The following is a 56,272-nucleotide window of genomic DNA, read 5'->3' as shown; positions in this document are numbered from 1 at the left end:
GTCCAGCTCCTTCATGTAGCTGTCCTTGCGGTTGACCCACACACGCACCCCGCCGTGTGCCACGTCCACCGACCGGAAGAGCATCGGACCGTCGCTCTTGGGCGTGTCCCCGGCGGCGAGAATCGGCTTCTTCCAGGCGTCGATGTACGTGCTGATGGCGGCGGGCTTGCCCTCGTACCAGGTCGCCGGGGCCCACAGCGTCGGCGTCAGCTCCCGCTTCTCCAGGGCCTTCTGGTCGAACGTCCCGGCGGCGATCTCCTTGCGCGAGCTCGTCACGTCACCGGTCTTGCGGTCCTTCAGGAGCGCGGCGACACCGAGGACGTTCTCCGGCTTCACGTCGTACCCGTACTTCGGATCGGCCAGCACCATGCGGACGAGGTCCTCGCTCGCGGCGCTCACCACGTACACCTCGATGCCGTGCGAGCGCAGCGCGCGGTACAGCTCGCGCATCCCCTCGGAGAACTCCGGCGGCTTCGCGCCGCCCGGCAGCGGCTTGTCGTACGCGAGCAGCTCGTCGACCCAGCCCTTGAGCTGCTTCAGCGTGAACCCGGAGAAGATCTGCGCGGCCCACGGGTAGCAGACCTGGTCGTCGACCTCGCACAGCCGGTTGTAGTACTCGGTGAGGGTCTCCTTGTGGTCCGCCGTGTCCTTGAAGGGGATCACCTTCAGCGACGGGTCCATCGTGTCCCGCGTCAGGACGCCCTTCTCTTCCAGGAAGGGCAGCAGCGACTCCTCCAGGTCGTTGCGGTACGTGGTGTTGTCCGCGTCGAAGGTGGCGTACGCGCCCTTGTCCTCGTGCGCCGTGATCACCCGGGCCAGTCGGGTGGCCTGCTCCCGCGGCCAGTGCTTCAGCTCGGCGGCCACGGCGCGGACGTCACCGTCACCGCCGGTGGCCGCGGTCGCCTCGGCCCGGGGCCACAGGGCGACACCGGCGGTGAGCGCGGCGACGAGGGCGGCGCCCGCCGCACCGAACAGAACGGGCCGCTTGCGCGGGGTGAGGTCTCTCTTGGCGATGGTCACGGACGGCGAGGCTAGGGAGAACCGGGACCCCGCGCCATGATCGAACTCACCGTGCGTGACCGGCATGCGACCGCGCGGCGCGGGTAGGCCCCTTCGCCGAACCCTTCGCATACTGGAGTCATGAGCAACGGCTCCCAGGAGTTCGTGCGCGCGACGCCACGGCCCGGCGGCCCGATCGTCTCGGCGGTCGGCTATCGCACGCGGGGCCTGCCTCCCGCGCTCCACCGCGGCCTGCCCTCCCCGTACCTCACGGTGATCTTCACCCTCGACGAGCCGGTCGTCGGCGGCCACACCCCCGAGCAGGCCACGGGCCCCGACGCGGTCCGCACCGACATCGTCGTCGGCGGACTGCACCAGCGCCCCGCCTACATCGCGCAGTCCGGCTCCGAGGCCGGCATCCAGCTCGCGGTGCACCCGCTGGCCGCCCGCGCGCTGCTCGGGGCGCCCGCGGCCGACTTCGCGGGGCCCGTCGCGATCGAGGGCACGGACGTCCTCGGCCGGACGGCCGCCCATGTACGGGAGGCGCTGGCGGAGCTGGACGACTGGCGCGCCCGCTTCGACCTGCTCTCCGGCTACCTGACGCGGGAGCGGGCCGAGGACCCGCTGGCCGGCGTGCGCCCCGAGGTCGCCGAGGCCTGGACGTGGCTCGCCCGGCACCGCGGCGCAGGCACCCTGCGCGGACTCGCGGCCCACGTCGCCCTCAGCGAACGCCGCCTCACCACACTGTTCCGCGCCGAGACGGGCCTCAGCCCGAAACAGGCGGCCCGCCTGATGCGCTTCCAGCACGCGAAGACCGCCGTCGTCCGCGCCGTGGCCACGGGCGCCGCGCCGGACCTGTCCCGCGTCGCCGCCGAGCACGGCTACTGCGACCACTCCCACCTGGTCCGCGACTTCCGCCAGTACACGGGCCTGAGCCCGACCGGATGGCTCGCCGAGGAGTGCCGGAATATCCAAGCCGGGGGACACCTGGGCGGCGAAGACTCGGAGCCATGAACACCACACAGAGCAACCAGCAGACCCCGCGCGAGCCCGCCGTCTGGCCCACTCTCCAGGCGAACGACGCGCCCGCGCTCATCGACTTCCTCGTCGACACCGTCGGCTTCCTGCGCACGGCGGTCTACGAGGACGGCGACCGCGTCGCCCACGCCCAGCTCGACTGGCCCGAAGGCGGCGCGATCATGCTCGGCTCGGCCAAGCCGGACGCCGCCGACGGCGACTGGTGCCTGAAGCCGGGCACCTTCGGCTGCTACGTCGTGACCGCGCGTGTCGACGAGCTGTACGGCCGCCTCGTCGACGCGGGCGTCAAGATCTTCCGCGAGATCGAGGACCAGCCCTACGGCAGCCGCGAGTTCGCGATCACCGACCCGGAGGGCAACAAGTGGTCCTTCGGCACCTACGCGGGCGAGCCGCGGCCTACGTCCTGACCTTCAGGAGCAGCACCGTCCGCGCCTCCACCGTGACCGTGGCGCCGGCCTCGTGCAGGACGCCCGGCGCCGCGGTCTGCGCCTCCTCACCCGTATCCACCACGACCTCGTAGGACCGCGCCCAGGGATCGCCCGGCAGCACGAAGCTCTCGGGCCGGTCGCCCGCGTGCAGTACGGCGAGGAAGCTGTCGTCCCGCACCGGTTCGCCGCGCGCGTCCCGGCCGGGGATGTCCCGCCCGGACAGGTACATGCCGAGCGTGGCGGCGGGCGCGTACCAGTCGCCCTCCGTCATCTCGGTGCCGCGCGAGGTGAACCAGGCCAGGTCCCGCAGTCCGTCCGCCGAGTGCGCACGGCCCGAGAAGAACGCGCGGCGGCGCAGCACGGGATGCGTGTGGCGCAGCGCGACGAGCCGCGCGGCGAGGGCGAACAGCTCCCGGTGGCCGGGTTCGTCGAGCAGCCCCCAGTCGACCCAGCCGATCTCGTTGTCCTGGCAGTACGCGTTGTTGTTGCCGCGCTGGGTGCGGCCGAACTCGTCGCCCGCCACCAGCATCGGCACCCCGGTCGACAGCAGCAGCGTCGTCAGCAGGTTCCGCAACTGCCGTCTGCGCAGGGCCCGTACGCCGTCGTCGGTGGTCTCGCCCTCCGCGCCGCAGTTCCAGGACCGGTTGTCGTGCGTGCCGTCCCGGTTGCCCTCGCCGTTGGCCTCGTTGTGCTTGCGCTCGTACGACACGAGGTCGCGCAGCGTGAAGCCGTCGTGCGCGGTGATGAAGTTGACCGAGGCGTAGGGGCGGCGCCCGCCCCACGCGTACAGGTCGCTCGAACCGGAGAGGCGGTACCCGAGGTCCCGTACGTCGGGCAGCGCGCCGCGCCAGAAGTCGCGCACGGCGTCGCGGTAGCGGTCGTTCCACTCCGTCCACAGCGGTGGGAACGCGCCGACCTGATAGCCGCCCGAGCCCACGTCCCACGGCTCCGCGATCAGCTTCACCCGCCGCAGCACCGGGTCCTGCGCGATGACCGCGAGGAACGGGGAGAGCATGTCGACGTCGTGCATGGAGCGGGCGAGCGCCGCCGCGAGGTCGAAGCGGAAACCGTCCACCCCCATCTCCGTCACCCAGTACCTGAGCGAGTCCGTGATGAGCCGCAGGACGTGCGGCTGGACGACGTGCAGCGTGTTGCCGCAGCCCGTGTAGTCGGCGTAGCGGCGCGCGTCCTCCTGGAGGCGGTAGTAGCCGCGGTTGTCGATGCCCTTGAGCGACAGCATCGGGCCCAGCTCGCCCGCCTCCGCCGTGTGGTTGTAGACGACGTCCAGGATGACCTCGATGCCCGCGTCGTGCAGCGCCCGCACCATCCGCTTGAACTCGCCGACCTGCTGCCCGGCCGTCCCGGACGCCGCGTATCCCGCGTGCGGGGCGAAGTAGCCGATGGAGTTGTAGCCCCAGTAGTTGCGCAGGCCCCGGCGCAGCAGATGGTCCTCGTGCGCGAACTGGTGCACCGGCAGCAGCTCCACCGCCGTCACCCCCAGCTTCACCAGGTGCTCGATCGCCGCGGGGTGCGCGAGGCCCGCGTACGTGCCCCGCAGCTCCTCCGGGATTCCGGGGTGGCGGCGGGTGAAGCCGCGCACGTGCAGCTCGTAGATCACCGAGTCCGCCCAGGGCGTCTTCGGCCGCCGGTCGTCGACCCACTCGTCGCCGGACGCCTCGTCGTGCACCACCACGCCCTTCGGCACGTACGGCGCCGAGTCCCGGCCGTCGCGCACCGTGTCGGCCACATGCTGCTCGGGCCAGTCCCGTACGTGCCCGTAGACCTCGGGCGGCAGCCCGAACTCGCCGTCCACCGCACGCGCGTACGGGTCGAGCAGCAGCTTCGCCGGGTTCCAGCGGGCGCCCGTCCACGGGTCCCAGCGGCCGTGCACCCGGAACCCGTAGCGCTGACCCGGCAGCACCCCCGGTGCGAAGCCGTGCCAGATCTCGTGCGTCAACTCGGCCAGCGGTGCGCGCCGTTCACGGCCCTCCTCGTCGAACAGGCACAGCTCGACGGACTCGGCGCCGCCCGCCCACAGCGCGAAGTTGGTGCCCGCGACCCCGTCCGGGCCGACCCGGAAGCGGGCGCCGAGCGGGTGGGGCGTGCCCGGCCACACCGGCTCGAGGGCGGACACGCGCTCCCGCGCGCGGCCGCGGCCGGTGGCCGGGGCGGGCCGCACTCTGCCCTTGCCCGCACGCTGCGCGCTCTGAACTGCCTCCTGCTCGGGTGCGCTCGACACCTGACGGCCTCCCGCGGCTCCACGGATCCCGGGCAGCGGGGCGTGCGGCGTCCCGGCCGCGCTCCCCCTGCTTCCTCCCCCTGTTCTGCCCAGTGCTTCACTCGCACTCACGTTTCCCCACCGGGGTGCCCGTCGTTGGCTCTGGCGTGAGAACAGCTGTGAGGCGTGCGCGGCACGCAGGGGCGACACTGGGCGCCGTACTGACCTGGGCAGGACTGATGGGCGCGCTCGCCGGATGCGACGGCGACACGGCGTTCGACAAGCCGCCGTCCGCCAAGGAACTGATCCGGGTCTCGCCCGACAACGGGGCGAAGGGCGTACGGGCGGCCCGGAGGCTTCAAGTCACCGTGCCCGAGGGCAGGTTGGAGTCGGTCAAGGTCGTCAGGGTGCAGGACGCGGAGGAGCGCGCCGTTCCGGGCCGCCTCGAGCACGACTCCATGCGCTGGCGCCCCACGGGCCCCGGCGCCGACCGCCTCGCGCTCGCCGCGCAGTACAAGGTCGACGCGGTGGCGATGGACGGTCACGGCCGCCGCGTCGCCCGGCACACCACGTTCACCACCTACGTCCCCGACAAGCGCTTCATCGGCTACGTCACGCCCGAGCACCGCGCCAGGGTCGGCACCGGAATGATCGTGAAGGTCGCGTTCAACCGGGAGGTCGAGAACCGGGCCGCCGTGCAGCGCGCCATCAAGGTCACCGCCCGGCCCGGCGTCGAGATCGCCGGGCACTGGTTCGGCAAGAACCGCCTCGACTTCCGGCCGAGGCGCTACTGGAAGCCCGGCACCAGGGTCACCGTCGACCTGGGCCTGCGCGACGTACAGGCGGCGCCGGGCGTCTACGGGCTCCAGGACAAGGCGTTCACGTTCACGGTGGGCCGCAGCCAGGTCAGCGTCGTGGACGCGGCGGCGCACACCATGCGGGTGCACCGGGCCGGCGCACCGGTCGAGACCGTGCCGATCACGGCGGGGGCGCCGGGCTCGACGACGTACAACGGGAAGATGGTCGTCAGCGAGATGCTCGACGTCACCCGCATGGACGGCCGCACCGTCGGCTTCGGCGGCGAGTACGACATCCCCGACGTGCCGCACGCCATCCGGCTCACCGACTCCGGCACGTTCCTGCACGGCAACTACTGGTCGGGCGGCGTCTTCGGCAGCAGCAACGTCAGCCACGGCTGCGTGGGCCTGCGCGACGTCAAGGGCGGCGGCTCGCAGACACCGGCCGGACGCTTCTTCGACCGCACGCTCATCGGTGACGTGGTGGAGGTCAGGCACAGCGCGGACAAGAAGGTGGCGCCGGACAACGGCCTCGGTGGCTGGAACCTGCCCTGGGCGCGCTGGAAGGCCGGGGGAGCAGTTACGTCTTAGGTGAAAGTCGGGCATCCTGCCCGCTGTTGGGACGGAACGGTGACATCCCTGGGGATCCGTTTCCCCAGGTCGTGTGGTTATCTTTCGCAGTGCGTGCGCGTAGGCGCGTCAGTACGGGCCTTGGGGGCAAGGCCGTGCGAGGGGAGATACATCGTGAACGGGCGACGACCGATATCCGCGGTTCTGCTGGGGGCGGCACTCTTTTTGGCCACCGCGTGCGGTGGCGGCGGCGACGGCAAGGGATCCGACAAGTCCGACGGGGCGAACAAGAAGTCGCAGGCCGTGGTGAAGGTGGCGCCCAAGGACGGCGCCGACGGGGTGAAGACCAACGGGACCCTGGAAATCACGGCCGACAAGGGCAAGTTGACCGAGGTGAAGGTCGCCGATTCCAAGGGCAACGAGGTGCCGGGCTCGATCACCGGCGGCGGCGCGAGCTGGAAGCCCGCGCAGCACCTCGCCGCGTCGACCGAGTACAAGGTGCACGCGGTCGCCAAGGACAAGGACGGCCGCGAGTCCGCCAAGGACTCCACGTTCACCACGCTCACCCCGAAGAACACCTTCGTCGGTACGTTCACGCCGGAGGACGGCTCGAAGGTCGGCGTCGGCATGCCGTTCTCGATCCGCTTCACGCGCGGCATCACGCACCCCGAGGATGTCGAGAAGGCGATCTCCGTCAAGGCCGAGCCGAACGTCCCGGTCGAGAGCCACTGGTTCGGCAACGACCGCATCGACTTCCGCCCGGAGAAGTACTGGGCGACGGGCACCAAGGTCACCGTCAAGATGAACCTCGACGGCGTCGAGGGCCGGCCCGGCGTCTACGGCAAGCAGACCAAGACCCTGAAGTTCACCGTCGGCCGTAGCCAGATCTCCACGGTCGACGCCAAGACGCACATGATGACGGTCAAGCGCGACGGCGAGACCGTCAAGAAGATCCCGATCACCACGGGCAAGCCGGGCTACGAGACCTGGAACGGCACGATGGTCATCAGCGAGCGCCTGCGCGTGACCCGGATGAACGGCGAGACGGTCGGCTACGGCGGCGAGTACGACATCAAGGACGTCCCGCACGCCCAGCGCCTGACCGACTCCGGCACCTTCATCCACGGCAACTACTGGGGCGGCGGCACCTTCGGCAACGTCAACTCCAGCCACGGCTGCATCGGTCTGCAAGACGTCCGCGGCGGCTACGACAAGAAGGTCTCCGCGGCCTGGTTCTTCGACAACTCGATGACCGGCGACGTGGTGGTGGTCAAGAACACCCACGACAAGACGGTGGACCCGGGCAACGGCCTGAGCGGGTGGAACATGTCGTGGGCGGAGTGGAAGAAGTGACGAACCGCACCGCGCTGCGACCGGTGAACGGCCACTAACCTGCGGGCATGACCGTTCACCTTGAAGTAGCAGACGGCGTCGGGACCATCCGCCTGGACCGCCCCCCGATGAACGCCCTGGACATCGCCGTCCAGGACCGCATCAAGGAGCTCGCGGCGGAGGCCACGGCCCGGGACGACATCCGGGCCGTGGTGGTCCGCGGCAGCGAGAAGGTGTTCGCGGCCGGCGCGGACATCAAGGAGATGCGGGAGATGGACCACGCGGCCATGGTCGCGCGCTCCCGCGGGCTGCAGGACTCGTTCACCGCGGTCGCCCGGATCCCCAAGCCGGTCGTCGCCGCCGTCACCGGCTACGCGCTGGGCGGTGGCTGCGAGCTGGCGCTGTGCGCCGACTTCCGGATCGCCGCGGACAACGCGAAGCTCGGGCAGCCGGAGATCCTGCTCGGCCTGATCCCCGGCGCGGGCGGCACCCAGCGCCTGTCCCGGCTCGTCGGCCCGTCCAAGGCCAAGGACCTGATCTTCACGGGCCGCCAGGTGCGGGCCGACGAGGCGCTCGCCCTCGGTCTCGTCGACCGGGTGGTCCCGGCGGCCGAGGTCTTCGACGCCGCGAACGCCTGGGCCGGACAGCTCGCCAAGGGGCCCGCGATCGCGCTGCGGGCGGCGAAGGAGTCGATCGACACGGGCCTGGAGACGGACCTCGACACCGGCCTGGCGATCGAGCGCAATTGGTTCGCAGGACTGTTCGCCACGGAGGACCGGGAGACCGGGATGCGCAGCTTCGTGGAGGAGGGGCCGGGGAAGGCGAAGTTCGCCTGACCGCCTGCCCGGCAGCCCTCGGACGGACCGTCAAGTCCGCTCCGGACAAGCGAAGTTGATCAGGTCCCTCGTTCGAGTCGTATTATCCGAGCCTTAAGGGAACCTTAAGAGAAGTCGACCACGAATGATCAACGGCGGTCCGCTCGCGAGGAGTTGTCGCAGGTCGGAGTGGGTGCAAACGCCTCATTACTGCCAAAGGCATATGCCCAAACGGCCCCCCGGAACGAAGCGTTCCGGGGGGCTTATTCCGTCGGAACGACCCCACGAGGCGCTCTGTGCCCTCATCATGGAGCCATGGCGGGGCTTGAGGGTGTGGAACAACCGCGGCGGCACGCAGGTGCGACCGCGGCGCGCTGGTCTCCCGCGGTCGAGGACGAACACGCCCTGAAGGCACTGGAGTTGTTCGGAAACCCGGCCGAGGCGGAGGTATCGCTGCCGTCGCGCCCCGAATCGGCCGCGACCGCCCGGCGACTCGCGCAGGTCGTCGTCCTGCGCCACTGGGGCCTCTCCCCGAAGATGACCGAGGACGCCGTCCTGCTCGTCTCCGAACTCGTCGGCAACGCGGTGCGGCACACCGGCGCCCGCCACTTCGGCCTGCGCATGCTCCGCCGCCGCGGCTGGATCCGCATCGAGGTGCGCGACCCCTCCCGCGGACTGCCCTGCCTGATGCCGGTGCAGGAGCTCGACATCTCCGGCCGCGGCCTCTTCCTCGTCGACAAGCTCTCCGACCGCTGGGGCGTCGACCTGCTGCCGCGCGGCAAGACGACCTGGTTCGAGATGCGCGTCGCCGACCGCTGACCGCCTCCCCGGGCACGGTCCTCGTACGCTGGGCTTGAGTCTCCACCCACTGGAAGGCCCAGACTCCTCGACATGATCGACGACGGCCCGCGGCTGCTCACGATCGGACAGCTGGCCCGCCGCACCGGCCTCACGGTGCGCACCATCCGGTTCTGGTCCGACGAGGGCGTCCTGCACCCCGTGACCCGCAGCGAAGGCGGCTACCGGCTCTACGACGCCGAGTCCGTGGCCCGCCTGGAACTGATCCGCACCCTGCGCGAGCTGGGCCTCGGCCTGGACGACGTACGGAAGATCCTCTCCGGGGAACGGGACATCGCGTCCGTCGCCGCCGCACACGTGGCGGCGCTCGACGCGCAGATGCAGGTGCTGCGGCTCAACCGGGCCGTGCTGTCGACCGTCGCCGAACGGAATTCGACCGCCGAGGAGATGGCCCTGATGAACAAGCTGGCACGGCTGAGCGCCACCGAGCGCAAGCGGATCGTGGACGACTTCGCCGAGGAGATGCTGCGCGGCCTCGACACCGTCGACCCCGCGATCCGGGACCGGATGCGGCAGATGAGCGCCGGACTGCCCGGCGACCCGACACCCGAGCAGGTCGACGCCTGGGTGGAGCTGGCCGAACTCCTGGAGGACCCGGGCTTCCGGGCCCGGATGCGCCAGGCCGCCGAGTACAACGCGGCCGACCGCACCCGGCAGGATCCGGCGGGCGCCTCCATGGAGTTCCTGAGCACACTGCTCACCGGCGCGCAGGGCGCCCTGCGCGAGGGCATCGACCCCGCCTCGCCCGAGGCCGACACCGTCCTTGGCGAACTGCTCGGCGACGCCGACCACGCGGCCGTCCTCGACCGGCTGCTCGCCACCCTGGACAGCAAGGTGGCCCGCTACCGCGAACTGCTCGCCGTCCTCAAGGGCGGTGCCCCCGCACACCCGCACCAGGAGGAGTTCGCCTGGGTACTCGCCGCACTGCGCGCACGGGTCGCCGAGTAATCTGACCCCCGTCAACACGGCAGTGCGAAAAACGAGGGGTGACCCGGTGGCGGACATAGAGGAAGCACGCAAGGCGTTCGAGCGGTTCGACGCGGACGGCGACGGCTTCATCACGGCGGCCGAGTACAAGAGCGCCATGGCGCAGATGGGCGACTTCAACGTCACGGACTCCGTGGCCGAGGTGCTCATCGCCGGGCAGGACGCCAACGGGGACAAGCGGCTGTCGTTCGACGAGTTCTGGGCGAACCTGAACAAGTGAGCCAGTAGGCCGAGGACCGGTGGGGCGTGCGCACGACGCGTACGCCCCACCGGCGTCTCATGCCGCGGCCCGGTTCACCGCCGACAGCACCGCCCGTACGGAAGCGGCCAGCACCGACGTGTCACGGCCCGCACCCCACACCGGCACTCCGCCGACCCGGCAGAGCGTGAAAGCGACGGTCTCCGCCTCGCGCCCCGCCGTCAGCGCGTGCTGACCGAAGTCCAGGACGTCCATGTCCCGGCCGGCCGCCGCGAGCGCGTCCACGAAGGCCGCCAGCGGACCATTCCCCTTCCCCTCCAGCTCCCTTTCCTCGCCATCCACTTCGAGCGTGCACATGAAGTGGTGCACGGCGCCGTCCTGCCGCACCGACCAGCCGTCGGCCAGCGCCACCGGCCCGGTCACCTCCAGATACGCCGAGCGGAACAGGGCGTACAGCTCGTCCGGCTCCGCCTCCCGGCCGCTGTCGTCCGTCGCCTTCTGCACGATCCGCGCGTACTCCGGCCGCAGCGCACGCGGCAGGTCGACACCGTGGTGCTCCTTCAGCAGATACGCCATCCCACCCTTTCCCGACTGCGAGTTCACACGGATCACGGCCTCGTACGTGCGCCCCACATCGGCCGGATCGATCGGCAGGTACGGCACGTCCCACGGCTCGTCCGGATGCGCGGCCCGGTGCGCGAAACCCTTGGCGATGGCGTCCTGGTGCGTGCCCGAGAAAGCCGTGTAGACGAGTTCACCGCCGTACGGGTGCCGGGGGTGCACCGGCAGCCGATTGCAGAACTCGACCGTCTCGCGCACCGCGTCGATGTCCGAGAAATCGATCATCGGGTCGACGCCCTGCGCGTACAGGTTCATCGCCAGCGTCACCAGATCGACATTCCCGGTCCGCTCGCCGTTGCCGAACAGACAGCCCTCCACGCGTTGCGCGCCGGCCAGGACGGCCAGCTCGGCGCAGGCGACGCCGGTGCCGCGGTCGTTGTGCGGGTGCACGGAGAGGATCACGGACGCGCGGCGGGCCAGGTGCCGGTGCATGTACTCGATCTGGTCGGCGTACACGTTCGGGGTCGAGATCTCGACGGTCGTTGGCAGATTGTGGGTGACCGGACGGTCGGGGCTCGCGTCCCACAGCTCGGTCAGCCCGTTGCACACCTCCAGCGCGAAGTCCGGCTCCGTCAGGTTGAACGTCTCCGGGGCGAACTGGAAGCGGATGTGCACGTCCGGCCGCGCGTCGGCGAGCCGGGCCATGTGCGTGGCGGCCTCGCGGACGGCGCGTTGAATTTCGGCACGTGTCATGCCGAGCACGACGCCGCGCCAGGTGGGGGAGGTGGGGATGTACAGATGCACCACGGCGCGCGGCAGCCCCTCGACGGAGTCGAAGGTCCGCTCGATCAGTTCCGGCTTGGCCGGAGTGAAGACGACGGGCGTGACATCGTCCGGTACGGCGCCCGCCGCGACCTGCCCCGCCAGATGTCGTACGAAGTCGAAGTCCGTCCGGCTCGCCGACGGATAGCCGACCTCGATCTCCTTGAACCCCATTCCCACCAGCAGGTCGAAGAAGCAGCGCTTGCGGGCGGTGTCCATCGGCTCGGCGAGCGCCTGATTGCCGTCCCGCAGATCGACGGGCACCCACAGCGGCGCCTCGGTGATCTGCCGTGACGGCCAACTCCGGTCGATCGCCGGGACGTCGACGCGCTCGTGGTGCGGCCGATAGCAGTGGTACGGCATCGGGCCGGGGGTCTGCGGATTCCAGCGGTACATGGTGACTGAGGCCTTCCTCGGTGCGGTCGTGGCGATGACGCCGACCGGCAGCACGGCACCCCGCGGCGGGGTGCCGGTCGCGTCAGGCCCCGCCGCGGCAGCCGAGAAGAAGGAGTCCGCGGAACATGGCCGGTACACTAGCCACACCTCAGGTCCTCAGACAAGTACCCCTCAGGCAAGTTGGAGTCGTCACCGTGTCGGCCGTCGGTCCCCTCCGCCCCAGCCCCCTCGTCGAACAGGCCGCCGAACGGCTGCGCACGCAGATCGCCGACGGAGTGTGGCCCGTCGGTGCCCGGCTGCCCGGAGAGACCACCCTCGCCAAGGAACTCGGCGTCGGCCGCTCCACCGTCCGCGAGGCCTTGCGCGCGCTCACGGGCCAGGGGATGTTGCGGCCCAAGCAGGGGGCGGGCGTCTTCGTGACGGCGCTGCGCCCGGTCGAGGACTGGCCGACCCGCCTGCGTCGCGCGGCGGTCGCCGACGTCTACGAAGTCCGTACGCTCCTGGAGATCCAGGCGGCCCGCCTCGCGGCGGAGCGCCGCACGGACGAGGACGTCGCGGCGATGCGCACGGCGCTCGAAGCGCGCAGGGCGGCGGTGGGCGGCCCCGGCGACGCCTTCGTGGACGCCGACATCGCCCTGCACGCCACGGTCGTCGCGGCCGCCCACAACCCGGTCCTCACCGACCTGTTCACCGAATTCGCCCCGGCCCTGCGCCAGGCCCTGATCGGCCTCCTGGCCCTGGTCGACGTACGAGGTGCGGAACAGGACCACGGTGACGCGGCACACGCGGTGCTGGTGGAGGCGGTGGCGGTGGGGGATGCGGATGCGGCGGGGCGGGCGGCGCGCGACGAACTGGTGGCGATTCAGGGAAAGTTGTTGAAGTCGTAGCGAGGTGGTCTCGGTTGGGCCCCCGTACGAGCGCGTGACATTTGTTCGGGTCGCGCGTTGATCGGACGAGATGCTTTCCCGTCCCGATGTAAGGGGTGAGGTCGTTTGGCGACGTGTGCTGCCGGCGGCGAGGGGTGGTCCTGTGGAAGGACGTCTGACCTTTATCCGTTGACGAAGGGGCTCTGCCGCAGTCACTACGAGCAGAGCCGGCGGGGGAATGAGTGCACGTGTATCCGCGGCGATGGTGCGGGCGGGGGCATCCGCCTGTGCCTGTTCGAGGGGTGCGGCAGGGCCGTGTCGGCCAAAGATCTGTGTGCTGCCCACTATCAGCAGCGGAGCAACGGCAAACCGCTGAAGCCGTTGAGGAAGCGGAGAGCAAGCGACGTCTATCAGGTAATGCTTGAGAGCGGCGTCATTGATTGCCTCGGGTGTCAGGAGCGCAAACCTGTGTCCGAGTACTCGACTCTGGATTCATCCGGCAGGCCACGGCCTTACTGCAGGCCCTGCAATGCCGAACTCGTTCGCCTCGGCCATTACAACGTGACGCGCGACTTCGTCGAACGGCTTCTCCGGTTCCAAGGGGGAGGCTGCGCCGTGTGCGGGAAGACGGATGTGGGCCAGCGCTCCATGCACCTCGATCACGACCATGCGTGTTGTCCTGGTCGGCGCAGCTGCGGCCTTTGCGTCCGCGCGCTCGTGTGCTCCAGCTGCAATGCGTACGGCCTTGCCTGGTACGAGGCGCTCCCGGGTGAGCTGCGCACCTTCGATCTGCTGAACGCCTACCTGACCGAGCCGCCCGCCCATCGGCTTCGAGCGGAGCTGGCGGCGCGGTCAGGCGAGTAGGTCCGTCAGACGCCGCCCGCCCACTCGTGCAGGGCGCCCTTGCTCTCGAAGTCGGCGACGTTCTTGTCGAGTGGGCTGTCGGTGTACTGGTGGATCGCCCAGTCCGCCTGGATGCGGGGCTTGCCCGCGCTGACGTAGTCGGCGATCCAGAGGCCGTCGCCGGCGTAGGACGTCGTGTCGATGTTCAGCCAAAAATTCCGGTTGGCGTAGAGCAAGACCTTGTGGTTCGGCCGGAGTCTCTTCACCTCGCGGATGAAGCTGTCCTTCTCCGCGTTGCTCGCGTGCGTGCCGTCGCCGGTCGTCTCCCAGTCCACGGCGAGCAAGTCCCCTACCTTCTCCGGGGACTTGCTGACGAAGTACTCGGCCTGCGCCTTCAGGTTCCCCGGCCACAGGAAGTGGTAGAAGCCGACGGTGCAGTGGGCGTCACGGGCCCGCTTCGTCTGGGCGGCCAGGCGTGGATTGACGTACGAACGTCCCTCCGTCGCCTTGATGAAGACGAACGACAGGCCGTCCGTGTCGAACGTGGACTGGTGTGAACTGACGTCGATGCCACGGATCATGCGGGCCTCCCGGTCGGTGGGGCGACGAGGTCTCACCTCTATCTTTCCTGATCGGGGGCACGGGCGGAACTCGCGTGAAGTGACCAGAATCGCCCCGGTCCGTCAATGCGTTGCTCGGTCAGTCGCGGATTCTGTTCTGTTTCCTGGACCACGTTGTGGCGTCAGTTCCGTAGCGGGTCAAGAGGCGTGCGAACTGGATCCGTTCCTCCGGTGACCAGGCCGCGGTGATCTCCTCGAACGCTCTGCGCTGTTCAACGGCGAAGCGGTTGCGTTCGGCCTCGCCGTGCTCGGTGAGTTCGAGCACGGTGCGGCGTCCGTCGGACTGGGACGCCGCCCGGCGCAGCAGCCCGTCCTCGATGCAGGTGGCGACGGTCCGGCTGGCCACCGGCTGGGCGACGCCCATCTCGGCGGCGAGGCCGCCGACGGTCGTCTCGCCCGGGGCATCGGCGATCACATTGAGCACGAGGTTGCGGGAGAGGTCCTTGCTCGATGCCGGTGCGCGTCGTCGCAGACGTGACCGCGCCGGACCGATCTGGTCGAGGCGGCCCACCATGACGCTCACCGCGATCACCAACGCGCAGGTCTTCGACGGAGAGAAGGCGGTGGGCGTGCGGACCGTGGTCATCGACGGCGGCGGCGCCACACTGCTGCCGGGACTCGTCGACGCCCATGTGCACTCCGCCCCGGGTTCCCTGGCGCTCGCCCTGCGGTTCGGGGTGACGACCGAGCTGGAGATGCAGGGGATGAACACGCGGGAGAACCGCGGGCCCATCACCGACGACGACACCCTGGCCGACGTGCGCTCCTCCGGCTTCGCCGTCACGCCGCCCGGCGGTCACCCGAGCGAGCTGATGCCCGCCCGGGGATCCGACTTCATCAAGTTCATGATCGACGACGGCAGTGTGGAGGGGCACCCCGGGCTGCCCTCGCTCGACCAGGCCACCGTGAATGCCGGCGTGGCCGAAGCCAAGAAGTACGGCGCCCTCACCGTGGCCCACGCGCTGACCGTGGAGGCCACCAGGATGGCCGCGGAGGCCGGTGTCGACGGCGTCACCCACGTGTTCATGGACCAGCCGCACACCGCCGAGATCATCGGCCTCATCAAGGCGTCGGGCATGTTCGTCATTCCCTGCATCGCTCTCAATGCCTCGATGACGGGCATCACCGGCAGCGCGCTCGCCGACGACCCCCGGGTCGCCGCACGCCTCGACAGCGCGTGGGACCGGACCCTGCGCTCCAGCTACAACCGCTTCCCGCAGGGCAGGCTCGACGACGTGTACGACACCGTGCGCGCCCTGGACGCCGCCGGCGTCGACGTGCTGGCCGGCACCGACGTCTCCATGCCCGAGACGTTCTTCGGGGGCCTGGCCCACGGGGCGAGCCTGCACCACGAGCTGCAGTACCTGGTGGCGGCCGGGCTCACGCCCGAGCGGGCGCTGCGCGCGGCCACGGCGACCAACACCCGTGCCGTCTGGCGCCGCGGCACCCGCCTGGAGGCCTGACCACAGCACGTACCCTTGAGGGGAAAGGTGTAATTGTCCGGTTCCTGCTCGCCCCAAGTCTTGGAACGCGCTTTACCGCGCAGACGCAACTGACGGTGCCCCTGTTCCTGTCTGACAGGGAGTTGAGCCCCGTTCGGGGCGAGCGGGGCGGACCCGGAGAGTGGGGCAGGTTGTGGGACGGCGCAGGAGCAGCGGCATAGGAGTCGCGCTGGTGACGGTCGCGGTGCTGGTGGGCGCGAGCGCCTGCGGCGGTGGCGGCGCGGACAAGGCGGGCGGGGACGCGTCGGGGAAGGCGAGTGCGAGCGCCTCGCCGTCGCCGACGAAGCCCAAGGGTCCGCCGATGCTCCTGGAGACGATCACTCCGCAGACCGGGACCAAGGTCGGTGTCGCCATGCCGGTCTCGGTGGTCTTCACCAACCCGGTGGCGGCCAAGGCGCGTGCCACGGTCGAGAAGCACATGAAGGTGAGCACGTCGCAGCCGGTGGCGGGCGCCTGGCACTGGTTCGGCGACAAGCGTGCCGACTGGCGCCCCAAGACGTACTGGCCCTCCGGTACGAAGGTGAAGGTCGACGCCGACATGAAGGGCGTCAGCAACGGCAACGGCCGCTACGGCGTGCGCACGTACACCCACTCGTTCACGGTCGGCGACGACGTCCGGGCCGCGGTCTCCGTGCCCGGCCACACCCTGAAGGTCACGAAGAACGGCCAGGCGGTGCGCACACTGTCGATCAACGCGGGCAGCGCCGAGTACCCGACGTGGAACGGCACGATGGCCGTCATCGACAAGCAGAAGAAGGTCCACATGACCTCCTGCAGCGTCGGCATCAGCTGCGACAAGGGAAGCCCCAACTATTACGACCTGACGCTGCCCTGGGACGTGCATCTCACCCAGTCCGGTACGTACGTCCACTACTCGACCGGTGACCCGAACCCGGGCAGTGGCAGCGCCCGCGGCTCGCACGGCTGCGTGCACCTGTCGATGTCCGACGCCAAGTGGTTCTACGACCAGGTCAAGCAGGGGGACCCGGTCACCATCACCGGCTCGCCGCGCGCCAAGGCCCCCGCCGACAACGGCTACGCGGCCTTCAACCTGAGCTGGGACGACTGGCTCGCGGGGAGCGCGGCGGGCGCCGGGACGACCGCCACGCTGTAGCGACCGGGAGGGCTGCTCAGCACTCGATGATGTTGACGGCGAGACCGCCCCGCGCGGTCTCCTTGTACTTCACGCTCATGTCCGCGCCGGTGTCCCGCATCGTCTTGATGACCTTGTCGAGGGACACCTTGTGCGAGCCGTCGCCGCGCAGGGCCATCTTGGCGGCCGTGACGGCCTTGACCGCCGCCATGCCGTTGCGCTCGATGCAGGGGATCTGGACGAGGCCGCCGACGGGGTCGCAGGTCAGGCCGAGGTTGTGCTCCATGCCGATCTCGGCTGCGTTCTCGACCTGCTCGGGGGAGCCGCCGAGCGCCTCGGCGAGGGCGCCCGCCGCCATCGAGCAGGCGGAGCCGACCTCGCCCTGGCAGCCGACCTCGGCGCCGGAGATGGAGGCGTTCTCCTTGAAGAGCATGCCGATGGCGCCTGCCGTGAGGAGGAGGCGGATGACGCCGTCCTCGTCGGCGCCGGGCACGAAGTTCACGTAGTAGTGCAGGACCGCGGGGATGATGCCGGCCGCGCCGTTCGTCGGAGCGGTGACCACGCGGCCGCCGGCCGCGTTCTCCTCGTTCACGGCCATCGCGTAGAGGGTGATCCACTCCATGGCGTGGGCCACGGGGTCGCCCTCGGCGCGCAGCTTGCGGGCCGAGCCCGCCGCGCGGCGCCGGACCTTGAGGCCGCCGGGCAGGATGCCCTCGTGGGACATGCCGCGGGAGACGCAGGACTGCATGACGCGCCAGATGTCGAGGAGGCCCTCGCGGATCTCGTCCTCGGTGCGCCAGGCCTTCTCGTTCTCCAGCATCAGGGCCGGGATGGAGAGGCCGGTCTCCTGTGTGAGGCGGAGCAGCTCGTCGCCGGTGCGGAAGGGGTACTTGAGGACGGTGTCGTCGGGGACGATCGGGTTCTCGCCGTCGACCGCCGCCTCGTCGACGACGAAGCCGCCGCCGACCGAGTAGTACGTCTTGGTGAGCAGTTCCTTGCCGTCGGCGTCGTACGCCCACAGCGTCATGCCGTTCGCGTGGTACGGGAGGGTCTTGCGGCGGTGCAGGACGAGATCGTCGTCGTAGGAGAACGGGATCTCGTGGGCGCCGAGCAGGTTGAGGCTGCCCTTTTCCCTGATCGCCTCGACGCGCTGGTCCGCGCTCTCCACGTCGACGGTGCGCGGTGAGTCGCCTTCGAGGCCGAGCAGCACCGCCTTCGGCGTGCCGTGTCCGTGTCCGGTGGCGCCGAGGGAGCCGTACAGCTCGGCGTGGACCGAGGTGGTGTGGGCCAGCAGGCCCTCGTTCTTGAGGCGGCGCGCGAACATGCGGGCCGCGCGCATCGGGCCGACCGTGTGCGAGCTGGACGGGCCGATGCCGATCGAGAACAGGTCGAAGACCGAGATGGCCACGGTGGGACTCCAAAGATGGTGGTAGACGCCGTTGTCTGCCGGACGAGCGGGAGTGCGGTGGAAGCAGCCGGGGCACCGTGCTCACTGTTGCGTGCTGATTCCAGTGTGCGCGGTGCCCCGACAGGACGTACGTACGAAAGGGTACGTAATCCGGCCCGAATGACTACAGGCCGGGGTACAGCGGGTGCTTGTCGGCCAGAGCGGTGACCCGGGCCTTCAGTGCCTCGGCGTCGTACGACGGCTGCAGTGCCAGCGCGATGACGTCGGCGACCTCGCGGAAGTCCTCGGCCTGGAAGCCGCGGGTGGCGAGGGCGGGGGTGCCGATGCGCAGGCCGGAGGTGACCATCGGCGGGCGCGGGTCGTTCGGGACCGCGTTGCGGTTGACCGTGATGCCGACCTCGTGGAGGCGGTCCTCGGCCTGCTGGCCGTCGAGCTCGGACTCGCGCAGGTCGACGAGGACCAGGTGCACGTCGGTGCCGCCGGACAGGACGTTGACGCCCGCCGCACGCGACTCCGGGGTGGTCAGGCGCTCGGCGAGGATCTGGGCGCCCTCGATCGTGCGCTGCTGGCGCTCCTTGAAGTCGTCCGAGGCGGCGACCTTGAAGGAGACGGCCTTGGCCGCGATCACGTGCTCGAGCGGTCCGCCCTGGAAGCCGGGGAAGACGGCCGAGTTCAGCTTCTTCGCGAAGTCCTTGTTGCGGGCGAGGATGATGCCGCCGCGCGGGCCGCCGAGCGTCTTGTGCGTCGTGGAGGTGACGACGTCGGCGTACGGGACCGGGTTGGGGTGCAGGCCCGCGGCCACGAGGCCCGCGAAGTGCGCCATGTCGACCCACAGGTACGCCTCGACCTCGTCGGCGATGCGACGGAACTCGGCGAAGTCCAGCTGGCGCGGGTAGGCGGACCAGCCCGCGATGATCACCTTGGGGCGGTGCTCCTTGGCGAGGCGCTCGACCTCGGCCATGTCGACCAGGCCGGCGTCGTCCACGTGGTACGGGACCACGTTGAACTGCTTGCCGGAGAAGTTCAGGCGCATGCCGTGCGTGAGGTGGCCGCCGTGCGCCAGGTCCAGGCCGAGGATGGTGTCGCCCGGCTTGGCGATGGCGAAGAGCGCGGCCTGGTTGGCGGAGGCGCCCGAGTGCGGCTGCACGTTCGCGTACTCGGCGCCGAAGAGGGCCTTCACGCGGTCGATGGCGATCTGCTCGGTGACGTCGACGTGCTCGCAGCCGCCGTAGTAGCGGCGGCCGGGGTAGCCCTCCGCGTACTTGTTGGTGAGCACCGAGCCCTGGGCCTCCATGACGGCGGCCGGAGCGAAGTTCTCCGACGCGATCATTTCGAGGGTGGACTGCTGGCGCTTCAGCTCGGCGTCGACCGCTACGGCGACCTCGGGGTCGAGCTCGTGCAGGGACTCGTTCAGAACGGACTTCTCGGTCATGGTGCGGGTCAGCTCCCGGAGAACTCGGTGTACTCGTCGGCGGTGAGCAGGTCCTTCGGCTCCTCGGCAAGGCGGACCTTGAACAGCCAGCCGCCCTCGAACGGGGCCGAGTTGACCAGCGCCGGGTCGTCGACGACGTCCTGGTTGATCTCGGTGACCTCGCCGGAGACGGGGGAGTACAGGTCGGAGACCGACTTGGTGGACTCCAGCTCGCCGCAGGTCTCGCCGGCGGTGGCGGTGTCCCCGACGTCGGGAAGCTGGACGAACACGATGTCACCGAGCGCGTTGGCCGCGTGCTCGGTGATGCCGACCGTCGCCACGCCGTCCTCGACGGCCGACAGCCACTCGTGCTCCTTGCTGTAGCGCAGGTGCTGGGGGTTGCTCATGATGCGAATTCTCCTGTACGCGGGAAGGTGCCGGTGACGGCGGGGCTGCTGAGGGCTGTGCGGTGGATTACTTCTGGCGCTTGTAGAACGGCAGGGCCACGACCTCGTACGGCTCGTGCTTGCCGCGGATGTCGACCCCGACGCCCGCCGTGCCCGGCTCCGCGTGCGTGGCGTCCACGTACGCCATGGCGATCGGCTTGCCCAGCGTCGGGGACGGGGCGCCGGAGGTGACCTCGCCGATCACCGTGCCGTCGACGACGACCGCCATCCCGGCGCGCGGCACCCGGCGGCCCTCGGCGATCAGGCCGACGAGCTTGCGGGGCGGGGCGGTCTCGGCCTTCGCGGCGGCGGCCTTCAGGGCGTCGTGGCCCACGAAGTCGTCCCCGTGGGAGGTCTTCTCGAACTTCACGACGCGGCCGAGACCGGCGTCGAACGGCGTCAGGTCGGTCGTCAGCTCGTGCCCGTACAGCGGCATGCCCGCCTCCAGGCGCAGCGTGTCCCGGCAGGACAGGCCGCAGGGGACGAGGCCGTGCGCGGCGCCCGCCTCGGTCAGCGCCTGCCACAGCTTCTCGGCGTCGGCGGGGGAGACGAACAGCTCGAAGCCGTCCTCGCCGGTGTAGCCGGTGCGCGCGATGAGCGCCTGCACGCCGGCGACGGTGCCGGGCAGTCCGGCGTAGTACTTCAGTCCTTCGAGGTCCGCGTCGGTGACGGACTTCAGAATCGCCGCGGAGGTCGGGCCCTGCACGGCGAGCAGCGCGTACGCGTCGCGGTCGTCGCGGACCTCGGCGTCGAATCCGGCGGCGCGCTCGGTGAGGGCGTCGAGCACGATCTGGGCGTTGCCCGCGTTGGCCACGACCATGTACTCGGTCTCGCCGAGCCGGTACACGATCAGGTCGTCGAGGATCCCGCCGTCCTCGCGGCAGATCATGGTGTAGCGGGCGCGGCCGGGACCGACGGAACCGATGTTGCCCACCAGAGCGTGGTTGAGGAGGTCGACGGCCTGCGGTCCGGTCACCGTGATCTCGCCCATGTGGGAGAGGTCGAAGAGGCCGGCGGCGGTGCGTACGGCGGTGTGCTCGTCGCGCTCGCTGCCGTAGCGCAGGGGCATGTCCCAGCCGGCGAAGTCGGTCATGGTCGCGCCCAGCGAACGGTGCAGGGCGTCCAGTGCGGTGGTGCGGGTCATGGCTGGTGTGCTCCCGGTGGCATGACGGCGATGGCGGAGTCTCGATCGTGTACGAGACGTCCTCCCCATCTGTCATCGGAACCTGAGAGGTTCGCCCCGAGGGGCTTGCACCTTGGGTGGGGGCGCCGTGTCACAAAGGCGCCCCACTTTTCAGATCTGCCTCGCCCGCGCGGTACGGGGCCTGAGAGATTCAAGGGAGGAACTTGCTCCTTCGGCGTCCGGGGACTCGTCGTACCCGGAACTCTCCCGCGCGGATTCAAGCGGCCGGTATGCAGTTGCGGGCACATCATTGCATGCCCGTCCGACGGGGAAACCCCTTGAGTGGCATTACCTTCTCTTTACACTTGAGGGGCAGGGGTGACGTGACCGGAACGGGGAGGACGATCACGGTGCACAAGGCAGTGGCGGGGGCTTACGCGGTTTCGGCTTCGGCATCGGTGGCGGCGGGGGTGCGGATCCCCGGCCAGCGGTCGGTGCGGGACCTGCGCGGCCGTCGCGGTCGCACACCGGGGCGGCTCGCCTTCGCGGCGGGCGATCTCGTCGTGCTCTCCGGCCTGCCGGGCAGCGGCAAGTCGACGCTGATGCGGCGGGCGGTCAAGGAGATCCGGATCGATTCGCAGGACACCCGCGAGCGCTGGGCGGCCCGCATGCCGGCCTTCCTGCCGTACGCGCTGTACCGGCCGCTGGTCCGCATCGCGCACTACGTGGGCCTGCGGCGCGCGATGCGCTCCGGCACGAGCGTCGTGGTGCACGACTGCGGTACGCAGGCGTGGGTGCGCCGCTGGGTGATCCGCACGGCGCGGCGGCGCGGGGTCGCCGTCCACCTGATGCTGCTCGACGTACCGGAGGACGTGGCCCTCGCGGGGCAGCGGGACCGCGGTCGCGGAGTGTCCCGGTACGCGTTCGCCCGGCACCGCAGAGCGGTGGGCGCACTCGTCAGCTCGACGGAGCGGGGGGAGTTGCCGGCCGGCATGGAGTCGGCGGTGCTCCTCGACCGGGAGGCGACGGAGGCGCTGGGCGGCATCACGTTCAGCGAGTGACCGGCACCGCAGCGTGTCCGATTATGTGAACGCGCTAAGGTCGGGCGCGCGCACAGGAGCGGGCAGAACAGCAGAGGTTGATGGCAGTCATGGAGTTCCCAGGCACCCCGGAGCCGGGTCACGGTCACGCCCAGGGGCAGGAGGGCGCGTACGCCCACCCGACGCAGGGCTGGCCCGCCAACGAGTTGGAGGAGGTCCTCGCCGCGGCCCTCGGCCAGGAGGCGGGGAGCGCGGCGGGCGGCCGGATCGTCGAGGCGCTCGGCCGCAGCCACGTATGGATCCCGCTGCCCAAGGGCGGTTCGAACGCGAGTCGGGACCTCGATCTGCCGAGCCTGGAGATCGAGGGGCAGGCCTACGTCCCGGTGTTCAGCTCCGAGCAGCAGTTCATGGCGGTCACCGGTGGCCGGATGGACTGCACCGTGGCCCCGGCGGTGGAGTTCGCGCGCGGGCTGCCGCCGCAGGTGGGCATCGCCGTGAACCCGGACGGCACGGTCGGTGTCCCGCTGCCCCCGCCCGCGGTGGCGGAGCTGGCGCGCAGCGGCCGTACGCCGCTGGACGGGCCGACGACGGGTGGCCGCGTGGTGCTGTCCGAGCCGGACTGGCAGGTCGACCCGGTGGACTTCCTGGCCGCGGTGCGCGAGGAGTTCGACGCGCTCGGCACGGTGACGAGCGCGCGCCGCTGCCTGGCGACCGTCGAGAACACGGAGCCGTCCCTGTTCATAGGCGTGGAACTGACGCAGGGCGGCGGAGCGGCGGGCTCCGCGCGGGACATTCCGCTGGACGCGCTGGGGCGGGCACTGGGCCGTGTGCCGGTGCCCTGGGCCGTCAACCTCGTGTTCCTGGACGTGACGCAGGACCCCGTCGCTGACTGGCTGCGTACACACGTACGGCCGTTCTACGTACGAGAAGGGTGACGGCGTCCGTCAAGTCGGTGTCAGTATCGCCGCTTAAGCTGGTTTCATGACGTGACCGGTCGGCGCTTCGCTTTCCGGCCACGTGTGGAACACGGACGTATATGAAGAGCCGAAGGGGCGGTTACGGGTGAGTGCGTCGGGCACGGCCGCGGCCGGACAGGTCGAGCACATGCTGCGCCAGGTGACGCCGGGACGCTACGACGCGTACGAGGCGCTCCTCAAGGCCCTCGCCGACCCCTCGGCCGGCCAGGTCTGGATGCTGCTCTGGCACGGCCAGGCCGGCTCCCCGGACGCCCAGTACGGGAACATGGAGGTGGACGGTTTCTCGTACGCCCCCTGCGTCACCTCCGCCCAGGAGCTCTCCGCCTCCGGCTGGTCGCGGGCGTACGAGGTGGTGAGCGGCGTCGACGCGGCGCGCACGCTCTACCCGGACCACTACGGACTCTGGCTGAACCCGCACGCGCCGGGCGGCGGTGTCGGCATCCCGTGGCTGGATCTGCGCCGTATCGCGGGCGGCCTGGACCGCCAGCCGGCGGGCCCGCTGCGCCTGTCGGAACCGGCGATCGAGATCCCCCAGTTCTACGCGGTCCTCACGCAGAACGCGCACCGCACGACGGCGATCCGCTCCCTGCGCCGCGCCTGGGTCCAGCCCACGCTCGGCGCGCCCTACCTGGCCATCGGCCTGGACGTCTACGACACGTCACCGGCGTCCGTGGACGCGGTCCGCGCGATGATGCAGCAGTCCATCCCCGCGGTCCCCGAGGGCCTCCCGGTCTCCACGGTCGCGATGTCGGACGAGTACGACCCGGTGGCCATGTGGATGCGCCAAGCACGTCCGTTCTACGACCGCGAGGCCCACGCGGCGCCTCCGGCCCCCGCCGGTGGGGGGTACGGCTACCCGCCGCCGTACGGCGCGACGTACTGAAAGAGATTGTCCTCAAACGCCGGCGGGCTGGAAGTATCCAGCCCGTCCGGCGTTTGAGGACAATCCTTCGGGCGCCGACCGCAACATGACCGGTTCCGCCCCAACTTGCCCGGTCAAGAGTGGGGTTCGCCCACTTGCACCCCAACTGCCCACCGTCCGACCCCCGTTCACGGCAGTCCGGATAACGGAACACCCCTGCAAGCATCACGTTTAGGCATCCTTTCGCCGCCAAGTCTGGCAACAGATCGCGCACAGGTTGAAGACTCCCGCTCCAAGGGGGCATCGCCTCTCTGTACGACGGACTGAATCACGCCGCCACAGCGGCAAGTGCGGGCCGGTCACCGCCGGTTGAGAGGGGTCCCTGCCACGATGACGGCACCATTGCACGACACGAGCGCGGAAGCGGAACCGAGCGCACCGGTCGAGCCTGCCAAGGTCGACGGAGGCCGCAAGGTCGAGGGGCGGTCGCTCAAGCAGATCGCCTGGAACCGGCTGAAGCGCGACAAGGTTGCCCTCGGCGGTGGCATCGTTGTCGTACTCCTGGTCCTGGTCGCGGTCTTCGCGCCGCTCATCGTCAGCCTGCTCGGCCACCCGCCGAACGAGTTCCACCAGGACAAGCTGGACGAGCTGACCAACCTGCCCAAGGGCGCCCTGGGCGGCGTCAGCGCCGACCACCTCTTCGGCGTGGAGCCCAACAAGGGCCGCGACATCTTCAGCCGGATCGTCTACGGCACCCGCGTCTCGATGCTGGTCGCCTTCCTCGCCGCGGTCGTCGCCGTCGTGCTCGGCACCTTCTTCGGCATCATCGCCGGCTACTTCGGCGGCTGGGTGGACGCCGTGATCAGCCGCGTGATGGACGTGCTGCTCTCCTTCCCGCAGCTCCTGTTCATCATCTCCCTGGTCTCCGTCCTCCCCAACGACCTGCTCGGCCTGACCGGCAGCGGCGTGCGCATCATGATCCTGATCATGGTGATCGGCTTCTTCGGCTGGCCGTACGTCGGCCGGATCGTGCGCGGTCAGACGCTCTCGCTGCGCGAGCGGGAGTATGTGGAGGCGGCGCGCAGCCTCGGCGGCGGAGCCCGGCACATCCTCTTCCGCGAGCTGCTGCCGAACCTGGTGGCGCCCATCACCGTGTACACCACGCTGATGATCCCCACCAACATCCTCACGGAGGCGGCGCTCAGCTTCCTCGGCGCCGGTGTCCGGCCGCCGACCGCCTCGTGGGGCGGCATGCTGCGGGACGCGCTCGGCACGTATGAGCACGACCCGATGTTCATGGTCTTCCCTGGCGTGGCGATTTTCATCACCGTGCTGGCCTTCAACCTCTTCGGGGACGGCCTGCGCGACGCGCTCGACCCCAAGGGCACCCGTTAGACACCCGTCCACTGCCCCTGCCGTCCCGTCAGGAGCACTCCCTGTAGGTCCCCCACGGCCCTGCGGCCGCAAGGCCGTGGACCGCGAATCCCAGAGGATGCGAGAAGAATGCCCAAAGGTTTCCAGAGTCGACGGATGACGGCGGCCGCTGCCCTCGTGGCCGCGTCGGCGCTCACCATGACCGCTTGCGGCGGTGGCGACGACAGCAGCGACGATTCGAAGGGTGTCGGCTACAACGCCGCCATCGGCAAGATCGCGAACAAGTCGACCAAGCAGGGCGGCACGCTCCGCATGGTCGCCAAGCAGGACCTGGACAGCTTCGACCCGCAGCGCGCCTACTTCGGCATGGCGTGGGACTTCATGCGTTTCTACAACCGCACCCTGGTGACGTACGACACCAAGCCGGGCGCCGCGGGCAACGCGCTGGTCCCCGACATGGCGTCCGGCATGGCCAAGGTCAGCGACGACGGCAAGACCTACACGTACAAGCTGCGTGATGGCCTCACCTGGGAGGACGGCTCGAAGCTGACCTCCAAGGACATCAAGTACGGCATCGAGCGCATCTGGGCCGACGACGTCATCACCGGTGGCCCGGTGTACCTCAAGCAGGTGCTCGACCCCAAGGGCGAGTACAAGGGCCCGTACAAGGACAAGTCCAAGGACAAGCTCGGCCTCAAGGCCATCGAGACGCCCGACGACAGCACCATTGTCTTCCATCTCCCGCAGCCCAACAGCGACTTCGAGCAGATGCTGGCCATGCCGTCCGGCTCCGCCGTGAAGCAGTCGGCGGACACCAGGGAGAAGTACACGACCAAGCCGCTGTCCAACGGTCCGTACAAGGTCCAGTCGCACAAGGCGAACAAGTCGATCGTGCTGGTCCGCAACAAGGCGTGGAAGAAGGCCTCGGACCCGAACAACCCCGCTCTGCCGGACAAGATCACGGTCGCGATCAACAAGAACCTCGAAGAGAACGACAAGAACCTGATGGCCGGCAGTTACGACGTCGACCTCAACGGCACCGGCATGACCCAGTCCGGCCGGACCACCGCCGTGACGGACCACAAGGCCGACGTCGACAACATGCAGACGCCGTTCGTCCGTTACGTGGCCCTGGTCACCACGACCAAGCCGATGGACAACGTCGACTGCCGCAAGGCCGTCTTCTACGCCACCGACTTCAAGAGCCTGCAGCAGACCCGCGGTGGCGAGGTCGCGGCCGGCAAGATCGCCAACAACCCCTTCCCGAAGGCGGTTCCGGGCCACGACGACAGCTACGACCCGTACGGCGTGGTGGAGCGCAAGGGCAAGCCGGACCTGGCCAAGGCCAAGGACGCGCTGAAGAAGTGCGGCAAGCCGAGCGGCTTCTCGACCGTGCTGACCGCGCGCAGCGACCAGCCCGGTGAGGAGGACGCCGCCGAGGCGCTCCAGGAGCAGCTGGGCAAGGTCGGCATCAAGCTGACCATCGACACCTTCTCCGGTGCCGACGCCTCCTCCATCTCCGGCGACCTGAAGAAGGTCAAGGAGCGCGGCTACGGCATGACGATGAGCGGCTGGGGCCCGGACTTCAACACCGGCCAGGGCTTCGGCCAGCCGCTGTGGGACAGCCGCTTCATCCAGAAGACCGGCAACTACAACGAGTCGCAGATCAACGACCCGAAGATCGACAAGATGTTCGACAAGGCGCTGAAGACGACCGACAAGGCCGAGGCGAAGAGCATCTACACCGACATGGGTCACCGGATCCTCGACGAGGCCTACTGGATGCCGTTCATCTACGAGGCCAACATCACCTGGCGCGGTCCGCGACTGACGAACGCCTACTCGGCTCCTGCCTGGAGCGGCCGCTACGACTACGCCAAGCTCGGCGTGACGAAGTAGCAGCGACCGACTCGCTGAAAACCCAGCCGACACCCACCAGTCCGAAGGGCAGGTGATGGTCCCGGCAGGCGGCCGGACCCCGTGACCCGGGGGCCGGCCGCCCCCAGGGGCCGCGCACAGTGCTTGCTTACCTCATCCGGCGCCTGAGCGCCGTCATCGTGATGGTGCTGATCGTCCTGCTGACGACGTTCGCCATCTTCTTCCTGCTGCCGAAGTGGTCCGGGCAGGACGTCGCCACACTCTTCGCGGGCAAGGCCACATCGCCGGAGCAGCTTGCGGGCATCCGCGCCAAGCTCGGTCTCGGCGACCCGCTCCTCGTGCAGTTCTGGGACTTTGTCAGGGCGATCCCGATGGGCCGGGACTACGTCTCCGGCGGCAGTGTGACCCACTGCCCGGCGCCGTGCCTCGGCTACTCCTTCCGTACGGAGGAGCCGGTCTGGAACACCATCACCGACGCCCTGCCGGTGACCCTGGCGCTCGCCGCGGGCGCCTGCGTCCTGTGGCTGGTCGGCGGCGTGGCCGTGGGTGTCGTCTCCGCGCTGAAGCGGGGCACCGTCTGGGACCGCACCGCGATGATCACGGCGCTCTCCGGCGTCTCCATGCCGATCTTCTTCACCGGCATGGTGATGATGGGCATCTTCGTCCACAGCCTGGGGCTCATCAAGATCAGCGACAATCTGTCGAGCGACCAGTCCATCGGGACCTGGATCCAGACGCTGATCCTGCCGTGGATCGCCCTGGCCTTCCTGCAGGCGGCGATGTACGCCCGCCTCACGCGGGCCACCATGCTCGAGGTCATGGGCGAGGACTACATCCGCACCGCCCGCGCCAAGGGCCTCGGTGAACGGGCCGTCATCACCCGGCACGCGCTGCGCTCCACGATGACCCCGATCCTCACCGTCTTCGGTCTCGACCTGGGCGTGCTGATGGGCGGTGCCATCCTGACGGAGTCGACCTTCGGGCTGAAGGGTGTCGGCTTCGAAGCCGTCAACGCCGTCGAGGCGAAGGACCTGCCGGTGATTCTGGGGGTAACCCTGATCATGTCGCTGGCCATCGCCGTCGCGAACCTCGTCGTCGACCTGATGTACGCCGTGATCGACCCCCGAGTGAGGCTGGGATGAGCGAGCAGATCAACACCGGGACGGTCGTGGGCGAGCCCTTCGCGGCCGACTCCCCGCCGCCGCGCGCCTTCCTCGAGGTCCGTGACCTCAAGGTGCACTTCCCCACGGACGACGGCCTGGTGAAGTCCGTCGACGGCCTGAACTTCTCGCTGGAGAAGGGCCGGACCCTCGGCATCGTGGGCGAGTCCGGCTCCGGCAAGTCCGTGACCTCCCTCGGCGTCATGGGCCTGCACACGACCGGCCAGTACTCCAAGCGCCGGGCGCAGGTCTCCGGCGAGATCTGGCTCGACGGGGAGGAGTTGCTGTCCTCGCCGTCGGACAAGGTGCGCAGGCTGCGCGGCCGGGAGATGGCGATGATCTTCCAGGATCCGCTGTCGGCCCTGCACCCGTACTACACGATCGGCAAGCAGATCGTGGAGGCCTACCGGGTCCACCACGACGTCGACAAGAAGGTCGCGCGCAAGCGGGCCGTCGAGATGCTCGACCGGGTCGGCATCCCCCAGCCGGACAAGCGGGTGGACTCCTACCCGCACGAGTTCTCCGGCGGCATGCGCCAGCGCGCGATGATCGCGATGGCGCTCGTCAACAACCCCGAGCTGCTGATCGCCGACGAGCCGACCACCGCGCTCGACGTGACGGTGCAGGCGCAGATCCTCGACCTGATCCGCGATCTGCAGAAGGAGTTCGGCTCGGCCGTCATCATGATCACGCACGACCTCGGTGTCGTCGCGGAGATGGCCGACGAACTGCTCGTGATGTACGGCGGGCGCTGCGTCGAGCGGGGCACGGCCGAGCAGGTCTTCACCACGCCCCAGCACCCCTACACCTGGGGCCTGTTGGGCTCGATGCCGCGCATCGACCGGGAGCAGACCGAGCGGCTCACCCCGGTCAAGGGCTCCCCGCCCAGCCTCATCAACCTGCCGAGCGGCTGCGCCTTCAACCCGCGCTGCCCCTACGCGGACGTGCCCAAGGACAACATCACGCGCACCGAGCGCCCCGAACTGCGGGAGGTCGGCTCCGGCCACTTCTCGGCCTGCCACATGTCGGCCGAGGAACGCGAGCGGATCTGGAACGAAGAGATTGCGCCGAAGCTGTGACGGACGCCAAAGGACCTGAAGACCAGATGACGCCCTCCACGATCCCCCAGCAGGCGACGACCTCCCCGGACGCCGCGGCCGGCGAGCCGCTGCTCAAGGTCGAAGGCCTGGTCAAGCACTTCCCGATCCGTAAGGGCCTGCTCAAGCGGCAGGTCGCCGCCGTGCAGGCGGTCGACGGGCTCTCCTTCGACGTCCGCGCGGGGGAGACCCTCGGCGTCGTCGGCGAATCCGGCTGCGGCAAGTCGACGATGGGCCGTCTCATCACCCGGCTGCTCGAACCCACGGGCGGGCGCGTCGAGTTCGAGGGCCAGGACATCACGCACCTGGGCACCGGCGGCATGCGTCCGCTGCGCCGCGACGTCCAGATGATCTTCCAGGACCCGTACTCCTCGCTGAATCCGCGCCACAACATCGGTGCGATCGTCGGCGCCCCGTTCCGGCTCCAGGGCGTCAAGCCCGAGGGCGGCGTGCGCAAGACGGTGCAGGAGCTCCTGGAGAAGGTCGGCCTCAACCCCGAGCACTACAACCGCTACCCGCACGAGTTCTCCGGCGGTCAGCGCCAGCGCATCGGCATCGCCCGCGCGCTGGCCCTGCGGCCGAAGCTCGTGGTCGCGGACGAGCCGGTGTCGGCGCTCGACGTCTCGATCCAGGCCCAGGTGGTGAACCTCCTGGACGACCTCCAGGACGAGCTGGGCCTCACGTACGTGATCATCGCGCACGACCTCTCGGTCATCCGGCACGTCTCGGACCGGATCGCGGTCATGTACCTCGGCAAGATCGTCGAGTTGGCGGACCGCGACGACCTGTACTCGACACCGATGCACCCGTACACCAAGGCGCTGCTCTCGGCCGTCCCGGTGCCCGACCCCAAGCGGCGCGGCGCCAAGAGCGAGCGGATCCTGCTGCGCGGCGACGTCCCCTCGCCGATCGACCCGCCCACCGGCTGCCGCTTCCACACGCGGTGCTGGAAGGCGACGGAGCTCTGCAAGACCACGGAGCCGCCGCTGATCCCGCTCGCCACGGCCCATCAGGTCGCCTGCCACCACCCGGAGAACGCCCCGGACCAGGCTCCGGAGGACACCACGCTCCTCCAGGCGGCGAAGGAGGCGATCGACGTGATCACGGTCCCGAAGACGGTGGCTCCGTCGGAGCACCAGAAGACGGACTAGCCCCGCCGGGGAGCCCTGGCCCCCGCACGGGGCGGAGCCCCGAGGCCGTAACGCCGGTTCGGCGCATATGGCCCGATGGGGTCATGTACATGTCGACCTTCGAGCGGCAGCATTCCGCTGTCCGTTACACCGGAACCCGCTCGAAGGGACGCCCCATGGCACTCTCCCGTTCGGCACGTCTGGCCGCGCTCACCGTCGCCGCCGCCTCCTTCTGCCTGATCGCCGCCGGCCCTGCCCCCACCCCCGGCTCCGACGGTGTAGGCGACCCGTATTTCCCGCAGCTCGGCAACGGCGGCTACGACGCCCGCCACTACACCCTCGACGTCGCCTACAACCCGGACACCGACCGCCTCGACGGTCGTACGACCCTCACCGCGCGCGCCACCCAGAACCTCTCCGCGTTCGACCTCGACCTGCAGAAGCTGACCGTCACCAAGGTCGAAGTGGACGGCAGACGCGCCGAGTTCAGCCGCAGCGGCGACGAGCTGCACATCACGCCGCGCGCCGCGATCCGCAAGGACAACACCTTCGAGGTCGCCGTCACGTACGGCGGCGTCCCCGAGCCGCTCAGCGGCCCCATCGTCTTCGGCTCCGACTACGGCTGGATGAAGACGGAGGACGGCGTCTTCGTCGCGTGCGAGCCGAACGCCGCCTCCACCTGGTTCCCGTCCAGCGACCACCCGTCCGACAAGGCCACGTACGACATCAGGATCAAGGCGCCGAAGGGGCTGACCGGCGTGTCGAACGGCCGGCTCGTCGACACGTACGACACCGACAAGGGCAGGCAGACCGTCCACCACTGGCGTGAGACGAAGCCGATGGCGACCTATCTCGCGACCGCCACCATCGGAAAGTTCGACGTGAAGACCGGCAGGACACCGGGCGGCATCCCTGTCTACGTGGCCATCGACCCGGTCCTCGCCAACAGCAACAACGTCGACGTGTACGCGGTGACCGCCGAGGCCACCGACTACTGGTCGCAGGTCTTCGGCCCGTACCCCTTCGAGGAGACGGGCGCGATCGTCGACGACATGCCGCAGGCCGGTTTCTCCCTGGAGACCCAGACCAAGCCGATCTACTCGGCCGTGCGCAACGAGTCGACGATCGTGCACGAGCTGGCCCACCAGTGGTTCGGCGACTCCGTCTCGGTCGAGCAGTGGAAGAACATCTGGCTCAACGAGGGCTTCGCCACGTACGCCCAGTGGCTGTGGACGGAGCACAAGGGCGGCGCCTCCGCCCACGACTCCTTCCTCGCGGGCTACAACTCCCGCCCCGCGAACTCCTCCTTCTGGCAGGTGAAGATCGGCGACCCGCAACGCGACACGATGTTCGCCTCGGCCGTCTACCAGCGCGGCGCGATGACGCTCCAGATGCTGCGGGAGCGGATCGGCGACAAGGCGTTCTTCAAGCTGCTGCCGCAGTGGACGAGGCTGCACCGCTACGGCGACGCGGAGACCGCCGACTTCATCGCGCTCGCCGAACGCGTCTCGGGTCAGCAGCTCGACGATCTGTTCGACACGTGGCTGTTCACGACGGGCAAGCCCGGCCTGTAGGACCCGGAGCGGTCGCGGCAGGTAAGAATGTCGCGTGCTCCAGGAACTGTTCAGTCCCTCCGTCCAGCATTGGCTCGATCTCATCGGGATCTTCGTCTTCGCGATCTCCGGTGCCCTGATGGCCGTCCGCAAGAACTGGGACGTCTTCGGGATCGCCGCGCTCGCCGAGGTCACCGCGCTGGGCGGAGGGGTGTTCCGCGACCTGGTCATCGGCGCCGTGCCGCCGGCGGCCTTCACCGACCTCGGCTATTTCGTCACGCCGCTGATCGCCGCCGCGCTCGTCTTCTTCCTGCACCCGGAGGTCGAACGCACCCAGACGGCGGTGAACGTCTTCGACGCGGCGGGCCTCGGCCTGTTCTGCGTCACCGGCACGACGAAGGCGTACGACTACGGGCTCGGGCTCACCGCGTCCGCCGCGCTCGGCCTCGCCACGGCGGTCGGCGGCGGTGTGCTGCGCGACATCATCGCCAACGAGGTGCCCTCGCTGGTGCGCTGGGACCGCGATCTGTACGCGGTGCCCGCCATGGTCGGCGCCGGGATCGTCGTCCTGTGCATCCAGCTCGACGCCCTGGACGGCTTCACCAGCGCCCTCGCCGTCCTCACCGCCTTCGTTCTGCGACTGCTGGCGATGCGCTACCACTGGCGGGCGCCGCGCGCCTGGAACCGCAGGTCGGCCGGGGTGGAAGTGACGGAGGAGACACCGTAGGCCCCGCATGGGCCGCCGAAAAAGCTACCGCTCAGTAATTACCTGTTGTACGTTTCCGGGTATGGCAGACGCAGTATCCACGCAGAGCCGCCCGGCGACCATCGGCGACAGCGAGTTCGACCGCGACACCGCCGTCACCCGGCGGGCGGACGAGCCCGGTGTCTACGACATCGACCTCTCCGCGGGCTGGACGATCATCAACGCCCTCAACGGCGGCTACCTCCTCGCCGTGCTCGGCCGCGCCCTCTCGGACGCCCTGCCGCACGACGACCCGTTCACGGTCTCGGCGCACTACCTGACCGCGTCCGCGCCGGGCCCCGCCGTGATCAGGACCGACGTGGCCCGCTCCGGCCGCACCCTCTCCACCGGCCAGGCCTCCCTCTTCCAGTACGCGGAGGACGGCAGCGAGGTCGAGCGGATCCGGGTCATCGCCAGTTACGGCGATCTGGACACGCTCCCCGACGACGTGCGCACCAGCGCCGAGCCGCCCGCCCTGCCGTCGATCGACCAGTGCTTCGGCGCGGGCGACGCCCCCGAGGGCGCGCCGCCCGTGCCCGGCAGCTCCGCGATCTCCGACCGGCTGCACCTGAAGCTCGACCCGGCCACGCTGGGCTGGGCGCTCGGCGCGCCGTCCGGCAAGGGCGAGATGCGTGCCTGGTTCGGCCTCGCCGACGGCCGCGACATGGACCCGCTGTCGCTGCTGCTCGCGGTGGACGCGCTGCCGCCGACCGCCTTCGAGATGGGCCTCAAGGGCTGGGTGCCGACGGTCGAGCTGACCGTCCACGTGCGCTGCCGCCCGGCCCCGGGACCGGTCCGCGTGTCGATCACGACGCGGAACCTGGCGGGCGGCTTCCTGGAGGAGGACGCCGAGGTCTGGGACGCGAAGGACCGTCTGGTGGCCCAGTCGCGCCAGCTCGCTCGCGTACGGCTCGGCTGAGCGCCGGACGCTACTTCCGCAGGAACTCGTCCAGTACGGCGGCGAGTTCCGCGGGGGCGTCCTCCTGGACGAGATGCCCGGCGCCCTCGATGATCCGCAGCTCGGCGCCGGGGATCAGCTTGGCCAGCTCGTGCGCCCGCTCCACGGGGATCCAGGTGTCCTCGGCGCCCCAGCAGACCAGGACGGGCAGCGCCAACTCCCCGTAGCGGTCCTGGATGTCGTCGGTGGCGGCCCACAGGGGGTTCTGCGCGATCTGCTCGTAGAACGACTCCTTGCCGGCCTCGGTCAGCCAGGGCGCGACCACGCGCGTGTGCGTGTCGGGGTGCAGCCCGAGGTGGCTGCCGGAGCTGATGTAGCGGTGCACGAGCGCCTCGTGCAGATCGGGCGGCAACTTCCGGAACACGTCGGCGTGTTCGGCGAGCAGCCGGTACGTGGGGGAGCCCCACGGCCGGATCGCCACCGGGTCGACCAGGGCGAGCCGCGCGTACGCGGCGCCGTGCAGCAGGTGCGCGCGCAGCGCGATGCAGCCGCCGAAGTCGTGGCCCACGACGGTGGGCAGGTGCTCCGCCCCGTCGCCGGTGAGGCCCCAGTGGTCGAGGAGTTCGGTCAGGACGCGGGCCTGGGTGTCGAGCGAGAGGTCCTGGCCGGGGCGCGTCTCGGAGTCGCCGTATCCCGGCAGGTCCCATACGTACACGCGGTGTCGGTGGGCCAGTGCGCGGGCCGGTGCACGCCAGACGTACGAGGAGAACGGCGTGCCGTGGACGAGGACGACGGGCGGCGCGTCGGCCGGGCCGAGTGCCGTCCAGCGGATCTCACCGGACGAGCTGGAGAAGCTGCGGTCGAGGTTCCAATCGGCTGCTGTCATGACCGTAACGCTAGTTGGTCATGACGCATCCGGCCAGTGCTTTCGGCCGATGCTCACCAGGCGCAGCTGTCGCTCGGCCCGGTCCGCCACCCGCTCGAACTCCTCGGTGGGTGTCGTGAGCAGCACCGATGCCGTCACGAGCATGTGATCGACGTACAGATTCGCCAGCATCATCAGGTCTTCTTGGCTCCAGCCCGCCGCCTCGGGGTCGTGCCGGAGCGCCTCCATCACCTCGTCGGCGAACTGCCCGAGCTGCTCGCCGATCGCCTCCCGCACCCGCTGCACGCCGCCGTGCCGCTCGCGCGCAATGAAGCGGACGTGTGCGGGGTACGCGTGCACATGACGGGCGATCAGCTCGATGGTGCGTGTGATGCGCTCGTCGCTGTCCCAGGTGGCCGTCAGGGCGTCGCGTATCACCGCGTGCAGACTGCCGAGCGCCTCCTCGACCAGGGCGACTCCCAGGTCGGCCGTGCTGTCGAAGTGCCGGTAGAACGCGGTCGGGGTCACACCGACGGCGCGCGTGACCTCGCGCAGACCCAGGCTGCTGAGGCTCTGGTCCTCCAGCAGCTCCAACGCCGCGTCCAGGAGCGCCTGTCGGGTCTTCTGTTTCCGCGCCTGACGGACGCCGCACGTGTGACTCATGTCATCCAGTTAACAACTGTTCTCTGTAATGGGGAAGCCGCGTCGCGAGCTAGACTCAGTAGTCAGTGAACAGTTGTAACCCAACTTTCCGAGAGGCACTCATGCTGTTCCTCGTAGCGGCCCTTCTTCTGCTGGGCTTCGCGCTCGGCACCGTGGCCCACGCCCCGCTGCCCATCACGCTCGTCGCGGCCGCCGTCATCGGTGCCTGGCTGGCCGTCTTCGCCGTTCGCGAGCGCCACGCGCGCCGCCGGCACCAGCACTGAACCGTCAGCAGTTCACGCACTCAGGGGGTATCACCGTGCAACTCACCGCAGAACCGCGCACCGCGGAACCTCGCACCGAGGAGCCGCAGACGAAGGCCCGCCCCACCGGACGGCGAGACGCCGACGGCATGGCCGTCGCCTCGTTCGTCCTCGGCCTGGTCGGGCTGCTCGTCATGAACGTCTTCCTCGGCCCCGTCGCGATCGTCCTCGCGTCCGTCGCCCTGTGGCGCGGCACCGAGCGGCGCGGCCGTGCCTTCCTCGGCCTCGGTCTCGGCGTCGCCGACCTCGTCGTCCTCGCCACTCTGATCGCCGCCGACGGCACGATGTCCTGGAGCATCACGGGCTGACTTGCGGCGCATTGCGGGCTGACCGTCGGGCCCGCGCGGCCGGGCTCGTAGAATCGAGCCCACCATGGCATACCTCGACCACGCCGCGACCACTCCGATGCTTCCGGAGGCGGTCGAGGTGATGACCGCCCAGCTCGCCGCCACCGGCAACGCCTCGTCCCTGCACGCCGCGGGGCGCCGCGCCCGCCGCACCGTCGAGGAGTCCCGCGAGGCCCTCGCCGAGTCGCTCGGCGCCCGCCCCAGTGAGGTCGTCTTCACCTCCGGCGGCACCGAGGCAGACAACCTCGCCGTCAAGGGCCTGTACTGGGCGCGCCGCGCCGCCGACCCGGCCCGCACCCGGGTCCTGTCCAGCCCCGTCGAGCACCACGCCGTGCTCGACGCCGTGCACTGGCTCGCCGAGCACGAGGGCGCGGTCGTGGAGTACCTGCCGGTCGACTCCCACGGCCGGGTGCACGCCGAGGCGCTGCGGGAGGCGATCGCGCGGAACCCCGACGACGTCGCGCTCGCCACGGTCATGTGGGCCAACAACGAGATCGGCACGGTCCAGCCGGTACGTGAACTCGCCGATGTGGCCGGGGAGTTCGGCATCCCGCTGCACGCCGACGCGGTGCAGGCCTACGGCCAGATCCCGGTCGACTTCGCCGCCTCCGGGCTCGCCGCGATGACCGTCTCCGGCCACAAGATCGGCGGCCCCTACGGCATCGGCGCCCTCCTCCTCGGCCGCGAGTACACCCCGGTGCCCGTGCTGCACGGCGGCGGGCAGGAGCGGCACGTCCGCTCCGGCACGCTCGACGTCCCCGCGATCGCGGCCTTCGCCACGGCAGGGCGGACCGCGACCGCACAGCGCGAGTGGTTCGCCCGCGAGATCGGCGCGCTGCGCGACGCCCTGGTCGGCGCGGTCCGGGCCGCGGTCCCCGAGGCGATCCTCGGCGGCGACCCGGCGCCCGGTGGCCGACTGCCCGCCAACGCCCACTTCACCTTCCCCGGCTGCGAGGGCGACTCGCTCCTCCTTCTCCTGGACGCGCAGGGCATCGAGTGCTCCACTGGCTCGGCCTGCACCGCGGGCGTGGCCCAGCCCAGCCATGTCCTGCTCGCCACGGGCACGGATCCGGACCTGGCCCGCGGCACGCTCCGCTTCTCCCTCGGCCACACGACGACCAAGGCGGACATCGAGGCCGTGGCGGCGGCGATCGGTCCCGTGGTGGAGCGGGCGCGGTCGGCGGGGCTCAGCTAGTCGCTCCCGGCCCCTTCAGCCCCTCCAGTCGCCTCGAAGGCCTTTGCTCAGGCCTTCGTGGCGCCGTCCCGCTTGTACGCCGCCTTCACCAGGCGTATGTACCGGTCCCAGTCCCAGTGCGGGCCTGGATCGGTGTGGTCGGTGCCCGGCACCTCGACGTGCCCGATGATGTGCTCGCGGTCGACCGGCATGTCGTAGCGCCTGCATATCCGGGCGGTGAGCCGCGCCGACGCCTCGTACATCGCGTCCGTGAAGTCCTCCGGCCGGTCCACGAAGCCCTCGTGCTCGATGCCGACACTGCGCTCGTTGTAGTCCCGGTTCCCCGCGTGGAACGCGACGTCCAGCTCCCGGATCATCTGCGCGATGTGCCCGTCCTGCCGGACCACATAGTGCGCCGCCGCCCCGTGCCACGGGTCCTTGAAGACCTTCAACGTGCCCTGGTAGCTGCCCTGCGTGACGTGGATGATCACCCGGTCGATCGAGTAGTCGGAGGGCCGGTCCGCCCGCCGCCAGTTCGCCGCCGCCGCGGCCACCCACTCCGCGCCCTTGAAGTCCACCTCGCCGGCCTTGCGCGGCTTGTCGACCCCCGGCACGTGCCACCACATGCGGGCGAGATCGCCGCGCGCGAGCAGCCCGACGCCCACGGCCGCCGCGGCCCCGCCGACGATCAGCGTCCGCCGGCTGACGGGACGGTCTCCGTCGCCGCCCTTCGCCTTCCCGGCTCCCTGCTTCCCCACGTGAGGCCCCCGTCCGGTACTCCCCGTACGAGATCCACAACGCATCTCCGAGGAATTCGGTTCCCCGGGGCCCGTACTCTGTTAGGGCTATGACTTCCCAGACCTCGATGCTTCCCGCCGACCGCCCCCTCCGCGTCCTCGCCGCCATGTCGGGCGGCGTCGACTCCGCCGTCGCGGCCGCCCGCGCCGCGGAAGCGGGCCACGACGTGACAGGCGTCCACCTCGCCCTGTCCGCGAACCCCCAATCGTTCCGCACGGGCGCCCGCGGCTGTTGCACCATCGAGGACTCCCGCGACGCGCGCCGCGCCGCCGATGTGATCGGCATCCCGTTCTACGTCTGGGACCTCGCCGACCGCTTCCGCGAGGACGTGGTGGAGGACTTCGTCGCGGAGTACGAGGCCGGCCGCACGCCGAACCCCTGCCTGCGCTGCAACGAGAAGATCAAGTTCGCCGCGCTGCTCGACAAGGCACTCGCCCTCGGCTTCGACGCGGTCTGCACGGGCCACTACGCGCAGGTGATCGTCAACGAGAACGGCGACCGCGAGCTGCACCGCGCCGCCGACATGGCCAAGGACCAGAGCTACGTCCTGGGCGTCCTGGACGACCGGCAGCTCGCCCACGCGATGTTCCCGCTCGGCGACACGGAGACGACCAAGGACGAGATCCGCGCGGAGGCGGAGCGCCGCGACCTCGCGGTCGCCAAGAAGCCCGACTCGCACGACATCTGCTTCATCGCCGACGGTGACACCCAAGGCTTCCTCGCGGGCCGCCTCGGCAAGGCGGAGGGCGACATCGTCGACGAGTCCGGCGCGAAGCTGGGCACCCACGAGGGCGCCTACGGCTACACCATCGGCCAGCGCAAGGGCCTGCGCATCGGCACCCCCGCGCCCGACGGCAAGCCGCGCTACGTCCTGGACATCTCCCCGGTGGACAACACCGTGACGGTGGGCCCTGCGGCCGCCCTCGACGTCCTGGGCCTCACCGCCGTCAAGCCCCGCTGGTGCGGCGCCGCCCCGACGGGGCCCGGCACGTACACGGCCCAACTGCGCGCGCACGGCGGCGAGACCGAGGTGACGGCGGAGCTGGTCGACGACGAGCTGCGGGTCCGCTTCACGGAGGCCGTCCGCGGCGTCGCCCCCGGCCAGGCGATCGTGCTGTACGACGGCACGCGCGTGGTGGGCTCGGCGACCATCGCGACCACGGAGCGGGCCGCGGCGCTCGCCTAGGACAGGCCCTGGGCGCGCCCCTGCAGGTAGTACTGCAGCACGGCGCCCAACTGACCGCACCACTCGGAGGCCTGTGCCTTCTTCCGGGCCTGCACCTGGCAGGTGTACACGGCGCCGTCCGACATCGCCGCAGTGATGAACACCCCGGACGGCATCGGCTGGAAGTTCGCCGTGCGGACGTGCGACCAGGGCAGGTCGATGGCTTGCGGCCCCTGCTCGAAGTGCAGACCGTCCGCGTCCACCACGACGCCGTTGTGCTTGTCGGCGGCCACGAACTCCGGTCCGGCGGGTCCCGCCGGGGGATCGGGCGGGGGCGGCGCGGGCGCGAACTGCGGCGGATGGGCGGGCGGCGGCGGGGCCACCGGCGGGTGCGACGGGGGTGCCTGAGCGAACGGCGGCGGAGGAGCGCCGAACCCTCCCGTCGGAACGTCCTGCTGCCCGTCCTCGTGAGTCATGTCGGCCTCACCCTCCGCCTTGCGCCGTGTACCTCCTCATTCGACCACGCGCGCGTGGTTACGCGGCGTCGACCTGCGTCTCGTAGAAGCACAGGTGGTCCTTGATGGCCGCCACCTCGGCCTTCGGCTCCGGGTACGCCCACACAAGGTCCGGCGCGTCGGGCAGCGACCAGTAGGAGGCGTCGCCCTTGAAGGGGCAGTGCGTAGTTGTGTTCGAGGGCGTAAGCAGCTCGGTGCGTACGTCCTCCGGCGGGAGGTAGTACCGCACCGGACAGCCGGTCTCCTTCAGGACCAGAGGGCGTGAGCTCTCGGCGAGCACCTGCCCTTCGTGGACGACCCGCACGCGCTGCGAGCCCTGCTCGACGGTGATCGTGTGTCCTTGAGTCATAGCTGTGTCAGCGCATCCGGCGGGCGGGTTCTTCCCGGTGACGGCCGCGGATCGCCGTCAGTGGCGGCCCGTACGGTAGGGGGCATGAACATCTGCGTCTTCCTCTCCGCCGCCGACCTCGACGAGCGCTACACCCGCCCCGCCCGCCAATTCGCCGAACTGCTCGGCAAGGGCGGCCACACGCTCGTGTGGGGCGGCTCCGAGAGCGGTCTCATGAAGGTCGTCGCCGACGGCGTGGCGGAGTCCGGCGGGCGGCTCACCGGTGTCTCCGTGGACTTCCTCGCCGCCAAGGCGCGCGCCGTCTCCGCGCCCGACGAGATGGTGATCGCCAAGGACCTCGCCGAGCGCAAGGCGCTGCTCCTGGAGAAGGCCGACGCGGTCGTGATCATGGTGGGTGGCACCGGCACGCTCGACGAGGCCACCGAGATCCTGGAGCTGAAGAAGCACGGCAAGACCGACAAGCCGATCGTGCTGCTGAACTCCGAGGGCTTCTACGACGGCCTGAAGGAGCAGTTCCGGCGCATGGAGGACGAGGGCTTCCTGCCCATTCCCCTCACTGACCTCGTGTTCTTCGCCGAGGAGCCGGTCGGCGCCCTGGCCTACCTGGAGGAGTCGCAGGGCGTCGAGTAGTGCGAGCATGGCGGGCATGGCTACACATGTGATCACCGGCGCCGGTTCCGGAATCGGCGCCGCCGTCGCCCGCCGTCTGCACGAGCGCGGCGACGAAATCTACCTCCACGCGCGCGACGCGGGCCGCGCCAAGGAGCTCACCGCCGAGTTCCCCGGCGCCAAGTCGCTCGTCGGCGACCTCGCGGACCCGGACAAGCTGTCCTGGGCCTTCTCGCACCAGACGCTGCCCGACCGGATCGACTCGCTGCTGCACATCGCCGGCGTCGTCGACCTCGGCAAGGTCGGGGAGCTGACCCCGAAGTCGTGGCGCAACCAGCTCAACGTCAACCTCATCGCCCCGGCCGAGCTGACCCGCCACTTCCTGCCCCAACTCCGCGTCGCCCAGGGCCACGTGGTCTTCGTGAACTCCGGCTCCGGACTCAACGCCCACGCGGGCTGGTCCGCGTACGGCGCCTCCAAGCACGGCCTGAAGGGCCTCGCGGACGCGCTGCGCGAGGAGGAGCACGGCAACGGCGTGCGCGTCACGTCCGTCTACCCGGGCCGCACCGCGAGCGCCATGCAGGCCAAGGTGCACCAGCAGGAGGGCAAGGAGTACGACCCGGAGCGCTGGATCGACCCCGAGTCCATCGCCACGACGATCCTCATGGCGATCGACCTCCCGCGCGACGCCGAGGTCAACGACCTGACGGTGCGCCCCGGCCGCTGACGCGCCGCCCGCCCGACGGCCGGCGTTACGTACCCTTCCCTGGTGAGTGAAAAGAGCGACTTCAGGTGGGGGCCGGCCACGGGCGTCGGCTCGATGCCCGGTGGTGATGCCCGCGAGGCCGCCAAGACCGTGACCGGCAGCTTCGAGGGCCCCGAGCAGGGGATGCCGTTCCTCCCCGAGCTGCCCGCGCGCGGCCCCGGCGCCGACATGATCGGCCGCACGGCCGGGCTGCTGGTCGACCTCTACGCGCGCGTGGAGCCCAGCGGCTGGCGGATCGGCGACCGGCCCGGCCGGGACACCAAGCGCGCCAGGTCCTGGCTCGGCGAGGACCTCGACGCCCTCGAGGAGTTCACGCAGGGGTACGAGGGCCCGCTCAAGGTGCAGGCCGTCGGTCCGTGGACCCTCGCCGCCGCACTGGAGCTGCGGAACGGGGAGGCCGCGCTCTCCGACCTCGGCGCGTGCCGCGACCTCGCCGCCTCCCTCGCCGAGGGCCTGCGCGCGCACCTCGCCGACGTGCGCCGCCGGGTGCCGGGCGCCCGGCTGACGCTCCAGCTCGACGAGCCCTCGCTCATCGCCGTGCTGCGCGGGCAGATCAAGACCGCCAGCGAGTACCGCACGCACCGCGCCGTCGACCGCCAGATCGTCGAGAGCGCGCTGCGGGACGTCATGGACGTGCTCGACGACGGCCCGCGACTCGTCCACTCGTGCGCCCCCGACGTGCCGTTCGCCCTCCTGCGCCGGGCCGGCGCGGACGCGGTCTCCTTCGACTTCTCGCTGCTCACCGAGCGTGACGACGAAGTGCTGGGGGAGTCGGTCGAGGCCGGACTGCGACTCGTCGCCGGTGTCGTGCCGGGCGTGGACGGCCCATTGTCAGACCCTGCCGGTAGCGTCATGGGTGTCAGGACGCTGTGGCGCAGGCTGGGGCTGAATCCGGGTTCGCTCGCGGACTCGGTGGTGCTCACGCCGTCGTGCGGACTCGCGGGTGCGTCGCCCGCGTACGCCCGCGCGGCACTAGCCCACTGCGTCCGGGCGGCGAGATCACTCGCGGACAACCCTGAGTGACCGTGGACGAAGGCATACGGGAGGACGAGACGGTGGCTGACGCACTGCAGAGCGAGGGTTCCGTGCCCGCGAAGGCGCGGGAAGAGCACGCCCAGCTGGCCGAGCAGATCGAGGAGCACCGCTTCCGGTACTACGTGAACGACGCTCCGGTCGTCTCCGACGCCGAGTTCGACAAGCTGCTGCGCTCCCTGGAGGCGCTGGAGGAGACCCACCCCGAGCTGCGCACGCCCGACTCGCCGACCCAGAAGGTCGCGGGGCAGTACGAGACGGTGTTCACGTCCGTGGAGCACCGCGAGCGCATGCTCTCGCTGGACAACGCCTTCGACGACGAAGAGCTGGCGGCCTGGGCCGACCGCGTCGCCAAGGACGTCGGCGCGCCCGGCTACCACTTCCTGTGCGAGCTGAAGATCGACGGCCTCGCGGTCAACCTGACCTATGAGGACGGGCGGCTGACGCGCGCGGCCACCCGAGGGGACGGCCGGGTCGGCGAGGACATCACGCCCAACGTCCGCACGATCACCGAGATCCCGAACCGCCTCAAGGGCGACAACATCCCGCCGCTCGTCGAGATCCGCGGCGAGGTGTACTTCCCGATGGAGAAGTTCGAGGAGCTGAACGCGCGGCTCGTCGAGGCCGGCGACAAGCCCTTCGCCAACCCCCGCAACGCGGCGGCGGGTTCGCTGCGCCAGAAGGACCCGCGCGTCACCGCGACGCGCCCGCTGCACATGGTGGTGCACGGCATCGGCGCCCGCGAGGGCTTCGACATCGACCGCCTCTCGCAGGCCTACGACCTGCTGCGCGAGTGGGGCCTGCCGACCACCAAGTACAGCAAGGTGGTCGAAGACCTCGAAGGCGTACGGAAGTTCATCGCGTACTACGGGGAGAACCGTCACTCCGTGGACCACGAGATCGACGGCGCCGTCATCAAGCTCGACGAGATCCCGCTCCAGGGCCGCCTCGGCTCCACGGCGCGTGCCCCGCGCTGGGCCATCGCCTGGAAGTTCCCGCCCGAAGAGGTCAACACCAAGCTGGTCAACATCCGGGTGGGTGTGGGCCGCACCGGCCGCGTCACTCCGTACGCGCAGGTGGAGCCTGTCACCGTGGCGGGCTCCGAGGTCGAGTTCGCGACGCTGCACAACCAGGAGATCGTCAAGAAGAAGGGCGTGTTCATCGGGGACACCGTCGTCATCCGCAAGGCCGGAGACGTCATCCCCGAGATCCTCGGCCCCGTCGCCGACCTGCGGGACGGCAGCGAGTACGAGTTCGTGATGCCCGCCGAGTGCCCCGAGTGCGGCACCCCGCTGCGGGCCATGAAGGAGGGCGACATCGACCTCCGGTGTCCCAACGCCCGCACCTGCCCGGCCCAGTTGCGCGAGCGCCTCTTCTACCTGGGCGGCCGCCAGTGCCTGGACATCGAGAACTTCGGGTACGTGGCCGCCGCCGCGCTCACCGGACCGCTGGAGCCCGAGCAGCCGCCGCTCACGGACGAGGGCGACCTGTTCGACCTCACGATGGACCAGCTCCTGCCCATCAAGGCGTACGTCCTCGACCAGGACAGCGGACTGCCCAAGCGCGATCCGAAGACGGGCGAGGAGAAGGTCGCGGACATCTTCGCCACCAAGGCGGGCGAGCCGCGCAAGAACGCCGTGTCGATGCTGGAGCACATCGAGGCGGCCAAGAGCCGCCCGCTGGCCCGGATCATCAACGGCCTGTCGATCCGTCACGTCGGTCCGGTCGCCGCGGAGGCGCTCGCCCGCGAGTTCCGCTCCATCGACCGCATCGACCAGGCCACCGAGGAGGAGCTCGCCGCCACCGACGGCGTCGGCGGGATCATCGCCGCCTCCGTGAAGCAGTGGTTCGCCGAGGACTGGCATCGGGAGATTCTGCGGAAGTGGCGTGACGCCGGTGTGAGAATGGAAGAAGAGGGGGCAGGAGAGGATGAAGGCCCCCGACCCCTCGAAGGACTCACCGTGGTGGTCACCGGGACGCTGCAGAACTACACGCGGGATGGCGCAAAAGAGGCCCTGCAGAGCAGGGGCGCGAAGGTCACGGGTTCCGTTTCGAAGAAGACGTCCTTCGTGGTCGTGGGGGACAACCCCGGTTCCAAGTACGACAAGGCCATGCAGGTCAAGGTTCCGGTTCTGGACGAGGACGGGTTCGCGGTCCTCCTGGAGCAGGGCCCTGAGGCCGCCGTCGACGTGGCGCTTCCCGCGGAGCAGGAGACCGCCGAGTAGCAGTAGGAGGTCACTCGAACGGCGCATACCAGACGCTCGCGGAACGCCGGGGTCATTCGGGCAACCGTGCCCGGGCGCGTCCGTCTGGTGCCCGTGGAAGCCTTCTGCGGCCTACTGTTGAGGTGTGCGCCTGCCGAGTCCTGCTGCGGGTGGGGCGAATCCTCGCTCACCGGAAGCGTGGAGAGCGGGCAGCGGACGTGGGCACCGCCGGCAGTGAGAGGGACGGGAATGGAACCGACCGAGAGCGCCGCCCCGGACTCACGCCTGCGCCCACGCCGAGGTGCGCGGCGCGATCCGGCGAGTCGTCCCGACCGAGGCGACGGGGGCGAAGGCAGCGACAGCGGTCACGGGGAGAACGAGCGCGGTGGTGTGGTGAACTGGCGCAAATGGTGGCGCGGAAGCGGACTCGGCGCCGGCCGGACGGTCGAGGCGTCCCGTCCTGACGGTCCGGGGGCCGAAGCGGAACCGACGAAGCACGGTGCGGACAACGGCGGTTCGGCCCATGCCCGCGCCGAGTCCCACCCCGGGGAGCGCGCCCCGGCCCGCCCACGAGGCGCCGACGAGCGTCCCACGCGCGGACTGCCGGCCCGCACTCCGAAGACCGACGGCGGGCCCGGCGACCGGATATCCGGCGTCCGCGCGCAGGGTGACCACCCGTCGGGCGGCCGGGCACCGGGCGACCGTGAGGCCGGCGAGCACGGCCCCAACTCCCGCCCCACCGGCGAGGAAACGCCCACCGCCCACGCGCCCGTCGTGCGCCCGTCCGACACTCGTTCTCCCAACTCCCGCCCCACCGGCGACGGAGTGGTCGACGTCCGCCCGAGCGGCGGACGGCCGCTCGGTGAGCGCCTGCGCGACGGTCTGACCGTGGGCGGCCGCTCCGGCGGAGGCCCCTACCGGACCGGTGCCGCGGGCAGGAGCCCCGCCCCGCTTCCCGGAACCGCCCCCGCCGGCGGCCGGGTCGGAGTGGCGACCCCCGCACGCAATCAGCTCGCCGCGCAGGGGGAGACGTCCCGGGCCGCGCTCGTGCCGCTGCTGCCCGGCGTGGTCGTGGCGCTCGCCGCCGTGGTGCTCGGCGCCGGGTTCTACCGTGCGGTCGGGCAGGGGCACGCGCTCTTCCCGTCCGGCGCGGTCGGCTGGTGCCTCGCGATCCTGACAGGGATCATCGTCGGCCACCTCGTCGCGCTCGGCCGCGACCGCTGGTGGGGCGGCACCGGATCCGGCGCGGCCCTCACCCTCGCCGTGCTGCTCCTGTACGGCTGGGTGCCCGCGGGCATGGTCAGCCTCACCGTCGTCGTCCTCGTCGGCATCGCCCGCAGACACTGCGGGCGCCAGGGACTGCTGCACGGCGCGATCGACATCCTCGGCATCGGGGCGGGCGCCCTCGTCCTCGCCGCGTTCGGCCGCGTGCCGTCCGTCGAGGCGCCGTGGAAGCCGGAGGGCTGGGGCCTGTCCACCCTGCCCGAGGTCGTCCTCGCGGCGCTCGCCTATCTGCTGATCACGCGCGCCCTCCTCTGGTACGTGCACGCGCCGCCGCACTCCGGGCTGCCCACCGTCGCCCGTACCGCCCTCGTCCGGCAGGGCCTCGTCGCGGTCGCGCTGCTCGGGATCGCGCCGCTGGTCTGCGTCGTCGCGATCGCCCTGCCGGTGCTGCTGCCGCTGTTCGCGATCCCGCTGATCGCGCTCGACTCCACGCTGTGGATCGCGCGGGCCCGCGCCGAGGAGCAGTTGCGCGACCCGCTGACGGGACTGCCGAACCGGCAGTGGCTCCTGGAGCGGACCTGGTCCGCGCTCGACGACGCGGAGCGGATCGGGGTGCGCAGCGCGCTGATGCTGATCGACCTCGATCGCTTCCGGTCGGTGAACGACACGCTCGGCCACCTCGCAGGCGACCGGCTCCTGCTGCAGATCGCAGACCGGCTGAGAGCGGCTCTGCCGCGCGGTGCGGAGGTCGCGCGGCTCGGCGGCGACGAGTTCGCGGTGCTGCTGCCCGTCGCCGACTCCACGACGTCCGCGACACGCGTGGCCCGCAACCTCGTGGCGACCCTGGGCTCCCCGCTCGATCTGGACGGGCTGACGCTCGTACTGGAGGCGAGCGCGGGACTCGCCGTCTTCCCCGACCACGCGCTGGACGCCGAGGGCCTGCTGCGCCGGGCCGACGTGGCGATGTACCAGGCCAAGCGGGACCGCACCGGCGTGGAGGTCTATGAGTCGAAGCGGGACTCCAACACGCCCGACCGGCTCGGCCTCCTCGGCGACCTGCGGCGCGCGCTCGACGCGGGCGAGGTCGAGCTGCACTACCAGCCGAAGGTCCGGTTCGACGGGCACGTGGCGGGTCTTGAGGCGCTCGTGCGGTGGGTGCACCCGGAGCGCGGGAAGGTGCCGCCGGACGAGTTCATCGCCATCGCCGAGTCGTCCGGGCTCATGCCGCATCTGACCGAGTACGTCCTGGAGACCGCGCTCGGACAGGTCGCCCGCTGGCGTGCGCAGGGGCTGCACGTGCCGGTCGCGGTCAACGTGTCGCCGCGTGATGTGCACACGCCCGGTTTCGCGGGGGCGGTCGCCGCGCGCCTCGCCCGGCACGGCGTCCCGGCGGGTTCGCTGCAACTGGAGATCACGGAGCATGTGCTCCTGGAGGATCCGCAGCGCGCCGCCGACACCCTGGCGGGGCTCACCGGCCACGGCGTGAAGATGTCGCTCGACGACTTCGGCACCGGGTACTCGTCGCTGGTCCACCTGCGGCGGCTCCCGGTCAGCGAGCTGAAGATCGACCGCTCGTTCGTGGCCCGGCTCGCCGTGGACACCGAGGACGCGGAGATCGTCCGCTGCACCGTCGACCTCGCGCACTCGCTCGGCCTGCTGGTCGTCGCCGAGGGCGTCGAGGACGACGAGACGTGGGAGCGGCTGCGCGACCTGGGCTGCGACGCGGTGCAGGGCTGGCTCGTCGCCGCCGCGATGCCGCCGGACGAGACGACCGCGTGGCTCCGCGCCCGGGGCGACCGCGGCTGGCAGCGGTTGCCTGCGGCGCTTCCGGCCGCCCAGGGAGACGAGCACGGGCCCCTCGCCTGACGCCGGGCCTGCCCCGTGGCTGAGGTTGCGCAGTTCCCCGCGCCCCTGAAAGGGGCGCGGGGAACCGCGTACGCCGAGCCCGTCTCACGCGCCCCCGGAAACCCGTTCCGTGGCATGCCTCCGCGCCCCATAGGATTGGGACCAAACCGAGAACACGCACCCCGTGAGGATCCGCATGCCTGGCATCACGCGCGAGGAGGTCGCCCACCTCGCCCGGCTGGCGCGTCTGGAGCTGAAGCCCGAAGAGCTCGACCACTTCGCAGGCCAGCTCGACGACATCATCGGCGCGGTCGCCCGCGTCAGTGACGTCGCCGACCAAGACGTACCGCCGACTTCGCACCCGCTGCCGCTGACGAACGTCATGCGCAAGGACGAGGTCCGTCCGTCGCTCACCCCCGAGCAGGCGCTCTCCGGCGCCCCGGCCCAGGAGCAGCAGCGTTTCAAGGTGCCGCAGATCCTGGGGGAGGACTAAGAAGTCATGACGGACATCATCAAGCTCACCGCCGCCGAGATCGCGGCGAAGATCGCTTCCGGCGAGCTGACCGCCGTCGAGGTCACCGAGGCCCACCTGGCCCGCATCAGCGCCGTCGACGAGAAGGTGAACGCCTTCCTGCACGTCGACCGCGAGGGCGCCCTCGCGCAGGCCCGCGCCGTCGACGCCAAGCGCGCCAAGGGCGAGAAGCTCGGCCCGCTGGCCGGCGTCCCGCTCGCGCTGAAGGACATCTTCACCACCGAGGGGATCCCGACCACGGTCGGCTCGAAGATCCTCGAAGGCTGGATCCCGCCGTACGACGCGACGCTGGTCAAGAAGCTGAAGGCCGCCGACGTCGTCATCCTCGGCAAGACCAACATGGACGAGTTCGCCATGGGGTCGTCGACGGAGAACAGCGCGTACGGCCCGACCGGCAACCCGTGGGACCTCACCCGCATCCCGGGCGGCTCCGGCGGCGGTTCCTCCGCCTCCCTCGCCGCGTACGAGGCCCCGCTCGCCATCGGCACGGACACCGGCGGCTCGATCCGCCAGCCCGCCGCCGTCACCGGCACGGTCGGCGTCAAGCCGACGTACGGCGGCGTCTCGCGGTACGGCATGGTCGCGTTCTCGTCCTCCCTCGACCAGGGCGGCCCCTGCGCCCGTACGGTCCTGGACGCGGCGCTCCTGCACGAGGCCATCGCAGGACACGACCCGCTCGACTCCACGTCCATCGACGCCCCGGTCCCCGCGGTCGTCGAGGCCGCGAAGAACGGCAGCGTGCAGGGCATGCGCGTCGGCGTCGTCAAGCAGTTCCGCGGCGAGGGCTACCAGGCCGGTGTCGTGCAGCGCTTCGACGAGTCGGTCGAGCTGCTGAAGTCGCTGGGCGCCGAGGTCGTCGAGCTGGACTGCCCGTCGTTCGACCTGGCCCTGTCCGCGTACTACCTGATCGCGCCGTCCGAGTGCTCCTCGAACCTCGCCCGGTTCGACGCCATGCGCTACGGCCTGCGCGTCGGTGACGACGGCTCGCACTCCGCCGAGGACGTCACCGCGCTGACCCGTGAAGCCGGCTTCGGCGACGAGGTCAAGCGCCGCATCATCCTGGGCACGTACGCGCTGAGCTCCGGCTACTACGACGCGTACTACGGCAGCGCCCAGAAGGTGCGCACGCTGATCACCCAGGAGTTCGAGGCCGCGTTCGAGCAGGTCGACGTCATCGTGTCGCCGACGACGCCGACCACCGCCTTCCCGATCGGCGAGCGCGCCGACGACCCGATGGCGATGTATCTCGCGGACCTCTGCACGATTCCGACCAACCTGGCTGGGAACTCGGCCATGTCGCTGCCCTGCGGTCTGGCCCCCGAGGACGGACTGCCGGTCGGCCTGCAGATCATCGCCCCCGCCATGAAGGACGACCGCCTGTACAAGGTGGGTTCGGCCGTCGAGGCCGCTTTCGTGGAAAAGTGGGGACACCCGCTGCTTGAGGAGGCTCCGTCGCTGTGAGTGCCATGGCAAAGAAGGCCAAGAACTTCAAGAAGTCCAAGACCGGCGTCTACGTATCGCTGGCCAGTACCGCTTTCGGCGCGATCAGCGTCGCGAAGCAGGCGAAGATGGCCCGCAACGACAACGACACCCTGCGGCTGATCGACGCCGCCGTGTCCGCCGCTGCCATCGTCACCGGTATGGCGATCCTCTACCGGGAGCTCAAGCGCCTGGGCGACGACGACGTCCTGCTGGGCTGAGAGGGAAGTTTCAGAAATCGTGACTGCCACGACCACGTCCGAGCTGATGGGGTACGAGGACGCGCTCGCGTCGTACGACCCGGTCATGGGCCTTGAGGTCCACGTCGAGCTCGGCACGAAGACGAAGATGTTCTGCGGCTGCTCCACCGAGCTGAAGCAGGACGCCAACAGCCAGACCTGCCCCACCTGCCTCGGTCTGCCCGGCGCGCTGCCGGTCGTGAACGAGATCGGCGTCGAGTCGGCCATCAAGATCGGCCTCGCGCTCAACTGCTCGATCGCCGAGTGGTGCCGCTTCGCCCGGAAGAACTACTTCTATCCGGACATGCCGAAGAACTTCCAGACCTCCCAGTACGACGAGCCGATCGCCTTCGACGGCTACCTCGACGTACAGCTGGAGGACGGCGAGGTCTTCCGCGTGGAGATCGAGCGCGCCCACATGGAGGAGGACACCGGCAAGTCGACGCACGTCGGCGGTGCCACGGGTCGTATCCAGGGCGCTTCGCACTCGCTGCTCGACTACAACCGCGCGGGCATCCCGCTCATCGAGATCGTCACCAAGCCCATCGAGGGTGCGGGCGAGCGGGCCCCCGAGGTCGCGAAGGCGTACGTCGCCGAGCTGCGCGAGGTCATCAAGGCGCTGGACGTGTCCGAGGCCCGGATGGACAAGGGCCAGATGCGCTGCGACGTGAACCTGTCCCTGCGTCCCCACGGGACGAAGGAGTTCGGCACGCGCTCCGAGACGAAGAACGTGAACTCGCTGCGTTCCGTCGAGCGCGCCGCCCGCTTCGAGATCCAGCGCCACGCCGCGGTGCTGTCCTCCGGCGGATCGATCGTGCAGGAGACCCGTCACTTCCACGAGGAGGACGGCTCCACCACGTCGGGCCGCATCAAGGACAACGCCGAGGACTACCGGTACTTCCCGGAGCCCGACCTGGTGCCCGTCGCCCCGTCCCGCGAGTGGGTCGAGGCGCTGCGTGCCGAGCTCCCGGAGATGCCGCTCGCGCAGCGCAACCGGCTGATCGAGGAGTGGGGCATCAGCTCCCACGACATGCAGTCGATCCGCAACGCCGGTGCCATCGGCCCGATCGTCGCGACGATCAACGCCGGCTCCGACTCGACGTCCGCCCGCAAGTGGTGGATGGGCGAGCTGGCCCGCTCCGCGAACGACCAGGGCGTCGAGCTCGGCGCGCTGCCGATCACGCCGGAGCAGGTGGCCCGCGTGTCCGAGCTGGTCGCCGCCGGTGACCTCAACGACAAGCTGGCCCGCCAGGTCATCGACGGCGTCCTCAAGGGCGAGGGCACGCCGGACGAGGTCGTCGAGAAGCGCGGCCTGAAGGTCGTCTCGGACGAGGGCGCGCTGACCGCCGCCGTCGACGAGGCCATCGCGGGCAACGCGGCGATCGCCGACAAGATCCGTGGCGGCAAGACCGCTGCCGCGGGGGCGCTCGTGGGCGCCGTCATGAAGGCGACCCGGGGGCAGGCCGACGCGGCGCGCGTCAAGGAACTGATCCTGGAGAAGCTGGGCGTCTCCGACGGCTGACCGGACTGGGGCGGCGGTGCACCGGGCAACCGGTACGCCGCCGCCTTTCCGTGTCCACGTCGCGGGGCTCTGCCCCGGACCCCGCTGCTCAATCGCCGCAGGGGCTTGAATTGGGGATCTGCCCCGTACCCAGCTCCCTCATCGCCGCAGGGGCTTGATCGTGCTCATCTCCGTTGGCCTTCTCGCCGTAACACTCGTCTTCGCCGTCCTACGCCCCCGTAGATGGCCGGAGGCGGTTGTCGCTGTGCCCGCGGCGGGGATCGCCGTCCTCACCGGCGCCGTGTCGCCCGACCACGCCTGGTCGGAGACCCAGGAGCTGCTGCCGGTCGTCGGGTTCCTCGCCGGGATTCTGCTCCTGGCCCAGCTCTGCGCCGACGAAGGTCTGTTCAAGGCGGCCGGTGACCTGGTCGCCCGCGCCTGCCACGGCAGCCCCAAGCGCATGCTCGGCGGCGTCTTCGCGGTGGCCGCCGGGATCACCGCCGTACTGAGCCTCGACGCCACCGTCGTCCTGCTCACCCCGGTCGTCTTCGCGACGGCGGCCCGGATCGGCGCACGCCCGCGCCCGCACGTCTACGCGAGCGCCCACCTCGCCAACTCGGCCTCCCTGCTGCTGCCCGTGTCGAACCTGACGAACCTGCTGGCCTTCGCCGCGAGCGGGCTCACGTTCACGCACTTCGCCGGGCTCATGGCGCTCCCGTGGCTGGTGGCGATCGGCATCGAGTACGCGGTGTTCCGCCGCTACTTCGCCCGGGATCTGGCCGCGCCCGCGCACGATCCGGACCCCGAAGAGCCGCCCGGCGTCCCGCTGTTCACGCTCACGGTGCTCGCCCTCACGCTCGCCGGATTCGTGGTCACGTCCTTCGCGGGGATCGAGCCGCTGTGGGCGGCCTTCGCGGGGGCGGCCGTGCTCGGCGCCAGGGCACTCGCCCGCCGCCACACCACCCCGGTGCAGCTGCTCAAGGCGGCCAACCTGCCGTTCTGCGTCTTCGTCCTGGCGCTCGGCATCGTGGTCAGGGCCGTGGTCGACAACGGCCTCGGGGACGCCGTCGCCCGCTTCCTGCCGGACGGTTCGTCCCTGCTCACGCTGCTCGCGATCGCCGGGGTCGCGGCGCTCCTCGCCAACGTCATCAACAACCTGCCGGCGATCCTCGCCCTGCTCCCGGTCGTCGCCCCGATGGGGGCGGGCCCGGTGCTCGCCGCCCTGATCGGCGTCAACGTCGGTCCCAACCTCACGTACGTCGGCTCTCTCGCGACCCTCCTGTGGCGCCGCATCGTGCACGACCACGGCACGGAGCCGGAACTGGGCGACTTCACCCGCCTCGGCCTGCTCACCGTCCCCGCGACCCTCGCGGCGTCGACGGTGGCGTTGTGGGCCGCGCTCTCCTTGTGAGTAAGGACACGAAAGCGACAAACGATCACTTCCGGCTGTAAGAGTGTCTCGTCATTGCTCATGTGTTCTTTGCGGGCTGTTCACGCACGAAGCGGATGTTCCCGGTCAAAGATCCACGAAATGACTCAGGGAGTACGTCCGTGGCCGCACTTGCCCGCTGGTGTGTCAGGCACCGGCTCGTGGTCGTACTTCTGTGGGTGATCGCCCTCGGAGGCACGAGCGCGGCCGCCGCCGTCGCCGGCTCCTCGTACTCGAACGACTACGAGGCGCCCGGTACGGAGTCGGGCCACGCGACACAGCTCCTGAACGAGAACTTCTCCGGGCTCGGCGGCGACAGCGACACCGTCGTCTGGCACATCGAGGACTCCACCGTGCGCGCCGCCGACGTCGAGAAGGCGATGAGCAACACGCTCGGCGAGATCGCCGACCTCCCCGGCGTCGCGTCCGTCGCCTCGCCGTACGAGGCCGGGGGCACCGGCCAGATCAGCGCCGACGGGCACACCGCGTACGCCACGGTCACCTTCCACGAGCAGGCCGACGACATCCCCAAGGGGCAGGCGCAGGCCGTCGTCGACACCGCGCAGGCCGCCGAGGACGACGGGCCCGACGGGCTCCAGGTGGAGCTGGGCGGCAGCGCCGTCGCGCTCACCGAGTCCACGTCGGCCCACACGTCCGAGATCATCGGCGTCGTCGTCGCGGCCGTCGTGCTCTTCCTCGCCTTCGGCTCGCTCGCCGCGGCCGCGCTCCCGATCGCCACCGCCCTGGTGAGCGTCGGCACCGCGTACGCGGGGATCGTCCTGCTCGGGCACGCCATGACCGTCGCGGACTTCGCGCCGATGCTCGGCATGCTCGTCGGGCTCGGGGTGGGCATCGACTACGCGCTGTTCATCGTGACCCGGCACCGCAGAGGGCTGAAGCGGGGGCTTCCGGTGGCCGAGGCCGCCGAGCGGGCCGTCGCCACCACCGGGCGGGCCGTCGTGTTCGCCGGGGCCACCGTGTGCATCGCCCTGCTCGGCATGCTGATGCTGGGCCTCAGCTTCCTCAACGGCGTCGCCATCGCCGCCTCCGTGACCGTGCTGCTCACCGTCGCCGCGTCCGTGACGCTGCTGCCGGGCCTGCTCTCGTACATCGGGCCGCGCGCGCTGTCGCGGCGCGAGCGGCGGCGGCTCGCCGAGCACGGTCCGCAGCCCGTGCTGCCGACCGGGCTCGCCGCCCGCTGGGCCGCCTTCGTGGAGCGCCGTCCGAAGCTGCTCGGCGCGCTGGCCGTCGCCGTGATCGCGGTGCTCTCGCTGCCCACCTTCTTCCTCCACCTGGGCACGTCGGACCAGGGCAACAATCCGGCGAGCAGCACCACCCGGCAGGCGTACGACCTGCTCGGCGACGGTTTCGGGCCCGGTGTGAACGGGCCGCTGACCCTCGTCACCAAGGTCGACGGCGCCAAGGACAAGGCCGCGCTCGCGGAGCTGACGAGCGAACTGCGGACCACCGACGGAGTCGCCTCCGTCTCGCGTGTTACGTATAACTCCGACGACAGTGCGGCCCACCTCACCCTCGTACCGAAGTCCTCGCCGCAGTCCGAGCGGACCAGTGAACTCGTCGACCGGCTGCGCGCCGACGTCGTGCCGGCCGCCGAACAGGGCAGCGCGCTCGATGTGCAGGTCGGCGGCGTCACCGCGAGCTACGACGACTTCGCGGAGGTCATCGTCGGCAAGCTGCCCCTGTTCGTGGGGGTCGTGATCGGGCTCGGCTGCCTCCTGCTGCTGTTCGCCTTCCGGTCCATCGGGATCCCGCTCAAGGCCGCCGCGATGAACGTGGCCGCCGTCGGCGCCGCCTTCGGGGTCGTCGTCGCGATCTTCCAGTGGGGCTGGGGGAGCGAACTCCTCGGCCTGGGGGCGTCCGGACCGATCGAACCCTTCCTTCCCGTGATCATGGTGTCGGTCCTCTTCGGGCTCTCCATGGACTACCAGGTGTTCCTCGTGAGCCGGATGTACGAGGAGTGGCTGGAGACCGGCGACAACCGGCGGGCCGTCCGGGTCGGGCTCGCCGAGACCAGCCGCGTGATCAACTCGGCCGCCGTGATCATGATTTCGGTGTTCCTTGCGTTCGTGCTCAGCGGGGACCGGGTGATCGCCATGTTCGGCATCGCGCTCGCCGTGGCCGTCGCCGTCGACGCGTTCATCCTCCGTACGCTCCTCGTGCCCGCCCTGATGCACATGCTCGGCGGTGCCAACTGGTGGCTGCCCAAGTGGCTCGACCGGCGCCTGCCGCGCCTGAGCATCGAGCCCCCCGAGTGCCGCGCCGCCGCGGGTGCGAGGATCCCGGTGCAGCGCACGCCCACCGGCGGCGCGCTGGGCGACCTGCTCACGAAGGAGACCGAGGACCCCGATGTACGCGATCCCGCTGGGTGACGACAGTGCCGAGCTGAGGCCCCTGGAGACCTGGCACGCCGAGGAGTTCCTGGCCCACATGGACCGGGGGCGCGAGTTCATCGGCCGGTTCATCCCGTTCGGCTCCACGGCGACCGACCTCGACTCCACCAGGGACCTGCTCCGGCAGTTCGCCGACGCCCGGGCCGCGGACACGCGCGCGTACCACGGCATCTGGCTCGACGGGACGCTCGTCGGCGGCGTACTGGCACTGAACCTCAACGCGGCGAACGGCAACTGCGAGGTCGGCTGCTGGCTGGAGCCGGCCGCCGCCGGGCGCGGCCTCGTCACGCGCGCGATGCGGCACCTCGTCGACTGGGCCGTCGAGGAGCGCGGAATCCACCGGGTGGAGTGGGTCGCCGCCGCCGGGAACATCCCCAGCATCAACGTGGCCCGGCGCCTCGGATTCACAAAAGAGGGAGTGCACCGGGAAAGTTTTCCCTGGGCCGGCACCCGCCATGACATGGAGGTTTGGGCCGTGCTCGCGCCCGAGTGGCGTAGCGCACGAAGCGGGCACAGGAAACGTTAAGACACCTCTCAGACTCCGTCCGTACGGTGCGCAGCATGACTACGAAGACTGAAGCGCAGAGCGACGCCGAGACGCGGGAGGAGGGCACGGAGGCCCAGGACGCGAAGGCGACCGAGACGGCCGCGGCGACCGAGGAGAGCAAGGAGGCCGCGGCCACCGAGGCGACCGGGAAGGCCACCGACGACGCGCAGGACGACGAGGCCGCCGAAGCCGCCGCCGAGGCCGAGCTCGCGGCCCTCGCCAAGGCCGAG

Annotated in this window: 54 protein-coding genes and 2 riboswitches (2 of these 56 cut by a window edge); of the genes, 40 read left to right on the top strand and 14 right to left on the bottom strand. The window is 70.4% G+C overall.

Features of this window, described 5'->3' with window-relative positions; translation table 11 throughout:
• Positions 1-1,020: the 5' portion of an HAD family hydrolase gene (locus tag ACY34M_RS35725; RefSeq protein ID WP_462722524.1), read on the bottom strand. The gene continues 99 nt to the left of window position 1, outside the view; only the first 1,020 of its 1,119 coding nucleotides appear in the window; its start codon is at positions 1,018-1,020; its stop codon lies beyond the left edge, outside the window.
• A 120-nt stretch (positions 1,021-1,140) separates the two neighbouring features.
• Between ACY34M_RS35725 and ACY34M_RS35720 the strand changes: the two genes are divergently transcribed.
• Both ACY34M_RS35720 and ACY34M_RS35715 read left to right on the top strand, forming a co-directional pair.
• Positions 1,141-2,013 (top strand): AraC family transcriptional regulator, encoded by an 873-nt coding sequence (locus tag ACY34M_RS35720; protein ID WP_462722525.1) that lies wholly within the window; start codon positions 1,141-1,143, stop codon positions 2,011-2,013.
• Positions 2,010-2,444, top strand: a complete 435-nt coding sequence (locus tag ACY34M_RS35715) for a VOC family protein (protein ID WP_462722526.1) — start codon at positions 2,010-2,012, stop codon at positions 2,442-2,444. The genes ACY34M_RS35720 and ACY34M_RS35715 overlap by 4 nt, the downstream gene beginning before the upstream one ends.
• On the opposite strand, the gene glgX is transcribed toward ACY34M_RS35715, so the two are convergent.
• Positions 2,434-4,644 (bottom strand): glycogen debranching protein GlgX, encoded by a 2,211-nt coding sequence (glgX, locus tag ACY34M_RS35710; RefSeq protein WP_462722613.1) that lies wholly within the window; start codon positions 4,642-4,644, stop codon positions 2,434-2,436. The genes ACY34M_RS35715 and glgX overlap by 11 nt on opposite strands.
• 206 nt (positions 4,645-4,850) lie before the next feature.
• On the opposite strand from glgX, the gene ACY34M_RS35705 reads away from it, so the two are divergent.
• The 6 genes from ACY34M_RS35705 (at position 4,851) to ACY34M_RS35680 (ending at position 10,262) form a co-directional block, all read left to right on the top strand.
• Positions 4,851-6,071 carry a L,D-transpeptidase gene (locus tag ACY34M_RS35705; RefSeq protein WP_462722527.1) on the top strand — a complete coding sequence of 407 codons (1,221 nt, stop codon included), beginning with the start codon at positions 4,851-4,853 and terminating at the stop codon, positions 6,069-6,071.
• Between the two features lie 153 nt (positions 6,072-6,224).
• The gene (locus tag ACY34M_RS35700) at positions 6,225-7,403 is read left to right on the top strand and encodes a L,D-transpeptidase (RefSeq protein ID WP_462722528.1); all 1,179 of its coding nucleotides are present in this window, start codon (positions 6,225-6,227) and stop codon (positions 7,401-7,403) included.
• Positions 7,404-7,450: 47 nt separating this feature from the next.
• On the top strand, positions 7,451-8,218 hold the full coding sequence (locus ACY34M_RS35695; RefSeq protein WP_462722529.1) for an enoyl-CoA hydratase/isomerase family protein: 768 nt from the start codon (positions 7,451-7,453) through the stop codon (positions 8,216-8,218).
• A gap of 294 nt (positions 8,219-8,512) precedes the next feature.
• Positions 8,513-9,016 (top strand): ATP-binding protein, encoded by a 504-nt coding sequence (locus tag ACY34M_RS35690; RefSeq protein ID WP_462722530.1) that lies wholly within the window; start codon positions 8,513-8,515, stop codon positions 9,014-9,016.
• A gap of 72 nt (positions 9,017-9,088) precedes the next feature.
• Positions 9,089-10,003 (top strand): helix-turn-helix domain-containing protein, encoded by a 915-nt coding sequence (locus ACY34M_RS35685; RefSeq protein WP_462722531.1) that lies wholly within the window; start codon positions 9,089-9,091, stop codon positions 10,001-10,003.
• A gap of 46 nt (positions 10,004-10,049) precedes the next feature.
• On the top strand, positions 10,050-10,262 hold the full coding sequence (locus ACY34M_RS35680; RefSeq protein WP_457480441.1) for an EF-hand domain-containing protein: 213 nt from the start codon (positions 10,050-10,052) through the stop codon (positions 10,260-10,262).
• A 57-nt stretch (positions 10,263-10,319) separates the two neighbouring features.
• On the opposite strand, the gene leuA is transcribed toward ACY34M_RS35680, so the two are convergent.
• Positions 10,320-12,020, bottom strand: coding sequence for a 2-isopropylmalate synthase (gene leuA, locus ACY34M_RS35675; protein WP_462722532.1), 1,701 nt, complete (start codon positions 12,018-12,020; stop codon positions 10,320-10,322).
• A 194-nt stretch (positions 12,021-12,214) separates the two neighbouring features.
• Here leuA and ACY34M_RS35670 point away from each other — a divergent pair, with 194 nt between their 5' ends.
• Positions 12,215-12,907, top strand: a complete 693-nt coding sequence (locus ACY34M_RS35670; RefSeq protein WP_462722533.1) for a FadR/GntR family transcriptional regulator — start codon at positions 12,215-12,217, stop codon at positions 12,905-12,907.
• 396 nt (positions 12,908-13,303) lie between these two features.
• Entirely contained in the window at positions 13,304-13,750 is a 447-nt protein-coding gene (locus ACY34M_RS35665; protein ID WP_462722614.1) for an endonuclease domain-containing protein, read from the top strand.
• Between the two features lie 5 nt (positions 13,751-13,755).
• Here the strand turns inward: ACY34M_RS35665 and ACY34M_RS35660 are convergent, their stop codons facing one another.
• Both ACY34M_RS35660 and ACY34M_RS35655 read right to left on the bottom strand, forming a co-directional pair.
• The gene (locus ACY34M_RS35660; protein ID WP_462722534.1) at positions 13,756-14,310 is read right to left on the bottom strand and encodes a glycoside hydrolase family 25 protein; all 555 of its coding nucleotides are present in this window, start codon (positions 14,308-14,310) and stop codon (positions 13,756-13,758) included.
• 118 nt (positions 14,311-14,428) lie between these two features.
• Positions 14,429-14,863 (bottom strand): MarR family winged helix-turn-helix transcriptional regulator, encoded by a 435-nt coding sequence (locus ACY34M_RS35655; protein WP_462722615.1) that lies wholly within the window; start codon positions 14,861-14,863, stop codon positions 14,429-14,431.
• Between ACY34M_RS35655 and ACY34M_RS35650 the strand changes: the two genes are divergently transcribed.
• Together ACY34M_RS35650 and ACY34M_RS35645 are read left to right on the top strand one after the other, a co-directional pair.
• Entirely contained in the window at positions 14,862-15,812 is a 951-nt protein-coding gene (locus tag ACY34M_RS35650) for an amidohydrolase family protein (protein ID WP_462722535.1), read from the top strand. The two genes, ACY34M_RS35655 and ACY34M_RS35650, sit on opposite strands and share 2 nt — an antisense overlap.
• A gap of 172 nt (positions 15,813-15,984) precedes the next feature.
• Positions 15,985-16,965: a L,D-transpeptidase gene (locus ACY34M_RS35645; protein ID WP_462722616.1), complete on the top strand. Its 981-nt coding sequence runs from the start codon at positions 15,985-15,987 to the stop codon at positions 16,963-16,965.
• A gap of 16 nt (positions 16,966-16,981) precedes the next feature.
• Here the strand turns inward: ACY34M_RS35645 and ACY34M_RS35640 are convergent, their stop codons facing one another.
• From ACY34M_RS35640 to gcvT, 4 genes are all read right to left on the bottom strand, one after another.
• Positions 16,982-18,352, bottom strand: coding sequence for an L-serine ammonia-lyase (locus ACY34M_RS35640; protein WP_462722536.1), 1,371 nt, complete (start codon positions 18,350-18,352; stop codon positions 16,982-16,984).
• Positions 18,353-18,515: 163 nt separating this feature from the next.
• Positions 18,516-19,784 (bottom strand): serine hydroxymethyltransferase, encoded by a 1,269-nt coding sequence (glyA, locus tag ACY34M_RS35635; RefSeq protein ID WP_462722537.1) that lies wholly within the window; start codon positions 19,782-19,784, stop codon positions 18,516-18,518.
• Positions 19,785-19,792: 8 nt separating this feature from the next.
• Positions 19,793-20,170, bottom strand: a complete 378-nt coding sequence (gene gcvH, locus ACY34M_RS35630) for a glycine cleavage system protein GcvH (protein WP_462722538.1) — start codon at positions 20,168-20,170, stop codon at positions 19,793-19,795.
• Positions 20,171-20,237: 67 nt separating this feature from the next.
• The gene (gene gcvT / locus ACY34M_RS35625; protein WP_462722539.1) at positions 20,238-21,353 is read right to left on the bottom strand and encodes a glycine cleavage system aminomethyltransferase GcvT; all 1,116 of its coding nucleotides are present in this window, start codon (positions 21,351-21,353) and stop codon (positions 20,238-20,240) included.
• 59 nt (positions 21,354-21,412) lie between these two features.
• Positions 21,413-21,513, bottom strand: a riboswitch (glycine riboswitch).
• Positions 21,514-21,612: riboswitch (glycine riboswitch) on the bottom strand.
• 85 nt (positions 21,613-21,697) lie between these two features.
• Between gcvT and ACY34M_RS35620 the strand changes: the two genes are divergently transcribed.
• The 11 genes from ACY34M_RS35620 (at position 21,698) to ACY34M_RS35570 (ending at position 34,067) form a co-directional block, all read left to right on the top strand.
• Positions 21,698-22,393 (top strand): AAA family ATPase, encoded by a 696-nt coding sequence (locus ACY34M_RS35620; RefSeq protein ID WP_462722540.1) that lies wholly within the window; start codon positions 21,698-21,700, stop codon positions 22,391-22,393.
• A gap of 89 nt (positions 22,394-22,482) precedes the next feature.
• Positions 22,483-23,307: an enhanced serine sensitivity protein SseB gene (locus ACY34M_RS35615; RefSeq protein WP_462722541.1), complete on the top strand. Its 825-nt coding sequence runs from the start codon at positions 22,483-22,485 to the stop codon at positions 23,305-23,307.
• 127 nt (positions 23,308-23,434) lie between these two features.
• Complete coding sequence (locus ACY34M_RS35610; protein ID WP_462722542.1) at positions 23,435-24,232, top strand: enhanced serine sensitivity protein SseB C-terminal domain-containing protein; 798 nt, start codon at positions 23,435-23,437, stop codon at positions 24,230-24,232.
• Positions 24,233-24,601: 369 nt separating this feature from the next.
• On the top strand, positions 24,602-25,606 hold the full coding sequence (locus ACY34M_RS35605) for an ABC transporter permease (protein ID WP_462722543.1): 1,005 nt from the start codon (positions 24,602-24,604) through the stop codon (positions 25,604-25,606).
• Between the two features lie 108 nt (positions 25,607-25,714).
• Complete coding sequence (locus tag ACY34M_RS35600) at positions 25,715-27,484, top strand: ABC transporter substrate-binding protein (protein ID WP_462722544.1); 1,770 nt, start codon at positions 25,715-25,717, stop codon at positions 27,482-27,484.
• A gap of 119 nt (positions 27,485-27,603) precedes the next feature.
• Positions 27,604-28,605, top strand: a complete 1,002-nt coding sequence (locus ACY34M_RS35595; RefSeq protein WP_462722545.1) for an ABC transporter permease — start codon at positions 27,604-27,606, stop codon at positions 28,603-28,605.
• Positions 28,602-29,702 (top strand): ABC transporter ATP-binding protein, encoded by a 1,101-nt coding sequence (locus tag ACY34M_RS35590; protein ID WP_462722546.1) that lies wholly within the window; start codon positions 28,602-28,604, stop codon positions 29,700-29,702. The genes ACY34M_RS35595 and ACY34M_RS35590 overlap by 4 nt, the downstream gene beginning before the upstream one ends.
• A gap of 26 nt (positions 29,703-29,728) precedes the next feature.
• Positions 29,729-30,871 carry an ABC transporter ATP-binding protein gene (locus tag ACY34M_RS35585; protein ID WP_462722547.1) on the top strand — a complete coding sequence of 381 codons (1,143 nt, stop codon included), beginning with the start codon at positions 29,729-29,731 and terminating at the stop codon, positions 30,869-30,871.
• 155 nt (positions 30,872-31,026) lie between these two features.
• The gene (locus ACY34M_RS35580) at positions 31,027-32,424 is read left to right on the top strand and encodes a M1 family metallopeptidase (RefSeq protein ID WP_462722548.1); all 1,398 of its coding nucleotides are present in this window, start codon (positions 31,027-31,029) and stop codon (positions 32,422-32,424) included.
• A 34-nt stretch (positions 32,425-32,458) separates the two neighbouring features.
• Positions 32,459-33,130, top strand: coding sequence for a trimeric intracellular cation channel family protein (locus ACY34M_RS35575; protein WP_462722549.1), 672 nt, complete (start codon positions 32,459-32,461; stop codon positions 33,128-33,130).
• Between the two features lie 61 nt (positions 33,131-33,191).
• Positions 33,192-34,067 carry a thioesterase family protein gene (locus tag ACY34M_RS35570; RefSeq protein ID WP_462722550.1) on the top strand — a complete coding sequence of 292 codons (876 nt, stop codon included), beginning with the start codon at positions 33,192-33,194 and terminating at the stop codon, positions 34,065-34,067.
• A gap of 10 nt (positions 34,068-34,077) precedes the next feature.
• Here the strand turns inward: ACY34M_RS35570 and ACY34M_RS35565 are convergent, their stop codons facing one another.
• Together ACY34M_RS35565 and ACY34M_RS35560 are read right to left on the bottom strand one after the other, a co-directional pair.
• On the bottom strand, positions 34,078-34,932 hold the full coding sequence (locus ACY34M_RS35565) for an alpha/beta fold hydrolase (RefSeq protein WP_462722551.1): 855 nt from the start codon (positions 34,930-34,932) through the stop codon (positions 34,078-34,080).
• Between the two features lie 18 nt (positions 34,933-34,950).
• On the bottom strand, positions 34,951-35,574 hold the full coding sequence (locus ACY34M_RS35560; protein WP_462722552.1) for a TetR family transcriptional regulator: 624 nt from the start codon (positions 35,572-35,574) through the stop codon (positions 34,951-34,953).
• Between the two features lie 101 nt (positions 35,575-35,675).
• Between ACY34M_RS35560 and ACY34M_RS35555 the strand changes: the two genes are divergently transcribed.
• The 3 genes from ACY34M_RS35555 (at position 35,676) to ACY34M_RS35545 (ending at position 37,418) form a co-directional block, all read left to right on the top strand.
• Positions 35,676-35,837, top strand: coding sequence for a hypothetical protein (locus ACY34M_RS35555; protein ID WP_462722553.1), 162 nt, complete (start codon positions 35,676-35,678; stop codon positions 35,835-35,837).
• Positions 35,838-35,872: 35 nt separating this feature from the next.
• Positions 35,873-36,184, top strand: a complete 312-nt coding sequence (locus ACY34M_RS35550) for a hypothetical protein (RefSeq protein ID WP_462722554.1) — start codon at positions 35,873-35,875, stop codon at positions 36,182-36,184.
• A gap of 64 nt (positions 36,185-36,248) precedes the next feature.
• Positions 36,249-37,418: a cysteine desulfurase family protein gene (locus ACY34M_RS35545; protein ID WP_462722555.1), complete on the top strand. Its 1,170-nt coding sequence runs from the start codon at positions 36,249-36,251 to the stop codon at positions 37,416-37,418.
• 47 nt (positions 37,419-37,465) lie between these two features.
• On the opposite strand, the gene ACY34M_RS35540 is transcribed toward ACY34M_RS35545, so the two are convergent.
• Complete coding sequence (locus ACY34M_RS35540; protein WP_462722556.1) at positions 37,466-38,200, bottom strand: N-acetylmuramoyl-L-alanine amidase; 735 nt, start codon at positions 38,198-38,200, stop codon at positions 37,466-37,468.
• 44 nt (positions 38,201-38,244) lie between these two features.
• On the opposite strand from ACY34M_RS35540, the gene mnmA reads away from it, so the two are divergent.
• On the top strand, positions 38,245-39,381 hold the full coding sequence (gene mnmA, locus ACY34M_RS35535) for a tRNA 2-thiouridine(34) synthase MnmA (RefSeq protein WP_462722557.1): 1,137 nt from the start codon (positions 38,245-38,247) through the stop codon (positions 39,379-39,381).
• Here mnmA and ACY34M_RS35530 read toward each other — a convergent pair.
• Together ACY34M_RS35530 and ACY34M_RS35525 are read right to left on the bottom strand one after the other, a co-directional pair.
• Entirely contained in the window at positions 39,378-39,836 is a 459-nt protein-coding gene (locus ACY34M_RS35530; protein ID WP_462722558.1) for a hypothetical protein, read from the bottom strand. The two genes, mnmA and ACY34M_RS35530, sit on opposite strands and share 4 nt — an antisense overlap.
• A gap of 58 nt (positions 39,837-39,894) precedes the next feature.
• Positions 39,895-40,224: a DUF427 domain-containing protein gene (locus ACY34M_RS35525; protein WP_462722559.1), complete on the bottom strand. Its 330-nt coding sequence runs from the start codon at positions 40,222-40,224 to the stop codon at positions 39,895-39,897.
• Between the two features lie 84 nt (positions 40,225-40,308).
• On the opposite strand from ACY34M_RS35525, the gene ACY34M_RS35520 reads away from it, so the two are divergent.
• The 13 genes from ACY34M_RS35520 to ACY34M_RS35460 all read left to right on the top strand — a co-directional run.
• Complete coding sequence (locus tag ACY34M_RS35520; protein WP_462722560.1) at positions 40,309-40,854, top strand: LOG family protein; 546 nt, start codon at positions 40,309-40,311, stop codon at positions 40,852-40,854.
• 16 nt (positions 40,855-40,870) lie between these two features.
• Positions 40,871-41,560, top strand: coding sequence for an SDR family oxidoreductase (locus ACY34M_RS35515; protein WP_462722561.1), 690 nt, complete (start codon positions 40,871-40,873; stop codon positions 41,558-41,560).
• A 42-nt stretch (positions 41,561-41,602) separates the two neighbouring features.
• Positions 41,603-42,622, top strand: coding sequence for a methionine synthase (locus tag ACY34M_RS35510; protein ID WP_462722562.1), 1,020 nt, complete (start codon positions 41,603-41,605; stop codon positions 42,620-42,622).
• Positions 42,623-42,654: 32 nt separating this feature from the next.
• Complete coding sequence (ligA, locus tag ACY34M_RS35505; protein ID WP_462722563.1) at positions 42,655-44,856, top strand: NAD-dependent DNA ligase LigA; 2,202 nt, start codon at positions 42,655-42,657, stop codon at positions 44,854-44,856.
• 867 nt (positions 44,857-45,723) lie between these two features.
• Positions 45,724-47,925 (top strand): putative bifunctional diguanylate cyclase/phosphodiesterase, encoded by a 2,202-nt coding sequence (locus ACY34M_RS35500; RefSeq protein ID WP_462722617.1) that lies wholly within the window; start codon positions 45,724-45,726, stop codon positions 47,923-47,925.
• 175 nt (positions 47,926-48,100) lie between these two features.
• The gene (gene gatC / locus ACY34M_RS35495; protein WP_462722564.1) at positions 48,101-48,397 is read left to right on the top strand and encodes an Asp-tRNA(Asn)/Glu-tRNA(Gln) amidotransferase subunit GatC; all 297 of its coding nucleotides are present in this window, start codon (positions 48,101-48,103) and stop codon (positions 48,395-48,397) included.
• A 6-nt stretch (positions 48,398-48,403) separates the two neighbouring features.
• On the top strand, positions 48,404-49,897 hold the full coding sequence (gene gatA / locus ACY34M_RS35490; RefSeq protein ID WP_462722565.1) for an Asp-tRNA(Asn)/Glu-tRNA(Gln) amidotransferase subunit GatA: 1,494 nt from the start codon (positions 48,404-48,406) through the stop codon (positions 49,895-49,897).
• A gap of 5 nt (positions 49,898-49,902) precedes the next feature.
• On the top strand, positions 49,903-50,136 hold the full coding sequence (locus ACY34M_RS35485) for a hypothetical protein (protein WP_356389257.1): 234 nt from the start codon (positions 49,903-49,905) through the stop codon (positions 50,134-50,136).
• 19 nt (positions 50,137-50,155) lie between these two features.
• Positions 50,156-51,676: an Asp-tRNA(Asn)/Glu-tRNA(Gln) amidotransferase subunit GatB gene (gene gatB / locus ACY34M_RS35480; RefSeq protein ID WP_462722566.1), complete on the top strand. Its 1,521-nt coding sequence runs from the start codon at positions 50,156-50,158 to the stop codon at positions 51,674-51,676.
• A gap of 154 nt (positions 51,677-51,830) precedes the next feature.
• Complete coding sequence (locus ACY34M_RS35475; RefSeq protein WP_462722567.1) at positions 51,831-53,066, top strand: arsenic transporter; 1,236 nt, start codon at positions 51,831-51,833, stop codon at positions 53,064-53,066.
• A gap of 140 nt (positions 53,067-53,206) precedes the next feature.
• Complete coding sequence (locus ACY34M_RS35470) at positions 53,207-55,474, top strand: MMPL family transporter (RefSeq protein WP_462722568.1); 2,268 nt, start codon at positions 53,207-53,209, stop codon at positions 55,472-55,474.
• The gene (locus ACY34M_RS35465; protein WP_462722569.1) at positions 55,452-56,021 is read left to right on the top strand and encodes a GNAT family N-acetyltransferase; all 570 of its coding nucleotides are present in this window, start codon (positions 55,452-55,454) and stop codon (positions 56,019-56,021) included. Before ACY34M_RS35470 ends, ACY34M_RS35465 begins: the two co-directional genes overlap by 23 nt.
• A 35-nt stretch (positions 56,022-56,056) precedes the next feature.
• A protein-coding gene (locus ACY34M_RS35460; RefSeq protein ID WP_462722570.1) for a hypothetical protein crosses the window boundary here: on the top strand, positions 56,057-56,272 show its 5' end (the start). It continues 408 nt past the right edge of the window; only the first 216 of its 624 coding nucleotides appear in the window; the start codon lies at positions 56,057-56,059; the stop codon falls past the right edge of the window.

Source organism: Streptomyces sp. EDA2-14 (assembly GCF_054963755.1).
Note: the sequence above shows the minus strand (reverse complement) of the source record. Positions and strands in the feature narration are given on the sequence as shown.

What these genes read in the sequence shown, in the direction of transcription:
- ACY34M_RS35720 (WP_462722525.1), top strand. Translation starts at nt 1,141, where the DNA reads ATGAGCAACGGCTCCCAGGAGTTCGTGCGCGCGACGCCACGGCCCGGC.
- gcvT (WP_462722539.1), bottom strand. Translation starts at nt 21,353, where the DNA reads ATGACCCGCACCACCGCACTGGACGCCCTGCACCGTTCGCTGGGCGCG.
- ACY34M_RS35515 (WP_462722561.1), top strand. Translation starts at nt 40,871, where the DNA reads ATGGCTACACATGTGATCACCGGCGCCGGTTCCGGAATCGGCGCCGCC.
- ACY34M_RS35545 (WP_462722555.1), top strand. Translation starts at nt 36,249, where the DNA reads ATGGCATACCTCGACCACGCCGCGACCACTCCGATGCTTCCGGAGGCG.
- mnmA (WP_462722557.1), top strand. Translation starts at nt 38,245, where the DNA reads ATGACTTCCCAGACCTCGATGCTTCCCGCCGACCGCCCCCTCCGCGTC.
- leuA (WP_462722532.1), bottom strand. Translation starts at nt 12,020, where the DNA reads ATGTACCGCTGGAATCCGCAGACCCCCGGCCCGATGCCGTACCACTGC.
- glyA (WP_462722537.1), bottom strand. Translation starts at nt 19,784, where the DNA reads ATGACCGAGAAGTCCGTTCTGAACGAGTCCCTGCACGAGCTCGACCCC.
- ACY34M_RS35580 (WP_462722548.1), top strand. Translation starts at nt 31,027, where the DNA reads ATGGCACTCTCCCGTTCGGCACGTCTGGCCGCGCTCACCGTCGCCGCC.
- ACY34M_RS35520 (WP_462722560.1), top strand. Translation starts at nt 40,309, where the DNA reads ATGAACATCTGCGTCTTCCTCTCCGCCGCCGACCTCGACGAGCGCTAC.
- ACY34M_RS35530 (WP_462722558.1), bottom strand. Translation starts at nt 39,836, where the DNA reads ATGACTCACGAGGACGGGCAGCAGGACGTTCCGACGGGAGGGTTCGGC.
- ACY34M_RS35555 (WP_462722553.1), top strand. Translation starts at nt 35,676, where the DNA reads ATGCTGTTCCTCGTAGCGGCCCTTCTTCTGCTGGGCTTCGCGCTCGGC.
- ACY34M_RS35590 (WP_462722546.1), top strand. Translation starts at nt 28,602, where the DNA reads ATGAGCGAGCAGATCAACACCGGGACGGTCGTGGGCGAGCCCTTCGCG.
- gatA (WP_462722565.1), top strand. Translation starts at nt 48,404, where the DNA reads ATGACGGACATCATCAAGCTCACCGCCGCCGAGATCGCGGCGAAGATC.
- ACY34M_RS35560 (WP_462722552.1), bottom strand. Translation starts at nt 35,574, where the DNA reads ATGAGTCACACGTGCGGCGTCCGTCAGGCGCGGAAACAGAAGACCCGA.
- ACY34M_RS35585 (WP_462722547.1), top strand. Translation starts at nt 29,729, where the DNA reads ATGACGCCCTCCACGATCCCCCAGCAGGCGACGACCTCCCCGGACGCC.
- ACY34M_RS35565 (WP_462722551.1), bottom strand. Translation starts at nt 34,932, where the DNA reads ATGACAGCAGCCGATTGGAACCTCGACCGCAGCTTCTCCAGCTCGTCC.
- ACY34M_RS35695 (WP_462722529.1), top strand. Translation starts at nt 7,451, where the DNA reads ATGACCGTTCACCTTGAAGTAGCAGACGGCGTCGGGACCATCCGCCTG.
- ACY34M_RS35525 (WP_462722559.1), bottom strand. Translation starts at nt 40,224, where the DNA reads ATGACTCAAGGACACACGATCACCGTCGAGCAGGGCTCGCAGCGCGTG.
- ACY34M_RS35665 (WP_462722614.1), top strand. Translation starts at nt 13,304, where the DNA reads ATGCTTGAGAGCGGCGTCATTGATTGCCTCGGGTGTCAGGAGCGCAAA.
- ACY34M_RS35660 (WP_462722534.1), bottom strand. Translation starts at nt 14,310, where the DNA reads ATGATCCGTGGCATCGACGTCAGTTCACACCAGTCCACGTTCGACACG.
- ACY34M_RS35715 (WP_462722526.1), top strand. Translation starts at nt 2,010, where the DNA reads ATGAACACCACACAGAGCAACCAGCAGACCCCGCGCGAGCCCGCCGTC.
- ACY34M_RS35615 (WP_462722541.1), top strand. Translation starts at nt 22,483, where the DNA reads ATGGAGTTCCCAGGCACCCCGGAGCCGGGTCACGGTCACGCCCAGGGG.
- gatC (WP_462722564.1), top strand. Translation starts at nt 48,101, where the DNA reads ATGCCTGGCATCACGCGCGAGGAGGTCGCCCACCTCGCCCGGCTGGCG.
- ACY34M_RS35605 (WP_462722543.1), top strand. Translation starts at nt 24,602, where the DNA reads ATGACGGCACCATTGCACGACACGAGCGCGGAAGCGGAACCGAGCGCA.
- ACY34M_RS35465 (WP_462722569.1), top strand. Translation starts at nt 55,452, where the DNA reads ATGTACGCGATCCCGCTGGGTGACGACAGTGCCGAGCTGAGGCCCCTG.
- ACY34M_RS35540 (WP_462722556.1), bottom strand. Translation starts at nt 38,200, where the DNA reads ATGCGTTGTGGATCTCGTACGGGGAGTACCGGACGGGGGCCTCACGTG.
- ACY34M_RS35685 (WP_462722531.1), top strand. Translation starts at nt 9,089, where the DNA reads ATGATCGACGACGGCCCGCGGCTGCTCACGATCGGACAGCTGGCCCGC.
- ACY34M_RS35690 (WP_462722530.1), top strand. Translation starts at nt 8,513, where the DNA reads ATGGCGGGGCTTGAGGGTGTGGAACAACCGCGGCGGCACGCAGGTGCG.
- gcvH (WP_462722538.1), bottom strand. Translation starts at nt 20,170, where the DNA reads ATGAGCAACCCCCAGCACCTGCGCTACAGCAAGGAGCACGAGTGGCTG.
- ACY34M_RS35655 (WP_462722615.1), bottom strand. Translation starts at nt 14,863, where the DNA reads ATGGTGGGCCGCCTCGACCAGATCGGTCCGGCGCGGTCACGTCTGCGA.
- ACY34M_RS35570 (WP_462722550.1), top strand. Translation starts at nt 33,192, where the DNA reads ATGGCAGACGCAGTATCCACGCAGAGCCGCCCGGCGACCATCGGCGAC.
- ACY34M_RS35600 (WP_462722544.1), top strand. Translation starts at nt 25,715, where the DNA reads ATGCCCAAAGGTTTCCAGAGTCGACGGATGACGGCGGCCGCTGCCCTC.
- ACY34M_RS35485 (WP_356389257.1), top strand. Translation starts at nt 49,903, where the DNA reads ATGGCAAAGAAGGCCAAGAACTTCAAGAAGTCCAAGACCGGCGTCTAC.
- ACY34M_RS35650 (WP_462722535.1), top strand. Translation starts at nt 14,862, where the DNA reads ATGACGCTCACCGCGATCACCAACGCGCAGGTCTTCGACGGAGAGAAG.